Origin of the sequence: Bradyrhizobium sp. CSA112 (assembly GCF_029051645.1) — a bacterium.
GTDB lineage: Bacteria > Pseudomonadota > Alphaproteobacteria > Rhizobiales > Xanthobacteraceae > Bradyrhizobium.
Genome location: NZ_JAACFS010000046.1, coordinates 1 through 52,590 on the forward strand (window position 1 = coordinate 1; position 52,590 = coordinate 52,590).

Genomic DNA, 52,590 nt, shown 5'->3' on the forward strand with positions numbered 1-52,590 from the left:
TCGGTAGATCGGCAAAGAGTTCGTCGCCAGACATCGCTGCACCTCTCCGACAGTACAGCAGCAGGAATCACTCCGCGCGTGCAAATTCAATCCTAATCGTGCACAAAGATTCACACCCTCTGAGGAGGCCGCAACGCGGCCGTCTCGAAGGATGAAGGCCCGTCTGTGGCCTCATGGTTCGAGACGCGCGAAGGCGCGCTCCTCACCATGAGGGAATGGCCTTTCAAGCCTCGGCGATGAACTTGAACACATCACCATCGCGCTTGATATGGCCGGCGCTGAAATGCCCGCCGATCACCAGCGTCGGCGTGTCGGCAAAGCGCGAGAACAGTTCGCGGCGGGTTTTGGCCGATTGCCCGGGATCCGAATCGGCGGTCGAGGACCAGTCCAGATGCGCCATCTGGCAGGGATGGTGGGCAACGTCCCCCATGAGCAGGCCCTCTTGGCCGTCCGACTTGATATGGATACTCATATGGCCCGGGCTGTGGCCGGGCGTGGGGATCAGGGTGATTTCGTCCGCGAGCTGCGCGTCGCTGGCGACGAGATCGGCCTTGCCGGCGTCGGCGATCGGCTTCACGGAATCGCTGAACACAGCGAGCTTGTCCGACGCATCACTATGGTCGCGCCAGTGCTCGTATTCGGTTTTGCCGAACACATATCGCGCATTGGCGAAGGTCGGCACCCATTTGCCATCGACAAGTTTCGTGTTCCAGCCGACATGGTCGACATGCAGATGCGTGCACAGCACGGTATCGATGCGGTCAGGCGGAAAGCCTGCCGCCGTCAGCTTGTCGAGGAACGGATCCTGGCGGTTGTTCCAGGACGGCACGTTGCGGCCCTGCTTGTCGTTGCCTAAGCCCGTATCGACGATGATGCGGCGCGACGGTGTTTCCACCAGCAGCGAGTGGATCGACATTTTCAGGCGCCCTTCCTCGGTCGCGAAGGGCAGGATCAGCCAGGGCAGCTTCTGGATTTCCTCATTGGTCGCGAGCGGCAGGATGAAGCGGGTGCTGCCGACGGTCTCCATCTCGATGATCTCTGTGATTTTGACCCTGCCCACGGTCCAGTGCATCCCGGCACTTCCTTTTTGATGTCGTTGGCCGCGAGGATGCGAGTTTCTGCATGCAGACGCAATGGATCGTATGGCGCGATGGAACGTTATCGCCGCATCACACCGGGAGCGTGCGATGCCGGAACTCGGGATTTCGACGGAAAAAATCGGCTTTTTGATTGAGAAGGCCCGGCAATTCAACGTCAAGGAGGCTACGTCCGATCCTGATTCCGGATCGAACGCCGCCGACGACGACATGATCGATGTGCTGCAGGATAATGGGCAAGATCCGGTGTTCCGTGAGATCGCCGGCTTCATCAACGCGCTCTCCGAAGAGGAGAAGGTCGATCTTGTCGCCCTGATGCGGCTCGGCCGTGGCGACGCCTCCATTAATGAATGGGGGGATTTGCGTAGGGAAGCCGCCGGCCAGCGTGAGCGTCACACCGCGCGTTACCTCCTGGGCGAGCCGATGCTCGGCGATTTGCTGGCGCAAGGCCTCGACGAGTTCGGACTGACCTGGGATCGGGAGCGAACCGCGGCGGGTTCCTCCAGTGTCAGCCAGCGGGAAGAAGACGAGCGCAATCCACGATAACGGTGCCGAGCTTGTCACCCTTCTCCACCGCAAGGTGCGCCTGCGCCGTGTCCGAAAGCGCAAACTGCGCGGCGACGTTGTGGATACGCGGACCTGCCGCCAGCCATTTCGTGATGTCGGCCTGAGCGGCCGCCAATAGCGGCGGCGGCAGCGCAAACAGCACCAGCGCGCGCACCGCGATGCACTTCTCCATCAACTCGCGCATCGGCACCACAGGCGTGCGGTTGCCGTTGGTGGCGTAGACGGCAATGGTCGAATTCATGCCCATCAGCTTCAGCGTGGTATCGATATTGCCGCCGAAATCGACATCGACCACGCGGTCGACGCCGCGCTGGCCGGTGAAAGCCATGGCTTTGGCGACAACATCCTCGTTCCTGTAATTGATAACCAGGTCGGCGCCTGCGAGCCGTGCCTGATCGGCTTTCGCCGCCGAGCTGACGGTAGCGATGACTTGCGCGCCGCCCCATTTGGCGAGCTGCACGGCATAATGTCCGACGGCGCCTGCGCCGCCCGTGACCAGTACCGTCTTGCCGACGATCGGACCATCGCAGAAAAGGCAGGTCCATGCCGTCATGCCGGGAATGCCGAGGGTGGCGCCTTCGGCAAATGACAGATTATCCGGCAGCGGTGTCACCAGATGTTCGGCGAGCGCAATATATTCAGCCGCCGTGCCGAAGGCGCGGCCGTTGCGCTGGCCGTTGAACAACCAGACGCGCTGTCCAATCTGGAGCCGCGTGACGCCGTCGCCAACCTGGTCGACGATCCCTGCGCCGTCGCTGTTCGGAATGACGCGCGGATATTCCATCGGTCGATAGCCGCCGCCACGGCGGCCGACGTCGGCGGGATTGACGCCGGACGCTTCCAGCCGCACGCGCACTTCGCCGGGGCCGGCGATGGGCGTCGGCATCTCGCCATAGGCCAGCACCTCGGGTGCTGGCCCCGTTCGCTCGTACCAAACCGCTTTCACAGTGTGCCCGGGAAAGCGCCGCCGTCGAGCAGGATGTTCTGGCCGGTGATGAATCCGGCCTTGGCGCCGCACAGGAACGCGCAGGCATAGCCGAACTCGTCCGGGTCGCCGAAGCGTCCGGACGGATTTTGCTTGGCGCGCTCGGCAAACACCTGGTCCGGCGTGATGCCGCGCTTCTCGGCTTCCGCTTTGCTCACACCGCGCAGGCGATCGGTGTCGAACGGTCCCGGCAGCAGCGCATTTATAGTGACGTTGTTGATCACGGTCTTGCGCGACAGCCCGGCGACGAAGCCGGTCAGGCCGGCACGCGCGCCGTTGGAAAGGCCGAGGATATCGATCGGCGCCTTCACCGCGGCGGAGGTGATGTTGACGATGCGGCCGAATTTTCGCGCCATCATGCCGTCCACCGTCGCCTTGATCAGTTCGATCGGCGTCAGCATGTTGGCGTCGATCGCCTTGATCCAGTCATCGCGGGTCCAGTTGCGGAAATCGCCGGGCGGCGGACCGCCGGCATTGTTGACCAGAATATCCGGCTCGGGGCAGGCCTTCAGCACGGCCTCGCGGCCGGCAGGCGTGGTGATGTCGCCGACGATCTCGGTGACCGTTATGCCGGGATTGGTTTTGCGGATTTCGTCGGCGGTCTTTTTCAGCGCTTCCGCGCCGCGCGCGGTCAGCGTGACATGCACGCCTTCATTGGCCAGCGCCACGGCGCAGGCGCGCCCCAGGCCCTTGCTCGATGCGCAAACGATGGCGCGGCGGCCTTTGATCCCAAGATCCACTGTTTCTCTCCCGTTGTGTCAGGTGATGTTCTGAAAGTCGGACGTGGCCACTCTAGCCAAGTCGAGCGGCCCTGATAAGAGAGCGGCTAGCGCCGAAACGCATATCAGGGAGACCACGCCGACTGCGCGCCGATTATATGTGCCGGTCTTTCTTCAGGCGGCCGATCGCAGCCATGAGATCGGGCGGAAGGGACTTGACGCCCAATTGCCCGGCGGCCGATAGCACAGGCCGCAACCGCGAACCGGTCATGAATGCCGGCTGCAGGTTTGTCGGCACAAGCTGGTCGAAAATCAGGACAACCGTGATCGCGATCAGGCCGACGCGCACTGCGCCAAGGGCGGCGCCGCCAAGGTGGTCTCCGATGCCGGCTTGCGGTCCAATGATGTCGTCGAGAGCCAGGCAGGTCAGCTTTCCGAGCACCATACCGATGACCAGAAAAGCTCCGAAGAACAGCGGCGAATTCTGCGCAAACGGTAAGGCATGCTGGCCGTCGAGCTGCGGCGACACCAGTGGCACCAGCCCCATCGCAATCGGCATCGCGGCGATATAGGCCAGAATCGCAATTGCGCTGCGCAATAGCCCGGTCTTGAAACCGATCACCACGGCAATAATCAGTCCGAGATAGACGACGGCATCGAAACTGTTCATGGGGAAAACTCCACCCCGTTCCGATACCGATGCTTCGTCAATGAATCGGACCAGCGATCGCTAAAATCGTCTGTATCAACCAAAGCGTGTTCGCGAGGGCTTCGTCCCGTCTGAACCATGAGGTCAGCTCCGGGCTACTGCACTGCGTTCGACTCCGCGCACGTCCGGCTCTCTCCCCGTCATTGCGAGCGAAGCGAAGCAATCCATGGCGCGGCATAACGGATCGATGGATTGCTTCGTCGCTTGCGCTCCTCGCAATGACGAAGGAGACGACCTCGATCAACCCACCCGCATCTCCGCCTTGATCATGTCGGCGGCCTTTTCCCCGATCATGATCGTCGGCGCATTGGTGTTGCCACCGATCAGCGTCGGCATGATGGAGGCATCGACCACGCGCAATCCCTCGACGCCGTACACTTTGAGCTTCGGGTCAACCACGGCCATCGGATCGCTAACGCCCATCCTGGCGGTGCCGACCGGGTGATAGACGGTGTCGACACGGGCGCGCAACAGGCTGCGGATGTCGTCGTCGTTATGCACGCCTTCCGTGAACATCTCTTTCTTCTGCAACGCGCGCAGCGCCGGCGTATCCATCAGCCGCCGCGTGGTCTTGAAGCCAGCGACCATGGTTTCGAGATCGCCAGCCTCGCCGAAGAAGTTCGGATCGATTACCGGAGCCGCATGCGGATCGGCGCTGCCGAGCGTGACGCTGCCCCGGCTCTTCGGTCGCAGCAGGCAGACATGGCAGCTAAAGCCGGTGCCGCGATGGCGCTTGCGGCCGTGGTCGTCTGCCAGCGCCATGCCGAAATGGAGCTGGATATCGGGAATCTCGAGATCGGGCCGGGTTTTCAGGAAGCCGCCGCATTCGGCGAAATTCGACGTCATCGGCCCGGTGCGTTCGCGGCGGTACTGGCGGATCGCCCGCACCAGCCGCGGCAGGGCTTTGAGCGAAATGCCGTTGAAGTTGGGATTGTCGGACATGTAGCCGAACACGAAATCCGGGTGGTCCTGCAGATTTTGTCCGACGCCGGGCAGATGGTGCACGGTGGCGATGCCGTGCCTGCCAAGCTCGGCTCCGTCGCCGATGCCCGAGAGCATCAGAAGTTGCGGGGTCTGGAACGCGCCGGAAGACACGATCACCTCACGCCGGGCGCGAATCTGTTTGAGGTCCTTGCCCTGGCGGTATTCGACGCCGACCGCGCGCCTGCCTTCGAACATGATGCGGGTGGCGTGGGCATGCGTCTCGACGCGCAGATTGGTGCGATTTGCCATATGGGGATGGATATAGGCGCGCGCGGCGCTGCAGCGTTCACCGTTCTTCTGCGTCAACTGATAGATGCCGAGGCCCTCGTGCTCGTCGGCATTGAAATCTTCGCGCAGGCGAAACTGCGCTTCCTGCGCCGCCTGCAGGAAGATCTGCTGCACCGGATTGCCGGTGCGCGACTTGTTGACGGCCAGCGGCCCGCCCTTGCCGTGATACTCGCCGTCGAAATCGGCATTGTCTTCGGCCCGCTTGAAGTAGGGCAGCACGTCGGCGAACGACCAGCCGGCGTTGCCGAGCGAGGCCCATTGATCGTAGTCGGCACGGTGGCCGCGGATATAGACCATCGCATTGATCGCCGATGAGCCGCCGAGCCCCTTGCCGCGGGGCTGATAGCCGATGCGGCCGTTGAGGCCCTTTTGCGGCACGGTGTTGAAGGCCCAGTTGTTGACGTTGCCTGCGACCATCAGCACGAGTGCGAACGGCGTCGTGACCACCCAATTGTCGTTCCTGCCGCCGGCATCCAATAGCGCCACCGAAATGGCCGGATCCTCCGACAGCCGCCCCGCCACCGTGCAGCCGCCGGAGCCGCCGCCCACCACCACGACATCGAAGGTATCGGTCACGCTCATTCCCCCGGATTTTTTGTTCTGACGGCCTGCCTGGCCGCGCCTTGGCCGCAAAACTCCGCTTTTGCGGCGTTTATGGCAAGAGCGGTTCCAGGGGGCGGTTTTGGCGCTCCAAGCCCCCGTTTTTACTGTCATAAAATCTGCAAAAGCGGGTCCTTGCCCCTTTCCAAAGCAGGGCGACGTTGATACATACCCCTCGCACCCGATGGCTTTGCCCGGGTTGCCTTCTCAGGAAGCCTCCGGACGGGATCGATCGGCGCCGAACACGCGTTGGCCGGTTCACTTCCGGTCCGGTTTTCGAAGGCAGTGCAACGGTTTAACGCGGGGTGGAGCAGCCCGGTAGCTCGTCAGGCTCATAACCTGAAGGTCATAGGTTCAAATCCTATCCCCGCAACCAAACAAATTGCGAAACCCCAGCCCTCGCGGCTGGGGTTTCCGCGTGTGATAGCCAGCGGCATCGAGGACGGCATCCTGCGATGCGATTTCCGGCGATCGGGAAGCCACCGGAATTTATTCGTGGTGACGTTATATCGAGCAGGACACAGCCCCTTCACTACAGCACATCACAGCGTCAGTTTTCGCCGCGGTTCGGGCCCTCGGCGCAGCATTATCCTCTCAACCAGTGCGCAGGCTGCTTCCACGGCCTCATTACGATCCTCGGCGTTGTTGAGCGCTTCCGTCAGCCGCTCGACCTTTTCCGCAGCGAGCGGCTCCGTCGGCAACCGGTGTGTGCAAGGAGATTGCGTCGGACTCCGTTGACGCCGCCGAGCGGCGACACGACATATCCCGTACCGTCGATCCAGGCCACAGCTCAGGAGCAAGATATGAACGCGCCGCCCATCGATCCAGTCGCCGCGCACAGCGACGTTGTGCACTGGCTGACAAACGGCACCCGCGATGAGCGCTTCATTGATAATATTTTCGCTGAGCTGTGTGTCCGGCTCCAGCGAGCGGGCATTCCCGTCAAGCGGGCTTCACTTCATATCCTGATCCACCATCCGCAATGGCTTGGCGCCCGGATCGTGTGGGCCGACGGGATGCGCGAGGCGGAGATTTCGAGAGTAGACTACGATGTCAGGGAGCGATCCGAATACATCGATAGCCCCGCCAACGAAATCCATGACGGCGCCACCGAGGTGCGCGAGAATCTCGCACGCGATCCCTCGCTGGGCCGCAAGCACGCCGTCTATGACGAGATGCGGGCGAAAGGCCTGACCGACTATGTCGCGTGGCCGCTGTACCATACGCTCGGCAAGCAGCATATCGTGACCTTTGCAACCGACCAGCCCGGAGGTTTCGACGGCGCGCATATCGCCGGCCTGTTGAAGCTGTTGCCGGCTCTGGCGCTGGTCAGCGAAATCCGTGTCAAGAACCGGCTGGCGCGAACGCTGCTCGAAACCTACGTCGGGTCGCATGCCAGCGAGCTCATTCTGGCCGGCGCCACCAGGCGCGGAAGCGGGACGACGGTGCGCGCCGCCATCATGATCTGCGATCTGCGCGACTTCACCAGGATCTCAGACAACTGGCCGCGCGATGACGTCATTGATCTTCTGAACGGCTATTTCGACGCGATGTCGGAACCGATTGCGCGACATGGCGGGGAAATACTGAAATTCATCGGCGATGGTCTGCTCGCCATTTTTCCGCTCAGCCAGCCGTCGGCCTGCGCAAATCTGCTGCATGCCGTGGCCGAAGCCCGTCAGGCCATGGTTGCCCTGAACGAAAAGAACAGCGGAAATGGTCGTGCGCCGCTGAATTACGGCATCGGCGTCCACGTCGGAGATGTCATGTACGGCAATATCGGGTCGCGCAGCCGGCTCGACTTCACCGTTATCGGTCCTGCGGTCAACATGGCTTCGCGTCTGGAAGCCCTCACCAAACAATTGGGGAGAACGGTGCTGCTGTCCCGCGCTTTCGCCGACCTTGTCGCAAGCGATTTCGATCTCGAACGCGTCGGCGAATATCCTGTGCGCGGTTTCAACGACCCAATCGAACTGTTTGCGTATCACGGTTGAATGCCGATCTATCGCCAAGCGCTCTATCGCCAAGTGCTCTATCGCCGGGTGCCAAGCCGCCTTTAAGGGGCCCGAAATCTTCACCGATCACTTGACACTCGCCGTTGCTGTTCTCATTATGTTCTCTCTGCGAGAGAACCCTTTTCGAAACGTCATGGGCGAACGGTCGGATGGCAACGACGGCCACCATCCTGCATGCGGACCTTGATGCTTTCTATGCCTCGGTAGAGCAGCTGCTTGACCCTTCGTTGCGTGGCAGGCCCATTGCCGTCGGCGGTGGGGTTGTGCTTGCTGCTTCTTACGAAGCCAAGGCCTTTGGAGTTCGCGGCGGCATGGCGGGCCGGCAAGCGTGCGAACTCTGTCCGCAACTCATCTTTGTCGGCGGGCATTTTAGGGAATACCAACGGTTGGGCGACGCCGCCATCAAGGTGATCGGCGATTTCACGCCGCTCGTGGAACGGATTTCCATTGACGAGGCCTTTGCCGACCTTGCGGGCTGCACTCATCTCTTCGGTCCGCCTGGCGAAATTGCAAAGGCGATTCGCCAGCGCGTGCGAGCGGAGCTGGGCCTTCCGATCTCAGTCGGAGTGGCGCGCACCAAGCATCTGGCAAAAATTGCCTCGCAAGTGGCCAAGCCCGACGGGCTGCTGATCATCGATCCCGAGACAGAGCTGGAATTCCTTCACCGCTTGCCTGTCGAACTGATGTGGGGAGTGGGTCCGGTCACGAAGGCGCGGCTCGCCGAGATGGGCGTGCTGACTATCGGGCAGTTGGCAAAGACACCGGGATGGTCGCTTGAGCGGTTGCTTGGTCCCGCGGCAGGAGAGAAACTTGCAGCGCTGGCATGGAATCGCGATCGACGGGAAATCAAGGTTCGCCGCCGGGCTCGATCGGCAGGAGCGCAATCGGCAATTGGCAGGAAGCCTGCCGAAGAGCACATTTTTAGACCAACCCTGCTGCACCTCGCTGACCGAATCGGCAGCCGGCTCCGCGCCAAATCCAGGCCTGGCCGGACCGTGACGGTTCGCGTTCGCTTCGCCAATCTGAAATCGGTTACCCGCTCGATGACGCTCGACGCACCGATTTCCGCGACCGTGATCCTCGCCGAGATTGCCGAGGATCTAGTGCGCGCGGCCCTCGCAGAACACCCGGATGAGAAGACCATCTCGCTCCTGGCGATCTCTGTGTCGCATCTCGAAGAGCACTGGGATCTGGAGCTTGAACTTCCGCTTGGACTTCAAGATGAACGCCGCTGCCCCGGCACTAAAATTGGCATGGCACGATGGGCGGCCGACCGTGCCGTCGACAAGATCCGCGATCGCTTCGGATGGGATGCAATTGGATACGGCTCGGTGACGCTGGGCACCCCTCGCTCCGTTCCCGACGAGTTTCGCGAACTCGCCGAAAAGGACCTGTGACCCTCACCCCGCGTGCGTCCGAGATGGGCGCTTATAGTGCAACAGCGTCCGCCACCCCGAGAACACGGACAGGTTGGCGAAAGCGACGTCTCGTGGAGCGTGCTGGCCGTCGGCGCCCTCAACGCTCGTAGCTTGCAGGGTCCGGACTGTCCGATGGATGGGCAAGCGCCTTGCGCAAAACCGCCGACATCGGAGTCTTGAAATTCAGGCTGTTGGGCGGCACCGGCGATTCGAACCACTTTCTGTAGATCGCTTCAATCTCCGGGCTCGTGTATAGCTCCGCGGTCGCTCGATCGGCCACGGCCTTGAAGGGGGCATCGTCCTTGCGCAGCATGATCCCATAAGGTTCGGCCCTGGATAAGGTTTCCTCGCTGATCATGTAGACAGACGGGTCCTTTGATCTCGCGATCGCGACGGCGAGTTGCACGTCATCGAGGACATAGGCGGCCGCGCGGCCGGTCTCCAGCATGAGGAACGCCTCCGCCTGGTCCTTGGCGGCGAGCGCCGTGATGCCGAGATTTCGTGCGGTATTGACCTGGTTGAGCTGCACCATGTTGGTCGAGCCCGATATCGCGACAACAGCCTTGCCTTTCAACTGATCGATCGTTGTGATGTTGTCGGATTTCCTCGCGGCAAAGCGGGTCGCCGACAGGAAATGCGAATTTGTGAACGCCACCTGGCGTTGCCGCTCCGCATTGTTGGTGGTGGAAGAACAGACGAGATCGACCGTTCCGTTCATCATGAGTGGAATGCGATTGGACGATGTGACCGGAAGCGTCTCGACGGCAATGTTCGATACTTTGAGTTCGCGCTTGGCCGCGTCGACGATCTTCATGCAAATATCGAGGGCGTATCCAATCGCTTTTTGATCCCCGTCCAGATAGCTGAATGGCACCGAGGCTTCCTGAATGCCGAGGATGATCCTGTTCGTCTCCTTGATCTTCTGGAGCGTTCCCGTCAGTTCGCCTGCATTTGCAGGCACCGTCGTCAGGGCAGCGACGATCATCATTGCAAACAGGCGCATTGAGTTCACTCCATGGACATCGGCAGTTCTTGTGAGAGCCTGAGCAAATCGACCCGCAGCAACATGATCGCTCGATCTTAGCCGACATTATTCTCGTGAGGTATCAAAGGTTGCTTCTATCAAACAATTTTATCGGTGAGCCGCATATCCGGCCGCGATCAACGCAAGCATGAGGGAAGGGAAGTCTTGTAGTCCGCCCACACCGCCGGACATGACACTAATGCATCTCTCACGCTCGCCGGCGCGGCGTCGCTGACGGCGGATCATCTGCTCTTGATCTGATCACGTGGATGCACCGTTTTCAGGTTCGTTCGGGGGCCGACAGCTACGTGACCAGGAACTCCAATCGGTCGTGTCATGAATGCTGGGTTGCGTGAGGCCGATGCGGCCGGGCCGGTTCGCCATGCGAAGCAAGCCGGTGGGTAGGCGTTTTGAGAAATCCTAAAATTTTGTTCGAAACAACAGGGCGGGTTCGTGCGTTGCGTTTCGGCATGCCCTCACGGTGGCGTCTGGCTGTAGCTGCCTGCGACGTCCACATTGCAACCATCCGAATTGTTCCCCGGCCCCGCATTGTTGCGCTGTTATCGCATTCGAAATAGCATCGGTTGCGAACCAGGAGCGGGCAGGGCGCAAGAAATGATATACGAGGTCTTTCTTTGCAGCTTTCTACCGTCGATCATTCGGTAGCGAATACGGAACCTGCTAACTGGAAGCAACGTCTTCGCTGTCCTCGCTGTTCGTCGGCGCTGCGGAACGCGTGGTCACAGCCGTCCTGTTCGAACCGTGCCTGCGAATTTAGCAGGGCCGGGTTTCCCATGATCGGCGCGCAACCGGTGCTGATCGATTTTGCAGACAGTATTTTTGAACGCAGAATGTACGATGCCGAGAGCGGCTCGGTGCTGCAGCGGGACGTCAGCCGCCGTTCCATCGGGTCGCGGCTGCATCGCCTTACCTTCGGGGGTAACCCGGTGGCGGTCTCCAACACCACGAAATTCATCGATCTGCTGAAGCGGGAGTCGAAGCGGCCTGTCGTGCTCGTGGTCGGCGGCGGGACGATCGGTTCGGGCGCAGACGAACTTTACAGGGATGATACCATCGAACTCGTCGGCACCGACGTCTATGCCTCGCCGTACACCGTGCTGGTGGCCGACGCCCACAAACTGCCGTTCGAGGACGGCGTGTTCGATGGTGTTTGGGTGCAGGCGGTGCTGGAACATGTGCTGGAACCGGCAACCGTCGTTGCCGAGTTGCATCGGGTGCTCCGGCTGGAGGGCTTGGTCTATGCAGAGACGCCGTTCATGCAGCAGGTGCACGAGCGGGCCTACGATTTCTCGCGTTTCACGCAGAGCGGCCACCGCTGGCTGTTCAGGCGATTTTCCGAAATCAGCGCCGGGCCGGTCGGTGGCGCCGGCGTGGCGCTGACATGGTCGATCCGCTATTTCTCGCGTGCGCTTGGCGCGGGCAACAAGCTGTCACGCCTGATCGTGCTGCCATTCTTCTGGATCAGGTATCTCGACGCGTTCGGCCGTGGCCGGGCCGCGGCAGACGCGGCCAGCGGCTTCTTCTTTCTCGGTCGCAGGGCCGAACAGGCGATGGATCCGCACGCCATGCCGGAATACTACAATCGGCAAAAGTGAGACCTCGAAAACGCGCGCGGGCGCTATGAAAGACCCTTGATCTTCTTGCAAGGCGTCGACGAGGTCGACGACATCCGTGCGACGTCGGTTACGGAGCGGATGGAAAGCTTTTCCTTGCGGGTGATGAAGCGCAGCACGCCGTGCGGATGAGCGTCGCAGAACTGCGCAAGCGTGGCGGCCGTTGCCGAAACGCTGTCCTGCTTGGGGATCACGGCGATGCCGCCATCTCTCAGGATGTATGCATCCTTCACGTTGGACATGGCCGATGTCGCGATGCAGGTCTTGAACAGGTCGTTGTAGGCCTGCGGCGTCAGGGACAGCTCCCCGCCAGGAGTTCCCAGGAGATACTCGCGGCTCTTGCGACAGTTCTCGCTATCCGCACGTGCTGCGCCAGTCGCGAGCGCAAGCAGCATCGCGGTCGCGACCACCAGCTTCATGCCACTGTTCCGAAGGCGTGACCCGCGGATGCCCGCCTGCCGGCATAGGCCAGGCCATAGGTCGTCGCCGCGCATCGCTCCCACGAAAGGGCGCGCGCATGGGCGGATGCGCCCGCCGCGAGAATGGCGCGCAGGCCCCGATCCGCGGCGAGCTCGGCGATCGCCTGCGATATGCTCTCCGCTGACGGCGGCACGAGAATTCCGGTTTCGTCGGCGAGCACGGCGTCAGGCACCCCGCCGACGTCGGTCGCAACACTCGGCAGGCCGGCGGCTCCGGCCTCGAGATAGACCAAGCCAAATCCCTCCACCCGGCCGGTCGTGTCGGGCAGTCCCGTCAAGCAAAAGAAATCCGAAGCCGCGTAGAGATCGTGAATCTCCTCGTTCGTCTGCGGGCCGAGGAAACGAATGTCGCAGGCCGCCTGGCCGGCAGCCCGTTTGAGATCGCCGACATAATCGGCTTCGCCGTCCGGGCCGATCACGAGCCACGTGATGCGATCGCGCAGGTCGTCGGGAAGTCGCGACAGTGCATCGAGCGTCAGATGATGGCCCTTGCGGCGCGTGATCCGCGCGACCGTGATCATCACCAGCCGGTCTTCCGGCAGACGATGGGCCAGGCGAACCTCACGGCGTTTCCTTTGCGCGCCGAACCAGAATTCCGATACGCCCAGATTGATCGCGCTGATCCTGCGCGGGTCGACGGCAAACCGCTCGCGGAACAGAGACTCGGTAAATCGGCTGTTGGCGACAACCTCCGTTCGCGGCCCGAACACTCCGGCGCTGCGTATCGCCATGCGTTTCAGCGGCGTCTGCGTTTCGTTGATCTCGGTGCCATGCACCGTCATCAATACCCGCGCGGGTGTCCGCCATCTCGAAAGCGCGAGCGGAATGAAGAACGGCCAATCGGCGGCATGGACCACATCGTATCGATCGCCGCGGACGCCGCGGCGCGCCAGCATAATCTTGCGCGGCATGTCGCGCATGGAATGCAGACCGCCGCGAAATCGAACGACCTCGAAGGGCAGCGACCGATCGTCATCGTCGGTCTGCCGCGCGTAATCGGGCGCCACCACCGTGACCTTGGCGCCGAGGCGGCTGGCGGCCGCAGCGATTTCTCGGGCGTAAGTCCCAATTCCTCCCATCGCGGGAGCGAACTCGCTGGTCAATAGCAGGATGTTCAAGCCGGCGCCCTCAATAGGTCGGCGCCGCGGCGGCAAGTCCGCGCGCATCCTGAATTTCCTGATGATAGCGGAACACCCGCGCGAGCTGGGTGCTCGGGGTGAACGACCTGATACAGTCGGCGACCTGTACCGGATTCATCGCGCCCGCCTCGATGGCAGTCCGGACGTCGACGAACCGCTGGACGAGCGCATCCGCCATGTCATCGGGACTGCCGTCCCGCGCCACGAGATAACCGCTGACGCCAGGGCGGATCACGGGCTCGAGTTGCGGCAGGTGCATGGCAACGACGGGGCGGCCGACCGCCAGGGTCTCGAGCACGCAACGCGGCATGCCCTCGAACTCGGAGGTCAGGATGCCGGCATGCGCGCTTGCCAGCGTCTCCGCCATGCCAGCGGCATCCTTGAAGCCGTGGCGCACGGTGATGTCCTCGATGGCAGCGAATTCTTCGAACCGGTGCGGATCGCTGGTGCCGATATAGTGAAACCGTACATCGCCGTTCAATCGCCGCCGCAGGCGATCGATCGTGCGAAACATCAGCGGCGGGTCCTTGAACTCATCGAGCCTGCCGGCGAACACGATCTGGAACGGCGAAGAGTTCAACGGCCAGAGTTGCGGCTTGAAGATATCCGTATTGACCCATGTCCAGAGCGTGTCGATCTTGTCCTTGCGGCGCGGATAGGTCTGCTGCAACCGCTCGGTGATGAACGGATTGACGCAAAGGAATTTTTCGCTCATGGCGACGGCAAACCGCTCGCCGGTGTTGTGGACGAAGGCGTATTTGCGGAGCAGCGAGTCCATCTGCAATTTCGGTGCGCCCTCGCCGTGAAGCATCTGCACGAATGGAAGCCGCAGAATTGCCGGCAGCCACGAAAATTCAACCCGCCGCAGATCGACCGAGCATCGCCTGGCGCGGATCAGCCTTGCGATCGGGCCGAAGTGGCGGAGCAGCGCCATGAAGAACTGTCCGGTTAGCGACGTGCGGATCGTGCGGGCCGCCTCGCGCGCCTGCTGGTCCGAATAGTGCAAGATCGGCAGGAAGTCGAAACCGCGGCCGCGGAATGTCAGCCTGTGAAGCTTTCCCAACTCCAGATCGCCCGTCGAGTCGACGCCGATAAAGAGAATATCGGTGTCGGTCGGATGAAACGTGATGAAGTCGCGGATGTATGTCTCGAGCCCGCCGACCTTCTCGCCGCGCGGGTCGAACGGATGGATCAGGCAGATCTGGTAGCGCGGCTTGATACGGTTGGCGTTTCGCGCGCGCAGCGCCAGGGTCAATGTTGAAGTCATGCCGCTTTCCTCATGCGTGCCTGGACAATTTGCGGAATGGTTCGCGCAACAAGACGCGGCACCACGCTCATGCATCTGACATAGCGGGGACCGAGCCGGCGCGGCTCGCGCAGCATGCGCCATGCCCACTCCAGCCCGGTTCTGCGCGCGATAGACGGTGCGCGGCTCTGTGTGCCGGCGATGAAATCGAGTGCCGCCCCGATGCATAGCACGCCGGTTCCATTCAACTCGTCGAGACATCGCGCCGCGAATAGTTCCTGCCGTGGCGCGCCCAGTGCGACGAAGCAGAGTCTGGCGCCCGATGCACGAATACGCTCGATCGCAGCGTCGGCTTCGCTGGAATAAGGATCAAACCCCGGTCCCGGCGCAAGGCAACCCGCGATCTGCAATCCCTTCAATCGTTCCGACAGACGCCGCGCCGTCATTGTCAGCGTGAGATCGTTCGCGCCCAACAGAAAGACCGAGAGCCCTTTCTTTCGCGCTTCCGCGCAGACCGGTTCGACGAGATCGGCGCCGGTCGTCCGCTCGATTCGTGTGCCCATGAGACGGCTCAGCACGACGATCGGGAACCCGTCGGCTGTGACAAATCGAGCACGGCGATAGGCGGCGCGAAAGTTGGCATGTTGCTGCAACTGGACAACGTGATCGAGATTGAGCGTGCAGACGCTGAAGTTGTCGCCATGTTGCGCGGCCGACACGATCGACGAGACCGCTTCGGGAAGCGAGGGAACATTTATCGTTATCCCGTCAACAGTGAGACTAGGCTGCAACGGTGCTGGCGGTTCCGACAATGTCGATCTCCTGCTGATGATGTGATCGAGAACGCATTCACGGGGGTCATCGACATGCCCGCGCTTTTTGCGACTGGAACTGTGTGCCGAAATCTTCTTGACCGGCATCGTCACGAAAACGAACTAATGCGACGCAACGATGGCGATGTCGCGCTGCGAACAACAAGACGTTGCGACGAATCCTTCACATCATGGAGATCAGCTATGCAGGAGTGGTCGAGGCGAAATGCGCTCGCTCTCATCGCAGGCGCAAGTGTTGCGTCGTACGAGAACAGAGTATTCGCCGCGCAGCCCGCACAGAGTCTCGGCGCCATCGCGGCGCGCAACGGAATCGTGTTCGGTGCGGCGGCGGGTCCGGTGATCGACAAGGATCATGCCTATCGCGAGCTCTATCAGACACAGACGCGTATCGTTACGACTGATATTGCGATGAAGATGGGAACCATCGCGCCGCAACCGGGGCCGAAGCGATTCGAGAGCGCGGACCGTCTGCTGCAATTCTGTGCAAGCCACAACATTCCGATGCGGGGCCATTGCCTGATCTGGAACGAATGGGTTCCGCAATGGATCAAGAATATGAGCAGCGCCGAACGCGTGAGGTTCTTCGATGCCTATATCGAGGAAGTGGCTGCCCGTTATGTCGGCAAGCTGCACTCATGGGATGTCGTCAATGAACCGTTCTGGCCCGGGCACAAGGCGCCCGGCGGTTACAGGCTCGGTCCGTGGTACGACACGTTCGGAACGGGATACGTACGCCGCGCCTTCGAGCGCGTGGCGACGGTCGACCGGAAGACCAAATTGGTTCTCAACGAAGCGCAGAGCGAGCGCGACGATGACGTCGGCCTCGCGGTTCGTCGCGGCTTGCTGCAATTGGTCGACGAATTGAAGCATGCCGGCGTGCCGTTGCATGCGGTCGGACTGCAAAGTCACCTGCAGCCGCGGTATCCGCACGACCCCGGACGCTTTGTCGAATTCCTTCACGCGCTCGCCGAACGCGGCGTCGATATCTATCTGACCGAATTCGACGTGCGCGACGACACGTTTCCGGATGACATCGCGACCCGCGATGCCATGATCGCCGAGACGGCCGAGAAGTTCCTGAACAACGCGCTGCGTGTTCCGGCGGTCAAGATGGTGATAGCCTGGGAACTGGCCGATAACTACTCGTTCTATACCGATGCGGCGAAGAAGAAGGATCCTCTCGCGCAACGGCTGCCTCGGCCGCTACCGTTCGATTCGTCGATGCAAAAGAAGCCGCTCTGGTTCGCGATGGCGCGCGCGTTCGAGAATGCCAGGAAGTCGTAGGCGCCGATCGTGCCTGATACGCTCATGCCCCCGAATGCTGCGGGCGTGGGCGGAGCATTCGCACCAGCGTCGGTGCGTAGAGCAGGGCAAGCGCCGCGAAGTAGACGGCGGCGCCCGCCGCGACATGTGCGGCCAACACGGCAATGGTGCGAGCTTCCGGAAAGATCCGCAGCAACGCCGCCATCGCAATCGTGGCCAATGCGATGCGCACGAGATGGCCGACCGGGAGGCGCAGGCCAAACTTGGTGAACCCGATCGAGAAACTGACGATGGCGGCGGCCAGCGCCGCGAGCACGGTTGCGCCGGCGACGCCGGTGAGGCCCCATCGCGGCAGGAACAGAGCGCTCAACACCACGGTCGTCAACGCGTCAATCGCTGCGATGGCCATCATCCAGCGCGTCCGGTTCTGCAGGAGAAATACCTGATCGCCGAAATGGGCGCGCAGGTTGCGGATCGCGCCGGCAAGCGTAGAGAGGGGCAGGATGGCGAGCGTCACCTCCTGGAACGGCACTGCGATCAATAAATGCACGATCTCCATTCTCAGCATGAATATGCCGGCGAGGCTCGGCGCCAGGATCGCGACAAGCAGCGCGCTGTTGGCGGCAAGCTGGCGCATGCCGGCCTGGCTGCCTTCCTGTTCCATGCTCTTTACCGCAAGCGGGAACGCGGCGGCCGTCACCAGCATGGCGGCTACCGCCGCGGCGCGTTGGCCGAGGCCGTAACCCACCGCAAACAGTCCGGCTGCGGCCACGCCCGACATTTGGTTGACGATGAAGCGCGACGCGTTGAGGCCGACCCAGCCGAGCGCGCCGCCGACAATCAGCGGAACGCCGTAGCGCAGCGCGTGCACGACGATTTCCCGGTCGACCGGCCAAAGGCTGTATCCACCGCGGATACGCGGCAGAATGATCAGCACGGCGATCAACTGCGCCGTCGCATAGCCGGCAAGTGGCCATTCTGCCGATTTGCCGAATAGTCCGATCAACGCCAGGCCGGCGACAAATCCGACTGATGGCCCGAATACCTGCTGGATCGTGTAGACCCGGATCTGCTGCTGCGCGCGGGCGCGATCGCCGATGTAGAGGTTGAGAGAGCGGGTAATCACATAGGCGACGGTGGCAACGAGAAGGCCCGTTCTGGCGCCGGGCGCGATGACCAGAAGCAGAATTCCGATGACGGCCGCGCTTTGCAACGCAACGGATGTCAGCAGGACCACGTTTTCGGTGCGATAGAAGCGAGGCGCGTCGTTGGCGTCTTGATACCGTCCGAGGAAGCGCAGCGCATATTGCGACCACCAGGCGAGAAAACCGATCTGCAGCAATTCGTGCGTGGCGGTGATCAGCGTGATGACGCCGAGCGTGTGCTCGTCGACGACATGCGTCCATACGATCATCGCCAGAAGCTGGAACAGCGGTCCGACGAATTGCGCGGGCAGATAGAGCAGGGTGTGTTTCAGGAGCATCGCTCAGGCCCCCAACCAGCGGCAGAGCCGGGGGGAGGCGAGCTGCCGGACGGCGAGCAGCGCGGCCGTAGAGAGGAGGACAGTCAAGCCGCAGCTAACGGCAAAGCTGGCGACGCCGCCGAGCTGGCGCAGCGGCGTGTGATCGCGCAGCGCCATGACGATGAAGATGTGCCAGAGATAGATGAAGTAGCTGCCCGAGCCGATCCATCCAAGCAGCGGCGATCCCGGTTGGATTGCGAACAGCGAAGCGCAGAACAGGGCTGCATAGAGGAAGAACGCGGTCGAATCGTAGGTGGCGGCGTCGCCAAGGTTGAGAATGCGCACGACGGCATAGGGCATGTAGGCCCCAAGCATGGCGCCAAGCAGCGAGCGGCGCATGCGCTGGTCGGTCAGGTCAGCGAATAGCGCGGTCAGCGCGCCGAGCGCGACAAACGAGAACCAGAATGGAATGTCGCGCATACGGACTTCGTCGAGCAACGCGTCCGAGGCGCCGAGCCTGGAGATGGCCGGGTCGAGATAACTGCCGGCAAGCAAACCGCAGCCGATCGAAAGTATCAGCAGAGCCGCGATCCGTTTTCTTGAATCCGTCCGTCCGGTCTCGCCGACCGCAAGAACGAGCCATAGGCCGAACGTGCAACAAATATAGACGAAGACATAATAGTAGACGAACACGTATCCCAGCCCGAACCGGGCGAGCGTCGTGGTGATGCGGTGGTCCATCGCCGGATTGTGTAGCGCCATGTAGGCATAGGCGGCGGCGAACGCGATCGCGTAGGGGATCAAGGCCGCCTTTAACCGTTTCGCAAGCGGCACGCGGCCGGAAAGCGCCGTCAGATATCCCGATACGAACAGGAAGACCGGCACGCAGGGCCGCAGCGCCGCGTCAAGTGATGTTGCCCAGATAGCGTCGAGCGGCTGCGGCAGCGAATGGATTCCGATTACCATCAGGATGGCGATGCCGCGCATGGCGTCGACGATGCCGTCGCGGCTTCTGGCCTTCGCATGCGCGACGCTCAGCGATCGCGGGTTTGCCGCTATGCGCTCCACGACCGTCATCACGTGCCCTCCTGCCGCGAGATCGCGGGAGATGCTCCGGGCCTGATCGCGCGGCGGTCGTAAGCCTCGGTCAGATATCGCCGCAGCGGCGTTTCGAACGTGCGCAGTGAGACGACGCTTGCGAATGCAAGAACGACGATCGCCGCCGGCGCAAGGATCAGCCGCTCATGCGCCGACAGGGAAAGCAGCCGCGATCCGAAGGTGATGACGAGGGTCGCAACCGGAATATGCAGCATGTAGCAGGAATAGGTCAGCGGCGACCAGCGATCGAAGCGGAGCCGCGACAGCAGCGTCTCGCGTCCCGCACAGTCCGCCTGAACGGCGAGCACCGCGATGGCGTAGATCGCCACCAGGGCGGTCATCGCCGGCAGCATGGAGCCGAGCGCGATAAACGCCGCCAGCGATGCGGCCAGCGCACCGGGAATTGCGGGCCAATGCGCGATCCGGTCGCGAAACAGGTAGCAGGCCACGCCGAGGTTGAAGGCCGGCAGCGCCCTGAAGGCACCGCCTTGGTTGATCCAGTCGGCCCAGGGCGTCGTTCCTGCTGCCGTTGCCCAAAGGGAGTTGGCGAGCGCGGTAACAACCACCAGCGCGATGACCGCCTCCTTACGTCGTTGCGCGATCAGCGCGACGAGCGGGAAAAGCAGATAGCAGAACATCTCCGCCGACAGCGACCAGCTCGGGAAGTTGAACGTCAGGCGCTCGCCGATGAAGGCGTGAAGCAGCAGGAACTGCGCGGGCAGGTCGGAAAGCGGGTAACGGGCCGGGTTGTCCGTTCGGGCGGCGCCGAAATGAAGCGCGCCGGCAAGCGCCACATAGAAGGCAAGCGTGGCGAGATGCAGCGGATAAATGCGCGCAAGGCGACGCCAGAGAAATCGGCCGATCGATGCGGTATCGTTGACGCGGCCGAAATACTGACGGGCGATGACGAAGCCGGAGACGACAAAGAACAGATCGACGAACAGATTGAAATGCCAGGTGTGCGCGACCAAGAAGCGGCCGACAGGCACGTCCCTGAAGTAATCGGAATAGTGCAGGACCACCACCGCGCCGGCCGCAATGATCCGCAACCCATCCTGATGCCTTGTGGCGTTGGTGTCATGCAAGGCGGCGGTACTCCGGACTCGAATTTCCTGGAAGGGCTGATGTCAGGCGGCAAGACGGGCGATCAGGCTGATGACCGCTTCGCGGTCGCTGCTTGCCAGATCGTTCCAGCGTTCCAGATTCTGCTCCGCCTGCATCACGTATCGGGAGCGCCAGTCCTCGTTCGATAGCGCCGCCGCGATCCGCGCGGCCGCAGACGCGGGATTGGCGGTATCGATGTGGATGCCGGATTCGCCGAGCACCTCGCGGAAAATGGCGGCATCGGGCGCGACAATCGGAAGGCCGGCATACTGCGCTTCCAGAAGGGGCAACCCCAGGCCTTCGTCATGAGAGGTGCAGATGAACATATCGGCGGCGTCAAGCAGCCGACGGACCTCGTCTGCCGGCTGATATCCGTGCAAGGTGACTCCGGGGCAGGTCTCGAGGGCTTGCCAGTCGTTACCCCATCCCGGCCTTCCGACGATATCCAGCGTCGCTTCCGGAAATCCCTGCATGCGCAGCGCGTCGAGGATTTTCGCCGCCGCGCGGAAATTCTTGCGCGGCTCTACGGTGCCCAGCGCGATCAGCCGAAGGGGGCGGGGCTGTGCGCTCCGTTCAGTGCGCGCGTCAGGGTCCAGGCCAAATACGTTGCGGACGGAGGGCCGATAGAGCGTCACTTCCGCGTCGGGGCGGCAATGCGCGGCAAGTTTCCGCTTCGTATCGCCGGAATTGGCCAGAAAGCGCGGATAGTGACGCAGCGCGAACTTGAACGGCCCCGCCATATAGAGCCGGGCCCGCATGTTGAGCTCGGCGCGCCGCGTGATCAGAAAATCATCGTGGATATAGGGGATCACCCGCGAAGCGAACGGCCGCAGCAGCGGACTCGGCGGAAAGCCGGGACACAGCAGGATAGAGGACGAAGCGGCGAGCCGCATCGGCAAACCCAGGGTCTGCGTCGTCAGCATCTGGCGAAGCCCCTGCGCCTTCACCGGCACGACATCGAGCGGCGCAAGCGCCGCCGCGGAGAACAGCTCAAGCGTGATGCGTTCGAGGCCGGTGACGTGACGTCCGAGATGGGTGTTGTCGACATAGATGGTCATGCGAAAGAGAATCCCAAAGTTATGCCGGAACTGACCGGTAGCTGACAGGGTTGCGGACGTGCTGGGGCGCGGCAACGCGCCGCTGCTCGCGCGGCAGCAAGACCGAAATGAGGATTACGAACTGCGCGAGCTGAATGTTCTTCGACGAGAAGCTCACCGAACTGGCGGCGATGACGACGATCAGCAGCACAATTGCCCATACTGCGCCGCTCGAACGGCGCAGCAATTCGACGAAGAAGCAGACCAGCCCGATCGTCAGAACAATGGTGTGGACGAGGCCGAACTGAACGATGGAGGCGATCCAGAAATTCTCGATGCCGTAGTTGAGGCCGAGCTGCGCCTGCAACGCATTCACCCGAACCGGGTTGGGGCCGAGGATCAGCTCATGCCAATCGAAATGCGAGAGCAGGTTGAAGGTGGCGAAGCGCGCCAGCGCGCTGCCTTTGTCCGAGGAGAAGCGCAGCAGCATCTTGTCGAAAATGCCGAGGTCGAGCGCGGCGAATATGATGGCGCCTGCAGCAAACAGCACGCAGATTGCGAGAATTGCCGCGGGAAGCGGCATTCGCCTGCCCCGCATCAGGCGGAACGCCTCAAAGCCTCCGACCAGCCCGATCATCGCCAGCACCGTGACCAGCGAGGTTCGGCCGCCAAAGGCCATCAGCGATCCCAGGCAGAAAGCGATCAGCGGCAGCCGCACCAGCAGCGGCGGACAGATCGCCGGACGAAGCACCAGCGCCAGCACGTAGGCGCCAACGACGCCGGATGCCGTGAGCGGGTGGCCCAGCAGCGCCGCAGAGCGCCATTCTCCCGCCACCAGGACGTCACCGAGTGTCAACGGGATCAGCCGGTGGCCGGAGAAATATTCATAATATCCGAGCACGACGTTCAGGAGGATCGTCAGGTGAATGGCCCAGACCAGCGCGCGCTTTTGCGCGCCCGGCAACTGCCACATCACCATCGCGATCAGGATCGGCAGCAGAAACGTGTCGATGATCACCGTGAACGGGCGTTCGAGCACAAACACCTGGATCAGCAGAAACAGCCAGCAGAGCAGATACGCCAGCAGCAGCTTCGATTCGGAGAACATCCGGTTGATCTCGCCGATCGGACCGCGGCTGCGTATCAGCAGGAAGGAGAATGCGAGCAGCGTGAAATAGGTCGCCGGGTGCAGCTTTTCGTAGAAGTTTCCGCCCGCCGTCAAATAGTGGATTTTGAAGTTGGTCAGGACGGAGGACGAGATCGTGAACGTTGCCATCACAGCCAGCAGCATCAGGCAGGCCGCGATCTGCTCGATGAACGCGTCGGCATTGGTGATGCGCCCGCGCGCATGGGAAGCCGGCCGCGGCGCCGCCAATGCAAGGGGGCGACGATGCGCCTGGGCAACGCCGGTCGATCCGTTCAACGGTCCGCGCGCTCTCACCGCGCTGCTCCGGCATGGAGGCTCGCGGCGCCGTACGGCTTGAGGTAGGCCGAGCTGCGGTAATAGTCATAGAACTGCAGGCGGCTGAGATCGACGCGAGTCAACACCGATCCCATGACCCGGTCGCGGACCGGGGCCAGCAGGTCCATGGCATGGGACAGCACCTCGCCCGGAGTCTGGTCCCACGCCAGCGCCAGAATGATGCGATCGGCCAGTTCGGCGAGGGCGCGGCCATCGACCAGGGGCACCAGCGGCGGCGAGTCGATCACGATCAACTCGTAGCGGTGACGGAAGTGATCGAGAACGTCGACGATCCGATCGGAGAACATCAGCTCCGTGATGAATTCGACCTCCTTGATGGGGGTAGACGGCAGAATCGATAGTCCGGTGCTGCGATCCACCAGAATGGCGTGCTCCGGCGCGGTCTGGCCGATCGCCACTTCCAACAGTCCGGCATCGGCGCGCGGACAGAGTGCGCGGGTCACTTGCGGGTTGCGGAGGTCGCCATCGATGAGGAGCGTTCGGATGCCGAGCATGGCCAGCGACTGCGCGAGGTTGATGGCAAGCGTGGTTTTGCCCTCGCTGTCGAGCGCGGAGGTGACCTGTACGACCTTCACCGGCTGCGATCGCATCGTGCGTTGCAGCGCGAGGCGAACGGCACGGATCGCTTCCGCAAAAAACGTGCCGGGCTCGTCGATCGCGTAGCGCGTCAAGGGCGGCTGCAGCGCCGGCGGCAACAGTTTCGTGGTCTTCGGGTCATAGCGGTCGAGTTCGCGGCGACCGCGCCGGGCAAGGCCGGCCAGCTCCCGCGCGCCGATCAACGGAACCGCGGCAAGCGCGGGCACGCCCGAAATGGCTTCGGCCTGTTCGAGTGTCTTCACGCGGCCGTCGAGATAGTCGGCGAGAAACGCCAGCACGCTTCCTGCGCCGAGGCCGAGCATCACGGCAAGGCCGAGGATCAGCATCGTCTTGGGCGATGACGGCCTGATCGGAATGCTGGCCTTGGTCACGATCCGGGAGTCCGGCATCTCCAGGCTCTCTTGCGCCGTCGTCTCCTTGGAGCGCGCCAGATAGGATTCATATTGCGTGCGGTTGGCCTCGGCCTCGCGCTGCAGTTCGCGTAGGCGCACCTGCGCCTGGCTTGAGGAAGTGGATACGCCTTGAAGCTGGTCGAGACTTTGCTGCAGCGACGCTTCGCGTGAACGCGAGACGTCGTAGTCGTGCTTCGTGCTCTCCAGTATTCGCCGGATTTCTTCGTTGATCAGCTTCTGGGTGTCGCGCCGTTGGGCCCGGACGTTGGCGACGAGAGGATGACGCGCGCCATATTTGCTCGACAGGTCAGCTTCGTTCTTGGCGATGTCGGCGAACTGGGTACGCAGCTTCGTGATCATTTCGGAGGAAATGGCCGCATTGATGCCGCCGGGATCGCCGCCCGATTTGGCAATGTCCTGGACCTGCTCGTATTTGGCCCGTGCCTCCGCCGTTTGCACGCGCGCGGCGATCAGCTTGTTGTTGAGGTCGGTGATCTGCTGGTCGTTGAGCGTGACGCCTTGCGAGACCATCAAATTGTTGGCGGAACGATAGTCCTCGACCGCCTTTTCGGAGGCGACGACCCGCGATTTCAAGTCGTCGATCTGGCCGTTGAGCCAATTCGCGGCAATGCGCGTAGCCTCGTATTTGGCGCGAACCTGCTCGTCGAAATACGCGTCGGCTATCGCGTTGGCGATGGTGGCGGCTTTCTGCGGCGATTCCGAATTGACGGCGATGTCGACGAGGAAGGTCGTGCCCTGTCGTGTGACCTTCATCCGTCTCTGAAGGATTTCCACCGATCGCGACTTGGCGGCGTCCTCGGGACTGGCGCCGTCGCTCGGCCCATTGCTGCGGAACAGCCCCTTGATCGGATCGAGGAGGCCGGGTTTTGGTCTGAACTCCGCATCGTCCGTCAGCTTCAGCTTGCCGACGACGCGCACCAGTATCGCAACCGACTGGATCAGCAGCGTCTGGCTTTCGATGGTCGCATCGTCCGTGCCGAAGTTCGACAGCACGGATTGGTTGGTCTCGACGACATTGGCGCGGCGCGGATCGACCAGCACGGTCGACGTCGCCGTATATAGCGTGGTGGTGAACAACAAATAGATCACCGCCAGGCCAAGCAGCGCGACAGCCGGCAGCAGCGCCATCTTGTAGCGGCGGCGCAGGATGCGGCCCATCTCGCGCAAATCGACGGTCGGATACTGCCAGCCTTCGGCTGGACGGCTTTGAGGCTCGTCGGGGATCACATAGGGCAGGTCAGAATTGCGCTGTAACATTCATGCCTACCAGGTGTTTGTCGAAGCTGAAGACGGGGACGTCACTGTCGCGCTTGGTGTAGCGGTAGTAGGCGGACACGGCCGCGAAGCGATTGACGAGATATTTGACGCGGGTGTCCGATGTGAGCACGTTGTCCTTGCGGAGCTGACCGAAGAACTTGTCGTTCTCGTAACCGCCTGCGAGCGACACGATGATGTTGCGTCGCAGTTCGTAATCGAGGCCGAGTTGGACTGCATTGGCGAGCACGCCGGTGGCGCTGGTGTCGGTGGTCTGCGTCACGAGCTGCTCGGCATTGAAATGCACGTCGAGCAGACGGGTGGGCCGCCACGTCAGCCGCGCGCGGTAGGAAGGACCCTCGATGTTGCCGATCGACGGATCGTCGAAGCGCTGCTGGACATAGCCGGCGCCGAACTCGCCGGTCACCAGATTGCTCAAGCCGACGGTGACGCCGGTCAGCGCGCGATAGCCTTGCGAGTCCAGCGTGTGGCCCGGCGTCCCCCGGATGTCACGCTGATTGCCTTCCACGCCGCCGAACCAGCCGAGCGTGGAAGAAATCGCATAGTCGATCCGGCTGTGCAGCGCGTAGATCTGTCCGTCGCGGGCGTCCTGGTTGATGATGGTGCCGTCCTGCGCGCGCGTCGATCCGTAGTCGTAGGAATCGGTACGGAAGCCGACCGAGGTCGTCAGCCGGTTGAATTCCTTGCGCAGCGTGACGTCGCCGGACATCAGATTGTATGGTGTCGGCGATATGGCGTTAGCGGGGGAAGTGAGCGTGCCGACGCCTTCGTTCAGATGTGCGATCTGAAAGCTGCCCAGCAGCATCGTGTCTTTCGTAATGTCCAGCCAGCCATTGCCCTTCAGGCTGGCATTGGTCTGGTTCAGGCTCGAAAACTGGCTATAGGTCGTCGACTGCGCATCCAGCTTCAGATCGACGCCATGCCGCCCCCATAGCGAATGCGCGCGCAGCGTCGGCTCGATCACCGCCGCGATATCGGAACGGGGCGCGGTGTTCGACGCAAAGACGTTGCTGTCGTAAAAGGTACCGGCGGTCAGCGACGGGTTGAACATCCAGGAGCCGGAGCGAATACCGATGGGTTCATAGCCAGGGTGTTGTCGCTTCTTCACCGGCATGTCCTCGGGCGGTATCTCTTCGCGGGTTTCTGGGTCGGTCCTGTCTGGCAGCGATGACGGCTCAAAGATCTTCTGTGCGTTCCAGGGTGAGGCGAATTCTCCGCTGGTCCACGGGATCGCCTGCGCATGCGCCGACGATCCGAGACCCAGCAGGATTGCAGCGGCCGGCGCCGGCAAGAGGTTGAAGTGGCGCCGGCCGGATACGCGTATGGAACGCGATCGTTCTCCGCTTCTTTCGGACGCATTCGTCCATGCAAGTGCAAACTCGAATCCCATCACCCATCCCTTGCGGGAGCGCGAAGGCGGCGAACACTTAACGGGCGAAGCCCATCGCTCAGAAAATGATCGTCGACTGCGCATAAGAAAGGCAGGCCTCATACTCGGGTACGCGGGCGCAAGGTGTTGAATTGTGAGATTGAAGTGATGCGCTCGCTTGCAACGCGCCTTGCCGGAAAAAGTTTTCCTCGCATCGCAAAATATTTCGCATTGCAAAACGCCGATTGTGACGACAGCGCAACACAAACGCCGTCATCCACCGCGCGAGCGCATCACCTCATCTGCAGTTCCACGATGCTAGAAGTAGCGCTCCGGAACCCGAATGTTGTCGCCCGGAAAAACCGGAACGGGCGCGTCGAGAGGGTAGGTCTCTTCCGTGCCGGCGCCTGCCCGGCGCAGAAAGACCTTGTTCTCGTTTGCCCGATAGGTGAATCCGCCGGCGCTCGCCACCGCATCCAGCACGGTGAGCCCATGACGATACGGGTACTCGCCGCTCTTCTTGACCTCGCCGAGGATGTAATACGGGCGATACTGCGCGATCTCGACGTTCACGCGGGGATCGCGCACGATTCCCTTTGCGAGCGCGGATGCGATCGACTTTTCGAGTTGTCGCGTCGTCGCGCCTGCAGCCTTGATGTGGCCCGCGAGCGGAATCGAAACCTGACCGTTATTGTTGATTTCATACTCTCCGGTGATGTCAGGCTCGCCGTAGACCTTCAGCCTGATTCGGTCGTTCGGGCCAAGAATGTAACCCTCCGCAGATGATGCGGAGGGAGGCGTTTGTGCAGAGGTTTGAACTGAAAGACCGGCACTGATGCCGGCGATCGCAAGGACGAAAAGAAGAAAGTGAAGCGTCAGGCCGGCGCTGGACGACCGTTGCTGCATGGCTGCATCTCCGTGAGTGCACGTACAGCCGCCGATGATAAAGAAGCAAACAAGGCGAAAGAATGTATGCGGGAGTTCCATCTGCCCAAGATGCGCGCACGCAATCACAAGTCATTTCACGCGTGTCACAAGAACAGGATCGCCGATCCTTCGATCGCGATGCAGGTCAAGGTTCCCGTCCGCCATGCACAAGTGTCGATGTTGATTCGGTTATGACGGATATCCGGATGGGGCACCGGCGTGTGACCGTGCACGATGAATCTTTCGTGATCACGTGTGGACTCGAGGAACTCGTTCCGAATCCAAATCAGATCGTTAACATCCTGTTGCGCGATCGGGATTCCCGGGCGAATGCCGGCATGCACGAACGAGAAATCACCGCAACTGAACTGATTGCACAAGCACTGCATGAACAATTCGTGTGCACGCGGAAACGCATCAAGGAAGCGCCGATGCAGGTCGAGAGCCGTCTCGGTCTCGTCGCGCAGCTCGATGCCGTAGGATGCAAGCGTCTGCATGCCGCCCAATGGCTGCCAATATTTCAGGATGGCCGGGTCCTGAAGGAACCCTTCCATCACAGCTTCGTGGTTGCCGCGCAGACACACCGCGCGATTGGCGACGAGCCGGACCGCGAGCAGGTCGATCACCGTCCTGGAGTGCGGGCCGCGATCGATGTAGTCGCCGAGATAGACTTCGACCGTGCGCGCGATCGGTCTGCGTTGGATGTCGTCATCGATACGCGCCGTGATCTCGCTCAACAGGTCGGCCCGACCGTGGATGTCACCGACCGCATAGATGCGCGTATCGGCCGGCGCTGATGCGTTAACGGAGCGCGAAGGTGCCGCGGATCGGTGCATGATTTAAGATGTCGATCATGGAACCGCGCGGCGGTCAATCCATGATGCGCCGAGGGGCAGCCTCTAGAAGCCGACGGGCAGCCTCTAGAAAAAGATTAGACGGATCAGAACTGCGATCGTGATCCACGCAATCGCGTTGCCGACCAGAATACGGTTCCTCAGCCTGCGGTCGGGCGACGATCTCGACAATTTGTCGTGATGCACCAGCGCGCGGCTATGCAGACGTTCGGCCATCATGGGCGCCTCCCCGGAATTGTTCCGTGAAGTGGACGGCTCGCGAATCGCTGCCGCCTCTATTTTCTTCCGCAGCCTTGCGATGACAGCACCAGCTCGTGCGCGTTAACCATTGTGTCTGCCGTCAGGCTGCGGCGTATCGCTGCGTTCGATAAACAATCCTCGTTCAAAACAACGACGTGACGGTCATTTGTTGCCCGTGCAGCGCGCTGCATTTGTTCGATCGAAATGTCGAGAACCGGACAATGGATTTTGTTCCGCGATTTTCGCTAATGCATAGCAGCGTCGATTCACACGCAGCTCATTAACCGGGCAAATCGAAACTAAGCGCCTCCGAACAAAACGAAATATCGCGTCGCACAAATTGCGCGACGGACTCAGTTCCGGCGTCGTGAGCGACATTTTCGCTTTCGCGCCAAATTTCGCTCAAGATTCTGGAAAGTCTTAGCGACTGCGAAAGGGCTGACATTCGCTGCTGCGGAATCGTCATGCTCTGTCCGAGCAACTTGAGCATTCCTCGGTCACCATCCGATTCCAGCAGAGAGGAGAGTCATGGCCTCGATTGTGACAGCCAACTTCGATCGGAACAACGTCACGCCGATTCGAAGAGAGCGAACGCAGATATCGGTCCGTCCTGTCGAGTTTGCCGGCGGCGGTACGTATGGTGCGTATCGAGGCCGCCGGCGTTCGCGCCGTGTCGCGCGGACTGAGCCGTCGTCGTCGATTGCAAAGCGGATCTTCGATATCGCTGCGGCAAGCGGCGCAATGTTGTTCTTCGCCCCTCTCCTGATCGCGATTGCAGTGGCGATAAAGGCGACGTCGCCGGGCCCGGTGCTGTTCTATCAATACCGGTACGGTTATCGAAACCGCCGCTTCAAGATCTACAAGTTTCGCACCATGCGCAACGACGCGGGCGACGTGCGGGGCATAAGGCAGACAGTCGAGGGCGACGCGCGCGTGACGCGCGTGGGGCGAATTTTGCGAAAGACCAGCCTCGACGAAATTCCGCAACTGATCAACGTGATCAAGGGCGACATGTCGCTGGTCGGGCCTCGGCCGCATGTGCCGGGAATGCTGGCGGCGGACCTGCCCTACGAAGACCTCGTACCATTTTATTTTCAGCGCCATACGGCGCGGCCGGGAATCACCGGGCTCGCGCAGGTCAGCGGCTGCAGGGGAAGCACTGCCCAGTCCGGGCCTGCGATTTCGCGGATCGATTACGATCTCCACTACATCGAGAGATGGTCGATGCGCCTGGATATCATGATCATCATCCGCACGATCCGCAAGGAATTCCTGTCGGGAAGCGGCTTCTGATCATCCGCAACGTCAAAATATCGCAAGAAGGATCCAAGGACCATGCAATGGCGATGATCGAACCGCGCGGCCGTATTGTGCCCGTTCTCCTGTCAGGCGGCGCAGGCTCGCGGCTGTGGCCGCTGTCGCGCGAGACCTATCCCAAGCAATTGCTCTCGCTGCTCGGCGAAAACACCTTGCTGCAGCAAACGGCACTGCGGGTCGACGATCGCTCGCTGTTTGACGAACCGATGGTGATCGCCAACGCCGAGCATCGCTTTGCGATCGGCGAGCAGTTGCGCGCGGTCGGCGTCGATCGTCCGACCATCGTGCTCGAACCGTTCGGAAGGAATACCGCTCCCGCTGTCGCGGTTGCCGCATTGCTCGCCAGCGAGAGCGATCCCGATGCCGTGATACTGGCGATGCCGGTCGACCACTGGGTGCGCGATCACGCCGCGTTTCGCGCCGCGATATCGACGGGCGTCACGGCAGCGCGGTACGGTCGCTTCGTCCTGTTCGGCGTTCGGCCTTTATCGGCGGCGACCGGGTTCGGCTATATCCGGATGGGCGACGAGCTGGAAGCCGCTTCCCCCATTCGCAATGTTGCAAGCTTTGTCGAGAAGCCGGACCTAGTGACGGTCGAGCGCCTGCTGGCGTGCGACGAGCATGTCTGGAACAGCGGGATATTTCTATTGCCGGCGCGCCAGTTCATCGACGAATTGGCGCATCGGGCGCCGGATGTTCTCGCCGCCTGCCGCAAGGCGCTCACCGGCGCAACGCGCGATCTCGATTTCCTTCGCCTCGACGAGCGGGCTTTCGAAGCCTGCCCGTCCATCTCGATGGACTACGCGATCATGGAAAAGACCGACAATGCGGTGGTCGTTCCCGCCACGTTCGACTGGAGCGATGTCGGAAGCTGGTCGGCGTTGTGGTCGATGGCGGAAAAGGATCAGTCGGGCAATGTGGTGATTGGCGATGCGGTGATGGAAGATACCTCGGGCTGCTACGTCAGAGGCGACGGGCAACTGGTCGCGGCGCTCGGGGTCGAGGATCTCGTCATCGCCACTTCGCCTGATGTGGTGCTGGTGACCAGTCGGAAGCGCGACCAGGATGTTGGAAAACTGGTCGAGCGTCTGAAGGCAAACGGCCATCGGTCGGCGACCCAGACCCACAGCGTCCATCGCCCCTGGGGATACTATCAGTCGATCCACGCCGGCGAACGGTTTCAGGTCAAGCGAATTACCGTCAATCCCGGCGCCAAGCTGTCGCTGCAAAAACATTATCATCGCGCCGAACATTGGGTCGTGGTGAACGGCACCGCGATCGTCACGCGCGACGACGAGGAAATCCTGCTGCGCGAGAACGAGTCGATCTTCGTGCCCTTGGGATGCATGCATCGTCTTGAGAATCCCGGAAAGGTTCCTCTCAATCTGATCGAGGTCCAGTCCGGCTCCTATCTCGGGGAGGACGACATCGTCCGTGTTCAGGATATTTATGACCGCGTCTGAGGTGCGGCTGGGGGAGGCAGAAACCGCATCGAGGACGACGCACGTCGGGATTTTCGTGCGACACGAAGGGAGGCGGCAATGAACGCAAAACAACAGGTCAAAGAGCTGGTGAAAGATGCGTTTCCTTCGGTATGGCTGCAATGGCATTTCATGCGGCGACCCAAGTCGGCGGAGCGGGAATTGTCCTATCTCGAAAAGGTCATTCCCGATGACGCGGTGACGGTCGATGTCGGCGCAAACTGCGGCCTTTACACGCGGCGGCTGGCGCGCCTTTCCCGGCAGGTCCATGCCTTCGAGCCTTCACAGCAGATGGCCAGGCTGTTGCGCCGAACCTCGGCGCGGAATGTGAGCGTCCACGAGATCGCGCTGTCGGATCACGACGGTGATGCTGAGTTATACATCCCGCAGAGCGACGATGGCCTGGTTTATGGCCTTGCCTCGCTGGAGGCACGAACCGATTCGTCGGCCAGGTTAGTCTCTGCCCATGTGCCGATCGCGCGGCTCGACGCGGTCATCAATCAGGACGTGGCGTTCGTGAAGATCGACGTCGAAGGCCACGAGTTGAACGTCCTGAACGGCGCCGTCGAACTTCTGGAGCGTTGCCAGCCGGTATTCCTGGTGGAGGCGGAAGACCGTCATCGCGCCGAGGCGACACGCCTGGTGTTCGAGTTCTTCCGTAACAAGTCCTATCGGGGGTTCTTCCTGAAAGACAATGAAGTGATTGCCGTGGAACAGTTCGATTCGCGGAGGCTCCAGGATGCGGACGCCTTGCGACCGGACGGCGGCCGCAAGGACGGGCAGTTCTACGTCAACAACTTCTTTTTCTTCCCCCGTCATCTCGATGGTGAATCGATACTGAGCAGCTAGCGCGTCGTTTCATCTCCATCTCCGTCGGGGCGGCTCACGGCCGCGCGCGGCTTTTCAGACAGGAACCGTAATGCATATAGCGATGATTGGCGCCGGCTATGTCGGGCTGGTGTCAGGGGCGTGTTTTTCAGACTTTGGGCATCAGGTAGTCTGTATCGACAGCAATGCAGAGAAGGTTGCGAGCCTCAACAACGGAGAGATGCCTATTCACGAGCCCGGACTTGCCGAACTGGTGGCGCGAAATGTAGGCCAAGGCCGCCTGTCATTTGCGAGCGATCTGAAATCGGCCGTAAGCGAAGCGGAAGTCGTGTTCATCGCGGTAGGCACCCCGTCGCGCCGCGGCGATGGTCATGCCGATCTTTCCTATGTCTATGCGGCGGCGCGCGAGATCGGGACCGTGCTTCCGGAGCGGGCGGTGGTAGTCACCAAGTCGACGGTTCCGGTCGGGACCGGCGACGAGGTCGAGCGCATCATCCGCGAAGAGAATCCGGCAGCCACGGTCGCGGTCGTCTCGAACCCCGAGTTCCTGCGTGAGGGAGCGGCGATCCGCGACTTCAAGCATCCCGACCGGATCGTGATTGGAACGGATGACCCGCGCGCCCGCAGCGTGATGGCCGAAGTGTACCGGCCGCTTCACCTCAACGCATCGCCGATCCTCTATACGGACCGCCGGACCGCCGAGCTGACGAAATATGCCGCCAACTCCTTCCTTGCCACCAAGATCGCCTTCATCAACGAGATCGCGGACCTTGCAGAAAAGGTCGGCGCCAATGTTCAGGAAGTCGCGCGCGGGATCGGGCTCGACAACCGGATCGGTCAGAAGTTCCTGCATGCAGGGCCGGGTTTCGGCGGATCCTGCTTTCCGAAGGATGCGATGGCGCTGATCAAGACCGGCCAGGACAATGAATCGCCGGTGCGGATCGTGGAAACGGTGGTTGCCGTCAACGACCAGCGCAAGCGGGCAATGGCGCGCAAGGTCGCGAACGCGTTCGGCGGCAATCTCCGGGGAAAATCGATTGCGGTCCTCGGCGTCACCTTCAAGCCCGATACCGACGATATGCGCGACGCGCCGTCGATTCCCCTGATCACCGCGCTGCAGGACATGGGCGCTGAGGTTCGCGTCTTCGATCCCGTCGGCATGGAGCAGGCGAAGAACGTGTTTGAGAACGTCACCTTCTGCGAGAACGCCTACCGCTGCGCGAAAGGGTGCCACGCGCTCGTGATCGTCACGGAATGGGAGCAGTTCCGGGCGCTGGATCTCAAGGAGTTGTCCACCATCATGGCCTGCCCCGTCATCGTCGATCTGCGCAACATCTACTCTCCGGAGGAGGTGAGGCGGAACGGCTTTCTGTACTGCGGCGTTGGTCGGCCGAAATCGGTGGCGTATTGAGACGCATGAGCGCCATGACATCGGCTGGTTAAGGATGCACGGATGATAATGCCGGATCAGGCAATTCTGGTAACGGGGGCTGCGGGGTTCATCGGATTCCACGTAGCGCAGCGGCTACTGCAGTCCGGCCATCGCGTCGTCGGGCTCGATAATCTCAATGCATATTATGATCCGCGGCTGAAGGCGGCCCGGCTCGATATCCTCCGCAACGACCCGCGTTTTCATTTCGAAAGACTTGATGTGGCCGACCGCGTTGCGATACCGGCGCTGTTCGCGCGGCACCGGTTTCCCGTCGTCATCCATCTGGCAGCGCAAGCGGGCGTGCGATACTCGCTTCAGGACCCGCACGCTTATGTCGACGCCAACCTGGTCGGCTTCACCAATGTTCTGGAGGGATGCCGGCACAATGGCTGCCGTCATCTGCTGTTCGCGTCCTCCTCGTCCGTTTACGGGGCCAACCGGAAGCTGCCGTTCTCGGTGCATGACAACGTGGATCATCCGATCAGCCTCTATGCCGCGAGCAAGAAGGCCAACGAGTTGATGGCCCATTCGTACAGCCATCTCTATGGAATCCCCTGCACGGGCTTGCGGTTCTTCACGGTGTACGGCCCGTGGTACCGGCCCGACATGGCGCTGTTCGTGTTTGCGGACGCGATTATCAGCGGCAATCCGGTCAAGCTGTTCAACGGGGGCCGGATGCTTCGCGACTTCACCTATATCGACGACGTGACGGAAGCCTTGGTGCGCCTGATCGATCGTGCGCCGCAAGTTGGCCCACCCGGTCCTGGTCTGGATGGAATTCAGGATCCGGGATCGAGCATCGCCCCCTGGCGGATCTATAATGTCGGCAACAACAAGCCGCAGGAATTGATGCTCGTGCTCGATATTCTCGAGCAGGAGCTCGGGCGCAAGGCAAACAAGGAAATGCTTCCGATGCAGCCGGGAGACGTGCCGACGACCTATGCCGATGTCGATGATCTCGTGCGCGACGTAGGTTTCCGGCCGGCGACTCCGATCGAGGACGGCATCCGCAGGTTCGCTGGCTGGTATCGCAGCTATTGCGAGATTTAGTCGGTTGGCGGGTTGGCGCGAAAGTCCCGTGGCGTGGCGCCAAATCTGTCCTTGAACGTGCGAGAGGCATGGGCGGCATCGGCGAAGCCGCATTGATGCGCGAGTCTTGCGATCGGAACGCCCGCAAGCGAAGCCTGCCGAAGCAGGCCTTTGAACAATTCGACACGCAGATGAAGGACGCGGCGCTCGAACGTGGTCTCGCGGTCGGCAAAGATACGATGAAACGTTCGTTCCGAAACGCCGAACTCGGCGGCGAGCATCGGCACCGATCGAACGTTACTGATATTTGTCCTCAGATGGCCGTCGATCAGGCGAAACAGATCCGGCCGGCTAAGTTGATGGTCGGCGCCAGCGGCGACGCGCAGCAGGGCCGACAGATAGGCTGCGATGTCAGGACCGGCACGCTTATCAGATGCATTTGGCACTGAGATGGCCGCGTGCACGAAGCCCGCGATCGAGCGCGCCATCGTGCCCGACAGCGGCACAGGTCTGGCGCATAAGCGCTCCGCTTCGGGGACGGTGCGCAACAAGGATGCGGCAGGCACGGTTGCGATCAACACTTCGGCGCGTTGTTCGGGGCCGAACAGCCGATCCTCGAACGGACGCCGCGCATCGTAGAGCACGCCATATCCCGGATTGATCGTGCCCTCGTTGCCGGCTTGGACCATGGTGCTTCGCCCGCGGCGCTGGAAATCGAACATGAATTCGTCCGAGCCGGCCCGGCTTACGAGCCTGGCGTCGCGGGTGTAGCATTGCGGGCTGCTGTCGAAGCGGACAAGCCTGGCGTCGCCGATCTCGACGAACTCGAAGTGACCGCTGACGATGGTGGAACCGAGCGGCTTGGTCTCGATATTGGCGAATGACCGGCAGATCGCTTCGGTCCAAAAGGCCTGACGCTCCGTCGGGCGGATCGGGTCGGTGGAAACGCTGATCGGCATCGTACGAACAAGATCCGATTTGAGGATCCCCAGCGTCGCCCAGGACCGGTAGCTCTGGCAAGGGCCGAACCCGCCGGAGGTGGCAGGTTCATTCAAGACGCGGCGTCTCGACCCGCCGTAACCTGCGGCCAAATCCCGGGGAATTTGGTCCGATATGGTACGCACAAAGCCATCTGCCGGCATAGATGCCGGTCATCCGCTCGATCCGCTTAGCGAGGCCGAAGTCGCGCTGGCGTCCGAAATCTTGAAGAAGGAAAAGAGGCTCGGCCCGCACGCGCGATTTTCGCATGTGCAACTCGAAGAGCCGGCCAAGTCCGACGTCCTCGGCTGGAAGCCCACTGCAGGGTTGCCGCGGCGGGCTGCCGTCACCCTGTTCGACAGCAAGACCGGCGCGACGCATGTCGCGACGGTAGATCTCGGTTCGAGGCGCGTGACGGAGTGGCGCGAGTATTCGACCAAGGCCCATCCCTACGGCCAGCCGCCGATCACGATCGAGGAGGTGTTCAAGGTCGGCGACATCGTCAAGGCCGACGCAGACTGGCGGCGTGCGATGAAGCGGCGCGGGCTCGATGACAAGGACATCGAGCTGGTTCAGGTCGACCCGTTTTCAGCCGGCTACTTCGACCGGGAGGTGGAGAAGGGCCGCAGGCTGGTCAGTGCCGTGTCCTACTGGCGCAGGGATCTCAAGGACAATGGCTATGCGCACCCGATCGAAGGTGTGGTCGCGCTGGTCGACCTGATCGAGGACAGGATCGTGCATCTGGTCGACGAGCCCGACATCATTCCGATCCCAAGGAAATCGCGCAACTACGACCGGGCATCGATTCCGCAAACCCGCAAGGACGTGAAGCCGCTGGATGTCGTGCAGAAGGACGGGCCGAGCTTCACGGTCGAGGGATGGATGGTCGATTGGCAGAACTGGTCGTTCCGCGTCGGCTGGACCGCACGCGAAGGCCTGGTGCTGCACCAGATCTCGTTTCGCGACGGTGCACGCGAACGGCCGATCATCTACCGGGCCAGTGTCACCGACATGATCGTTCCGTACGCCGATCCGACCGCCAACCATTTCTGGAAATGCGCGTTCGATGCCGGCGAGTACGGGCTCGGCAAGCTTGCCAACGCGCTCGAACTCGGCTGCGACTGCCTCGGCCATATCCATTATTTCGATGTGCCGGTCGCCGACGATTACGGCCAGCCCACGATCATGAAGAATGCGATCTGCCTGCACGAGGAGGATTACGGCATCCTCTGGAAGCACTACGAATTCCGCAACGAGACGTTCGAGGTGCGGCGGTCACGGCGCCTCGTCATCTCCTTCTTCACCACTGTCGGCAACTACGATTACGGATTCTTCTGGTACTTCTACCAGGACGGCACCATTCAGCTCGAAGTCAAGCTCACCGGCATCATTCAGACGGCGGCGATCGCGCCCGGCAAGCCCTATCCGTGGGGCGGCATGGTTGCTGACAATCTCGGTGGTCCGACCCACCAGCATTTCTTCAATGCCCGCCTGCATATGATGCTGGACGGTGAGGGCAATACAGTGACGGAGCACGAATTCCGGCCGCGGCCGTGGGGCACCGACAACCCCTATGGCAACGTATTCGACACCACGTCGCGGGTTCTCTCGCGCGAGCGCGACGCGGCCCGCGAGGCCGATGGGCGGACCGGACGCTACTGGAAGATCATTAATCCCAACAAGAAGAACAGCGTCGGCGGCCCGACGGCCTACAAGCTCCTGGCGAACAGCGCGCCCGTGATGCTTGCGCAGGAGGGCTGCTACATGACCTCGCGCGGCGGCTTTGCGACCAAGCACATCTGGGTGACGCGCTACGCCCCCGACGAGCGCTATGCCAGCGGCGAGTTTCCGAACCAGCATGCCGGCGGCGATGGCCTGCCGAAATATATTGCGAAAAACCGCGCAATCGAAAACCAGGATATCGTGGTCTGGCACAGTTTCGGGGCGACGCATGTCTGCCGTCCCGAGGATTTTCCGGTGATGCCGGTCGAATATGTCGGCTTCACGCTGAAGCCGAACGGCTTCTTTGCGGGGAATCCGGCGATGGATCTGCCGCCTGACCGGAACAGCGCCAGCCGGGACAACCGGGACAAGGGTTCATGCTGCGGCTGACGTCCGCAGGTTCGCTCTTTTTCCTCAAGCAAGGAGACTTGAATTGGAGATTCGTACCGGCCGACCGGTGACGCTGGCGTCGAACGGCATGGTGACGTCGCCACATTCGCTGGCTTCCGCGGCCGGCATCGACGTGCTCCGTGCCGGCGGCTCCGCCATCGATGCCGCGATTGCGACGAGCGCGGTGCTCGCTGTCGTCTATCCGCACATGACCGGTATCGGCGGCGACGCGTTCTGGCTCATTCACGACGGCGCCAGCGGCGAGATCCGGTACCTCAGTGGCGGTGGCAAGGCGGCAGCCACTGCTACGCTTTCGTCGATCGAGCAGCGAGGGTTGAAGGAAATCCCGCTGCGGGGAATCGTGCCGGCGACGCTCACGGTGCCGGGCGCCGTGGCGAGCTGGATCGAGGCGCACAATGTCCATGGGCGATTGTCTCTGCCGCGCGTGCTCGAGAGCGCCATCGGCTATGCGCGCGATGGCTTTCCGGTCACCGGCCGCCTTGCAAGCTTCATCGAGATGATGCGCGATGATCTGGTTGGGGATCGCGAGGCCGCCGAGCTGCTCTTTCCGCAAGGGGCGGCAGCTCGGCCAGGGGCAAAGCTCACCAATGTAAACCTGGCCCGCACGCTTCAATCGATCGCGGATGGTGGATGGTCCGGCTTTTATCAAGGGGATGTCGCGGTTGAAATGGCGCGCTTTTCGGAAGAGAAGGGCGGCCTGTTTCGGCTGACCGATTTCAGCCGGCAAAAGGCCGTCTGGGGCGAGCCCCTTGTCGGCCGCTACCGCGACGTCATGGTTTTCAACACGCCGCCGCCGACGCAGGGTTTTACCGTGCTCGAAATGCTCAACCTCCTCGAGGCCCACGAGTCGCACGACAAGGATTTTCTCGGGCCCGACCATGTCCATCTCCTGGTACAGGCCAAACAGATCGCCTACCACGACCGCGATCAGGTGCTCGCCGATCCCTCGTTTGCCGATGTGCCGGTCGAGCGATTGATATCAAAGGAATACGCGCACCTGCGCGGCCGGCTGATCGACGGCACGTCCGCTTTGAAATGGGACATGGTGCCGTCATTCGGCAGCCTGTCCGGCGATACGGTCTATGTCGCCGCCGTCGATCGCGACGGCAACGCGGCGTCGCTGATTCAAAGCCTGTACGGGGCCTTCGGATCCTGCGTCGTTGCGGGAAACACGGGCGTCATCCTGCAAAATCGCGGCGCGTACTTCTCACTGGATCGTAGTCACCCCAATCGCCTCGAGCCCGGCAAGATCCCGCTGCATACGCTGATTGCCTCGATGGCCAAACGCGACGGCAAGCTCTGGAGCGTGCTCGGCTGCATGGGCGCGGATGGCCAACCGCAGATCCAGCTCCAGCTCTATTCGGCCATGATCGATTTCGACCTCGATATCCAGGAAGCGATCGAGATGCCGCGGTTCCTGTCCGGCCGCTTTGCACTCGGCGAGCCACGCGACACGCTGCATATCGAGAGCCGCTTCCCCGAAGCTACGATCGATGCGCTCGCGCGGCGCGGCCACGCGATCAATCGATGGGACGCCTGGAACGAAATGGCCGGTCACGCGCACGGCATCACGATCGATCGGCGGAACGGCATGTTGAGCGGTGGTTCCGACCCGCGCAGCGATGGAGCTGCGATCGGCTACTAGCACGAGGCTGTCATTGGCCGGCCTGTTTGTTTTGCGCTACCACTCCTCTCGACAGGAGTGACGCCGATGCCGTTATGGACTTGCGAACAATGTGGGGCCCAGTTTCCTGAAAACGCCGAGCCGCCGTCAGCATGCTTGGTCTGTGAGGACGAGCGGCAGTTTGTGAACTGGAAGGGCCAGGCGTGGCTCACTCGCGAGGAATTAACGAAACGCTACAAGCTCGTCTGGCGTGACGATCTCGGCATTCCTGGCATCAGCATGCAGCCGGGCTTTGCGATCGGGCAACGCGCACTGTTGGTGCGGGAGGCGGACGGCTGCGTGATGTGGGATTGTGTGCCGATGGTTACCCGCGAAGCCATCGACTATGTCCACGCCCTCGGCGGCCTGAAGGCGATTGCCGTTTCGCATCCGCATTACTATGGCGCGGTCGCCGACTGGAGCGAAGCGTTCGGCGGCGTGCCGGTCTACCTGCATGGCGACGATCGCGCCTTCGTCACCCGGCCGCACCCCACCATCGTGCCGTGGACCGGCGACAGCCACAGGCTCTCCGATGACATTCTTCTGCTGCGGACCGCCGGGCATTTCGCCGGCGGCACCATCCTGCATTGGCGCGCGGGTGCGGAGGGCAGGGGCGCATTGCTCACTGGCGACGTCGCGATGGTGGCGATGGATCGCCGTTCGCTCAGCTTCATGTACAGTTTTCCGAACTATATTCCGCTCAACGTCCCGGCGGTGCGCCGGATCTGGGCTGCGGTCGAGCCGCTGGCGTTCGACCGCATCTATGGCGCGTGGTGGGGCCGCAACATCGAAGGCAACGCCAGGGCGGCGTTCGAAATGTCGGTCCGGCGGTATATCGCAGCGATCTCCGGCTGAAAGCGCTCCCGCAGCATGACCGCGGCTGGCCCGCTCCCGGCTAGCGGTTACCCAGGCCGACCGCGGCTGCGCCTCGCGGCATCGGCGCTGGCTTTTGCGACTGCTGCAGCGGGATGGGCGCGCTCCTGGGCTCGTTGAGCCAGCCGGTGAGGCGCGACATCAACCCTGTCTGTTCGACCGTGCGCGCTTCCTGCACAAAGGGGTCGGTGTAGCATCGGGCGCCGCCAGCCTTCGCGATCCGCGCCACGGCGTCGGTCATCGCCGGCGCGCCCGCGGTATAGACCACGTCGTCCGGCGTCAGCTTCGGCAAATGATCGGTCGGCCTTCCGCTGCGAACGGCGTGCGAGATCTGCTGCGGCTCCGACACCATCGGGATCAGGGTGACGTTGGGAAACAGCGCCAGCCGGCACAGCGCGGCGTGCATGTAGAGCGACCGGATGCTCCGGGCCTGCACGATGAAGAGCATTTCGCGCTGCGGTTGCTCCATGATCGCAGCAACCGCGACCGACCACATCGGAGCGAAGCCGGTGCCGCTGGCGACGAGAACGATGCGGCCGGCATGGCCTTTCCTGAAGAAGGCGCGGCCGTACGGTCCCGTCAGCTTGACGCGGTGCCCGGGGCGGATTTCGCGGCCGAGCGCCGAGGATACCAGCCCGTCCGTCACCTTCCGGATGTGAAAGTGCAGCAGGCGATCGTGGGGAGGGCCTTCCAGCGGATAGGTCGGGCTGTAGGATCGTGCCGGGAATCCCTGAAACTGCAGCTTGCAATACTGGCCGGGAAGGTAATCGAGCGGCTTCGGCAGCTCCACATCGACGCCAACCACGTCGGGCGCGAGCTGAACGGTCTGCGCCACTTCCGCCGACAACGCCACCGGCTCGGGGGCGGCCTCGATCGCAATCTCGAGATCGGAGACGATTCTGGCCTGGCAGGCATGGATCATGTCGTCGCCCCGGCTGTGGCCGCCGAACACCTGGCCGTCGACGAGGCGCACGCGGCAGGCGCCGCAAATTCCGGAGCGGCAATCGTGGGGAAGATCGACGCCGTTCATCAACGCCCAATCGAGCAGAAGCTCGCCGCGATTCGCCAGAAACGGCTCGTCGTTGATGGTGATTTTGCAAATCTTTGACATTTATTCCACCTCGATACGAATGGGTCGGACGTGCCGTGTATGTCTGATCTGGCTGTGGTCGAAAGCGGCGACCCGCATGAAAACGCCGGTCTTGATCGGCACGTCAAACTGGCTGACGGTGTCGAGCCGACGTTTCACCTCGAGCGCCCAATGGCCGGAAGCCCAGCGGGCTGCACTTCGAACGTCGGCGCGGTCGCCTGAAAATTCCCCGCCCAGGATGACGCCCGGGATCACGGTGCCGGTCGGGATGCGCGCATCGGCGTCAGTCGAATAGGGCACTGAATCCTGATCGGTCATGAACCAGCGCGCGCCGTCGCTTTCGCCGTGATTGGGATCGAGATCGATATCCCCCAATGCGGCGGTGGTGGCAGCGACGACTTTGGGCAGGCGCAGCGGCGCGACCAGGCGGCTGCGGCGCGGACCACCTGACGTGTCGGCCTCGACGGTGAAATTGTCCCGGTAGCTTGCCGTTCCCGGGTCGGGTGCGAAGCCGCCTTTGTACGGAACGACATTAGCCGCCTGCATCGGTGTCGGATTCAGCGGCGGCCCGAAATGCGCGTCGTCCATCCATCCGGTCGCGCCGCTGGTGGCCTTCCACTGCCAGACATCGGCATAGCCGGTTGCCGTGTAATGCAGTCCGCGGCCGCTCATGGTGGCCGGCGCGCCGGCGACCGGCTGCGGCCCCGGATGGAAGGTTCGCCCGCCGGCCAGCGTGACATCCGACGTGGTCAGCAGCACCGAAAACTTGTCTTCGTTGTATTGATGCTCGTCGCCGAGCTGAAAGCCGGAATGAAGCAGATGCCATCCGTCGCCTTCCTTGACGAGCGGCAGGTGCTTCAGCGAGCGCGTCGAATCCTGCCAGGTGAAGAGGAAATACGCATAGGTGCCGTCATGCACCGCGCGAATCTCGATTCTGGCTTCTCCTTTGCCGTCGAAGTTTCCGCCTTCTCCGGTGAGCAGCGAGAATGGCTTGACGCCGCGCCAGGCCCGATCGGACGTGTCGCCGTCGAGGCTTGGTGCGTCGGCGGGATTGATGCGGCGAATCTGCACACTGTCCACCGCCAGCCGATCAGTAGCCACGATGAGCGAGGCGCCGGTGATCGCGGCGGCGGCCGCGACCACGAACGCATTGGCTTGCAGGGTCGGGTTTCGCGATAGCGCGGGGCCGGCCGGAGGGCGGGGCGCCGGATCTGCTTCAGGCGCTCGATCGCGGCGCATGTCTGCACGCGGCTGCAGCGGATGGGGTGATACCTCGGACGGCGCGTCGAGATTTTCGGATTCCGGCGCGCGCGCCGACCGCTCGGCCAGCAGGCCCAGCAGTTCGACGGCATCGAGCCGCGGCGGCGGCGCAGGCAGCGGAGCGGGACGAAAGATGCGCAGCAGTTGCGAAGCGCCGCCGCTCTTGTACTGGGTCAACACGTGAAGGGCGACAAAGGCGAGGATCACCCAGGTCCCCACCCAATGCAGCATCGCCACGTCGTAGCCGGAGTAGAAGCCGAAATAGAGTGCGCCACCGCTGACCAACAGCCCAAGCATCGTGACAAAGAAAATCCAGTACATCAGGGCGATCACGGCGCTTAACCTTGCCTGCCCGCGGCCGAACAGCCCGCGCAGGCGAACCTTGTCGAGCTGGACGCGGCGCCCGAGTCCGGAACGGACCATATAGACGATGTAGCCGATCGCCACGGCGACCAGGACGATGGCGGCCTGCATATGGGCGAGCCATACGCTGTCGCGTGGCAGCACGGCATCGAACCAGTTGATCCAGGTCCGGTCGGGCGTTTCGGTCGCAATGCGTAAGCCGGTGACGAGCGCAACGGCGAAGGCTGCCACGAACGTCCAGTGCAGAATGATGGTCCCATAGTCCGTCTTACGCTGCCTCACGCATACGCCCCGCTACTTCACTTCCCGGTCAGCAACCGTTGGCGTCGTTTCCCCAACCGCCGATGTCGCTGCCGTACGAATGATGATCCCCAAGCCGTTGTTGAGGTCATCGTCTAGATCGTTGCGGGCGCAGGCCGATGAAAAGGTCTTCTGTACGCCCCGCCGCGTGAGCCGGATCGGCGAACGCGTTTCTTGATGTGATGCATTGGCCTCCAGCGCCGCGAGAGCATCCGCGACGGCTGGAGGCCGCGCCGCGCGCCGCTATCCCCACATGTGATGTAAATGATGTGCGAATTCGGGCATGTCCGAATGGCTGTGATCGACGACGATCGTGGAGGCTTCCGTCGCTACGATCGGGACCGGCACATCGCCGATCGCGATAGTGGCAACTTGCGGCGCGGCCTGGGTTTCACTGGCGCCCGCGATGTTGATGGCCTGCTGTCCAGGCAAGTTCGGCTGGCCTTGTGCAGTCATGCTTGCCAGATTGATATCGCCCGTAACGATATCGGTGATATCGCCACTGCTGTCCTGTGCCGCACCAACAGAGACGTCCCCCTTGTTGATATGGCTGAGTTCGAGCTGGATCTGCTGCACGATCTCGTCGGCATCGTCGACGGTCAACCCAACGAACAGCTCGGGGTTTGCAGCTATCAACGCTTCCATCTCTGCTATCGCATCATCGAGGTTCTCGTCGATCTGCGCCGTGTTCTCGGCGTCGCAGGCCTCCGCCAAATTGGTGGTCTCCGCCGAATTGGCATCTGGCGCGGTGGCCGCCGTCCCGTCAGCGCGGGCATCCTCGGGCGCCGCGATTGGTTCGGTTACCCCGTTCTGCGCCGCCGGATTCGCCAGCACGGGATCGGTGTTGACGGTGTTGAGGATACTGAGATGGCTGGCGCGGAGCGCTTGTTCTGCGCCGGGCATGCCACCACCACTCACCGAGGTGTTGGCTGCCGAGATGGCGCTCGTGATGTCGGACAAGATCGCCTGAACATGGCCGAGCGCGGCGCCGGAAAACTGGCCTGTATTGAGTTCGGCCAGCAGATTGTTCTGCACCGTGGAGAGATCGTTGGTGCGGTGTGCAGTGCTGCCAGCTCCCTGGCCGCCTTGGTCGATGGCGTTTTGCGGCGAAGCATCCGTCGGCGGTCGAGCCACGCCGCTGAAGGTTGAGCCGAGGTCAGAGAAACTCGAACCGATCGGTCGTGTCGTCGTTGGGTTGTCCGGCAGCGTTTCCTCTGATGGCATCGTGGACGGCGAAGCCGGAGCGACCGACTGATCGGCGACTTCATCGATCGGGAGATCGAGATCAACCTCAGGCTGATATCCGTGAGCAAAGCGAGCCATTATTGTTCGTCCCCGCTATCCCTGCAATTCATGACGTGTGGGCGCAGGCTCCCGCCGGGGAGCAGGATGTGCGCACCGCGAAGGATCATCTAGTTTCATGGCGTCTTTCGGCCGACACAGCGACCAATGCGCGCTGAAGCAAGGTGATAGACGGACGAATCCGTGACGCTCACCGCGCCGAAAAACGACGAAAATGGCACGCGCGGGGAGGTTGTTGCCAGCTTCCGTCGCACGAATCCGAAGCGTCTGCTCTCACGTGCCGGGATGTTGTTCGATCGTGCACTCCGGAGCGGCAACAAAGCTGCCTTTGCCATCGTTCTACCCTCGCGTGAACTCGAACAATCGGCATTCGTCGCATTCTCGCCGAAAAATGGTCTGCATCGCGCGTCAAGGAGGCTTGCAGGGAGACCCGACGCTTCAAGCGGGTCAAAGGGCAGTTCAATGGGTATCGCTCAGGGTCAGGCACAGGGCCGAGCGCGGGCAGCGCCGACGCCGCGCGCGATTTCGGGCCTGTTTTCGACGCTGGCCGCCGACGATCCCGTTGCGAACGCGATGCGTGCAAGCGGACGCCGCATGATCGGCGTCGCCGTGTTCAGCGGTGTCATCAACATCCTGATGCTGTCGGGCTCGCTCTATATGCTGCAGGTGTACGACCGGGTCATCCCGAGCCGTAACCTTGCGACCCTGTTCGGTCTGTCCCTGATGGTGCTGTTTGCCTATCTGGTGCAGGGATATTTCGACGCCATGCGGTCGCGGATGCTCTGCCGGATCGCAACGCTGTTCGACGCGGGGCTGCAGGCATCGATCCACTCGGCGCTCGCCACCTTGCCGCTGCGCGGGGTCAAGCCGGTCCTGATGCAGCAGCCGCTGCGCGATCTCGACCAGGTGCGCACCTTCATGTCGGGCATGGGGCCGACGGCGTTCCTGGACATGCCTTGGATCCCGGTCTTTCTGATCGGGCTGTTTCTGTTTCACCCGTTGATCGGCTTCACGGCGCTGCTCGGTACCGCGGCGATCATTGCCATGACGCTGCTGACCGAGCGGATCTCGCGCGGCTCCGCCAAGGCGGCGATGGACATGAACGCGCAGCGGCAGGTGCTGGCGGATGCGACGCAGCGCAACGCGGAAATCGTTCGGGCGCTCGGCATGACGGACCGATTGACGGCGCGCTGGTCGCAAGCCAACGAGCGGTACCTGCAGGAAAACATCCGCGCGAGCGACGTCTATGCCAATCTCGGCTCGGCCGCGAAGGTGCTGCGCTACATTCTGCAATCGGGAATGCTGGGCATCGGCGCCTATCTCGTCATCGCCGACAAGGCGTCGGGCGGCATCATGATTGCGTCCTCGATCCTGATGGGACGCGCGCTCGCGCCCGTCGAAATCGCGCTGGGGACCTGGAAGCAACTGGCTTCCGCCCGCCAGGGCCTCGCCCGCCTGCGTGACATCTGCAAGGCGACGGCGCCGCCTCCAGCACCGCCGGTCAAGCTGCCGCGTCCCTGCCGCGAACTGTCCGTGCAGAATCTTGCGGTGGCCGCGCCGGGCTTCGACATGCCGATCGTGTCTGGTGTCACGTTTTCGCTCAAGGCCGGCGCGGGGCTGGCGCTGCTCGGGGCGAGCGCGTCGGGCAAGACATCGCTCTCCAAGGCGCTGGTCGGAATCTGGCCGGTGCATCGCGGCGCCGTGCGGCTAGACGGCGCGTCGCTCGATCAATGGCGCAACGAGGATCTCGGCCGGCACATCGGTTATCTTCCGCAGGATGTCGGCTTGTTCGACGGTACCGTGGCCGAGAACATCTGCCGTTTCGACGAGCACGCGGCCTCCGACGCCATCCTCAAGGCCGCGCAGATCGCCGGCGTCCATGACATCATCCTGCGCCTGCCGGAAGGCTACGCGACGCGGATAGGGGCGGGCGGCATATCGTTGTCGGCCGGCCAGAAGCAGCGCGTTGGCTTGGCGCGCGCCGTGTTCGGCGACCCGTTCCTGCTGGTGCTCGATGAGCCCAACGCCAATCTGGATGCCGACGGCGAGAACGCCTTGACGCGCGCCATCTCCATCATGCGTCAGAATAAATCCATCGTCGTCGTCATCTCGCACCGCCCGAGCGCGCTCTCCGCGCTTGATATGACGATGGTGCTCTACGAAGGCAAGGCGATCGCGTTCGGCCCGAGCGAGGAGGTGTTCGCCCGCGTTCGCAACGCCAACGGCAAGGGGGCGCCGTCGCAGCCGTCGCCGCAGGCCAAGGCAGAGCAGCGCGCATCACTTGCCGAGAGTGTTTCGTCATGAAGAACTTTGATCACGTCCATGCTGACGAAAGAGTGGTGCGGAGCCGGTTCGAAGGAACGGATGCCGAGGCCGCTGCGCCGCAAGGCCAGGCGCTGATTCTCGAACTGCAGCGATTGCGGCAGGCATTCGAACAGGACAATCATCAGCGGCCGCCGCTGCGGCGTCCACCGCGCGACGAACCACGTCCGGGCGCGCGGCGTCCGGCCCGGCCGAAGCGGCGGAAAAAGGGCAAGATGAGTCGCGTGCTCGATGCGTGGCTCGGCCCTTTTGGATCGCAGTCCGACAGCCTCGATGCCGAGCCGCCGCCGGCGCGCAGTGGACGCGCGGCGCGTGAGCCGCAGTTTATGTCGCCGCCACCGACGGCCAGCCCCTGCGGGCCGGCGGTCCATTCGTGGCCGAACGAACGGCAGGCGCGCGGCCCGATCATCGCGCCCGACGATCCGTCGCTGATGAACATGCCGAGGCCGCGGCCGGAGGTTTTGCAGATCGACGACAGGCGTGAACCGCCTCGCATCGAGGCGCCCCAATTGGCGCCGCCGAGCCCGGCGGGCGCTGTGGCGCGCGAGCGTTCGGTGACGCGGGTGGTCCGCAACGGCGTGACCGCAGGCGTTGCATTCCTTGCCAATCGCGATGCATCGGCGGATGTGGCGGCTGCGCCCGGCGAGAGCATCGTGCCGCGGGCGGCACGCGCCTATGAGAACGAATTGCGCACGGGCTTGCGGGTGCTGCTCATCGTCGGCGGGCTGGCGGGCGGCTGGATGGCGTTCGTGCCGCTGTCGGGCGCGGTCGTGGTGCCGGGCAATCTGGTGGTGCAGTCCAACGTCAAGACCATCCAGCATCCAACCGGCGGTGTCGTCGCGAAGATCGCCGTCAGCAACGGCATGCGGGTCAACGCCGGCGATCTCTTGCTGCGGCTGGATTCGACGCAGGCGCAGGCCAGCCTTCAGGTGGTGAGCAAGCAGCTCGATGAAGTGCGGGCGAAGATCTCGCGGCTGGTCGCCGAGCGCGACGGTCTGCCCAAGCCGGCAGTTCCGCCCGAACTGTCGACCCGGCTGGACGACGGCAACGTCAAGACGGTGCTGGCCTCCGAAGCCTCGCTGTTCAGGGCGCGGGTGACCGCACGCGAGAGCCAGAGGGAGCTGTTGCAGAGCAAGGTGTCGCAGCTTGGCGAAGAGATCATCGGCCTCGAAGCACAGGTCGCGTCCAAGGCCAAGCAACTGGAACTGATCACCGGCGAGCTCACGGGAGTGCAGGAGCTCTTCGACAAGCGTTTGGTGCCGATCGCGCGGCTCACGGCCTTGCAGCGCGAGAGTGCCAGAATCGAAGGCGAACGCGGCCAGTTGATCTCCACGATCGCCGAGACCAAGACCAAGGTCGACGAGGCGAAGCTTCAGATGGTCAGACTAGACCAGGATGTACGGACGGAAGTCGTCAAGGAGCTCGGCGAGGCGCAGGGCAAGGAGGCCGAGCTCAGTGAGCGCGCCGTCGCCGCGCGCGACGTGCTCGAGCGCATCGAGATGCGCGCGCCGACGTCGGGTGTGATCCATCAACTCAACGCGCACACCATCGGCGGCGTCATTCGCCCCGGCGACACCATCATGGAGGTGGTGCCGGATTCGGACGATCTGCAGATCGAGGCGCGGTTGCAGCCGAACGATATCGATCAGGTGCGGAAGGGCCAGCAGGCTTTCGTGCGTTTCTCGGCCTTCAACCAGCGGGTTACGCCGCAGTTGATGGGGCAGGTGTCGTATGTTTCGCCCGACACCACCCGCGACCAGCAGACCGGCACATCCTATTTCACGGTCCGGATCATGCTGCCGGAAGAGGAGCGCCGACTGCTCGCCGGGCTGCAACTCGTCTCGGGCATGCCCGCGGAAGTGTTCATGCAGACCGGCAGCCGGACCATGCTGAGCTACCTGTTCAAGCCGATCCTGGATCAGTTCCAGCGCGCGTTTGTCGAGCGGTGAGGGGGCGATATAGGTCTTTTGCGCGTCATCGCAAATCTTGCCACCCCCGATGACATCGCTATATCAGGGCTTTCCTTTGACCCTGTTCCCTGCGAGCCACGTATGACCACCACCACTGCTCCCGAATCCCAGCCGTTTCAGGCCGAGGTCGCCGAACTTCTGAATTTGATGGTGCACTCGGTCTATTCGGAGACCGAGATCTTCCTGCGCGAGCTGATTTCGAATGCCTCTGACGCCTGTGACAAGCTGCGCTATGAGGCGATCTCGGCGCCCGAGCTGATTGTCGATGGCGCGCCGCCCAAGATCCGTATCGCGCCGGACAAGAAGGCCAATACGCTTAGCGTCGTCGACAGCGGCATCGGCATGGACCGGCAGGAGCTGATCGACAATCTCGGCACCATCGCGCGCTCCGGCACAAAGTCGTTTCTTTCGCGCCTCACCGAGGCCAAAGACGGCGCCAATCTGATCGGCCAGTTCGGCGTCGGCTTCTATGCAGCGTTCATGGTTGCCGAGCGCATCGTCGTTACCAGCCGCCGTGCCGGTTCCGATCAGGTCTTCGTCTGGTCGTCCTCCGGCGGCAGCGGATTTGAAATCGCTCAAGCCAGCGACGATGACGCCACGCGCGTCACCCGCGGCACCGAGATCGTCCTGCACCTCAAGAAGGAGGCATCAAAATATCTCGAGACCTACGAGATCGAACGTGTCGTCCGAGCCTGGTCCGACAACATCCAGTTTCCGATCGAACTGGTGCCGGAGGAGGGCGAGCCGCGCCAGATCAATTCGGCCAGCGCGCTATGGCAGCGGCCGAAGTCGGAGCTCTCGGCGGAGGACTACAAGCAGGCCTACCAGCAGATCGCCGGCGCCTTCGACGAGCCCGCGATGACACTGCATTATCGCGCCGAGGGCCGGCAGTCCTACGCGGTGCTGCTGTTTGCGCCGTCGACGAAGCCGTTCGACCTGTTCGATCAGGCCCGCAAGGGCAAGGTCAAGCTCTATGTCCGCCGCGTCTTCATCGCCGACGACGCCGATCTCTTGCCGGCCTACCTGCGCTTCATCCGCGGCGTGATCGACAGCGAAGACCTGCCGCTCAACATCTCGCGCGAGATGCTGCAGAACAATCCGCAACTCGCGCAGATCCGAAAGGCCGTTACCGGCCGCGTGATATCGGAGCTGGAAAGCCTCGGCGAAAAGGAGCCCGAAGCGTTCACAAAGATCTGGGACGCGTTCGGCCCTGTGATCAAGGAAGGCATCTGGGAGGACTTTGAGCGCCGCGAGAAATTGTTAGGCTTGTCGCGCTTCACCACGACGAAGGGCGAGAAGCGCTCGCTGAAGCAGTATGTCGACGACCTCAAGCCGAACCAGACCGACATCTATTATCTCACCGGCGACAGCATCGAGCGGTTGAAGTCGAACCCGAAGCTCGAATCCGCAACCGCGCGCGGCATCGAGGTGCTGCTGCTCACCGATCCGGTCGATGCGTTCTGGACCTCGGCGCCGCTCGATTTCGGTGGCAAGCCGCTGAAGTCGCTAAGCCAGGGCGATATCGATTTCGCCCTGATCCCGCTCCTGGATGACAAGGCCGACGAGAAGAAGGACGACTCCGGTACGGACGAGGCCACGACGATCGCGCTGATCAAGGACGCGCTCGGTGAACGCGTCTCCGACGTGCGCGCCTCGCAGCGCCTGACGTCGAGCGCGTCATGTCTGGTTGCCGGCGGCGACGCGCATGATCGCATGCTCGAACGCCTGCTGGCGATGCAAAACAAGGCGCCGGCCACCAAGCCGATCCTGGAGATCAACATGCGCCACCCCCTGGTCGCGGCGATTGCCGGCGACAAGGGGGCGGCCAATGATCTATCAAAGGATCTATCAAAGGATCTGTCGTTCCTGCTGCTGGAGCAGGCGCAGATTCTCGACGGCGAGTTGCCGGAAGATCCGGCGGCGTTTGCCGGCCGGCTGAACCAGTTGGTGCTGCGCGGGATCGCGAAGGGGTAGGACGTTCAGCCGCACGGCTGAACCGGATTCCCAAACCGGCCGTATCTGCTAGGAAGGTGAGAACCCCCGGGGTAGCCCAGATCGCCATGACGACGCCCGACGGCACCGACATTTTCTATGGGTCGATCCCGGTCTTTCGCGGCTTTGGCAGCCTGATGGACCCCGCGGTGTATTCGCCGTTGCCGGACGACTGGACCGTCGGCGTTGCCGACATCGTGGAATCGACTAAGGCGATCGCGAACCAGCGCTACAAGGCGGTCAATATGGCCGGCGCCGCCGTCATCGCGGCAGTCACCAACGCGCTCGGCGGGCGCGAGTTTCCTTTCGTGTTCGGCGGCGATGGCGCGAGCTTCGCGGTGGCGCCCAGTGATCTCGCGCGCGCCCGCGACGCGCTGGCGGCAACGGCCGCATGGGTCAGGCAAGATCTCGATCTGATGATGCGCGCGGCGCTGGTGCCGGTAAAGGACATTCGCGCGCAGGGACTCGATATCAAAGTCGCCCGTTTCGGCCCGTCGGCCAACCTCTCCTACGCGATGTTTTCCGGCGGGGGGTTGGGGTGGGCGGATGCCGCGATGAAGCGCGGCGAGTTCGCGGTGCCGGCGGCAACGCCGGGCACGCAGCCCGATCTGTCCGGGCTGTCGTGCCGGTTCGAGGAAATTCCGTCCGCGCGCGGGCTCATCTTGTCCGTGCTGGTGGTGCCGGCCAAGGGCGCCGATCCGCTCGCCTTCCGCAAGGTGATCGAGGACATCATCAGATTGGTCGAACAAAGTCCGGATGCCGGGCGGCCGGTGCCGCCGGGCGGGCCGCCGCTGCGCTGGCCGCCGGCCGGCGTGGAGTATGAGGCGCGCGCCGCCCGCGGCGGCCCGCTATTGAAGCGGCGCACCGTCGTGCTCGCGGTAACGCTGTGGGCCTATGTCGTGATGCGCTTCGGCATCAAGGTCGGCAATTTCGTGCCGAAGAATTACGTGCAGCAGGTGGTGGAGAATTCCGACTTCCGCAAATATGACGACGGCTTGCGGATGATCCTCGATTGTGCGGCGGAGCTGGAGCGCGGACTGGCTGAGCTTCTGGCCAAGGCGGCATCGGAGAAGATCGTGCGCTACGGCCTGCACCGGCAGGACGCGGCGATGATGACCTGCTTCACGCCGTCGGTGATGCGCAGCGATCACGTCCACTTCATCGACGGCGCGCGCGGCGGTTATGCGTCGGCGGCGACCGCGCTAAAGGCGATGGCGGCGTAGGGCGGGAATTTGCGGCTCGGTTTTGAGGGCTCTGTCTGCCGGCGGAATATGCGGCGGCACCCCCACCCCAGCCCTCCCCCGCAAGCGGGAGAGGGAGTTCTGGCCGTGCTTGGAAAGAGTGTTGGCCGCAGAGAAAGTGCCTTCCCTCTCCCGCACTTGCGGGGGAGGGTTAGGG

42 protein-coding genes and 1 tRNA gene are annotated in these 52,590 nt (G+C 62.6%); 19 read left to right on the forward strand and 24 right to left on the reverse strand.

Going from position 1 to position 52,590, the window contains the following annotated elements; genetic code table 11:
* Positions 1 to 223 precede the first annotated feature (223 nt).
* Positions 224 to 1,072: an MBL fold metallo-hydrolase gene (locus GWE18_RS37865; RefSeq protein ID WP_275190675.1), complete on the reverse strand. Its 849-nt coding sequence runs from the start codon at positions 1,070 to 1,072 to the stop codon at positions 224 to 226.
* A 115-nt stretch (positions 1,073 to 1,187) separates the two neighbouring features.
* Here GWE18_RS37865 and GWE18_RS37870 point away from each other — a divergent pair, with 115 nt between their 5' ends.
* Positions 1,188 to 1,643 carry a DUF3775 domain-containing protein gene (locus tag GWE18_RS37870; RefSeq protein WP_275190676.1) on the forward strand — a complete coding sequence of 152 codons (456 nt, stop codon included), beginning with the start codon at positions 1,188 to 1,190 and terminating at the stop codon, positions 1,641 to 1,643.
* On the opposite strand, the gene GWE18_RS37875 is transcribed toward GWE18_RS37870, so the two are convergent.
* From GWE18_RS37875 to GWE18_RS37890, 4 genes are all read right to left on the reverse strand, one after another.
* Positions 1,606 to 2,610, reverse strand: a complete 1,005-nt coding sequence (locus GWE18_RS37875) for an NADPH:quinone reductase (protein ID WP_275190677.1) — start codon at positions 2,608 to 2,610, stop codon at positions 1,606 to 1,608. The genes GWE18_RS37870 and GWE18_RS37875 overlap by 38 nt on opposite strands.
* On the reverse strand, positions 2,607 to 3,389 hold the full coding sequence (locus GWE18_RS37880; protein WP_275190678.1) for an SDR family oxidoreductase: 783 nt from the start codon (positions 3,387 to 3,389) through the stop codon (positions 2,607 to 2,609). Before GWE18_RS37880 ends, GWE18_RS37875 begins: the two co-directional genes overlap by 4 nt.
* A gap of 133 nt (positions 3,390 to 3,522) precedes the next feature.
* On the reverse strand, positions 3,523 to 4,038 hold the full coding sequence (locus tag GWE18_RS37885; protein WP_275190679.1) for a CvpA family protein: 516 nt from the start codon (positions 4,036 to 4,038) through the stop codon (positions 3,523 to 3,525).
* A gap of 279 nt (positions 4,039 to 4,317) precedes the next feature.
* Positions 4,318 to 5,925, reverse strand: coding sequence for a GMC family oxidoreductase N-terminal domain-containing protein (locus GWE18_RS37890; RefSeq protein WP_275190680.1), 1,608 nt, complete (start codon positions 5,923 to 5,925; stop codon positions 4,318 to 4,320).
* Between the two features lie 323 nt (positions 5,926 to 6,248).
* Between GWE18_RS37890 and GWE18_RS37895 the strand changes: the two genes are divergently transcribed.
* The 3 genes from GWE18_RS37895 (at position 6,249) to dinB (ending at position 9,361) form a co-directional block, all read left to right on the forward strand.
* Positions 6,249 to 6,325, forward strand: a tRNA-Met gene (locus GWE18_RS37895).
* Positions 6,326 to 6,752: 427 nt separating this feature from the next.
* Complete coding sequence (locus tag GWE18_RS37900; protein ID WP_275190681.1) at positions 6,753 to 7,943, forward strand: adenylate/guanylate cyclase domain-containing protein; 1,191 nt, start codon at positions 6,753 to 6,755, stop codon at positions 7,941 to 7,943.
* A 170-nt stretch (positions 7,944 to 8,113) separates the two neighbouring features.
* On the forward strand, positions 8,114 to 9,361 hold the full coding sequence (gene dinB / locus GWE18_RS37905) for a DNA polymerase IV (RefSeq protein WP_275190682.1): 1,248 nt from the start codon (positions 8,114 to 8,116) through the stop codon (positions 9,359 to 9,361).
* 118 nt (positions 9,362 to 9,479) lie between these two features.
* Here the strand turns inward: dinB and GWE18_RS37910 are convergent, their stop codons facing one another.
* Positions 9,480 to 10,385, reverse strand: coding sequence for an amino acid ABC transporter substrate-binding protein (locus GWE18_RS37910; protein ID WP_275190683.1), 906 nt, complete (start codon positions 10,383 to 10,385; stop codon positions 9,480 to 9,482).
* Between the two features lie 815 nt (positions 10,386 to 11,200).
* Between GWE18_RS37910 and GWE18_RS37915 the strand changes: the two genes are divergently transcribed.
* On the forward strand, positions 11,201 to 12,022 hold the full coding sequence (locus GWE18_RS37915) for a class I SAM-dependent methyltransferase (RefSeq protein WP_275190684.1): 822 nt from the start codon (positions 11,201 to 11,203) through the stop codon (positions 12,020 to 12,022).
* Between the two features lie 23 nt (positions 12,023 to 12,045).
* Here the strand turns inward: GWE18_RS37915 and GWE18_RS37920 are convergent, their stop codons facing one another.
* From GWE18_RS37920 to GWE18_RS37935, 4 genes are read right to left on the reverse strand one after another with little or no spacing between them, the layout of a single operon-like run.
* Positions 12,046 to 12,459, reverse strand: a complete 414-nt coding sequence (locus GWE18_RS37920) for a hypothetical protein (RefSeq protein WP_275190685.1) — start codon at positions 12,457 to 12,459, stop codon at positions 12,046 to 12,048.
* Complete coding sequence (locus GWE18_RS37925) at positions 12,456 to 13,685, reverse strand: glycosyltransferase family 4 protein (RefSeq protein WP_275190686.1); 1,230 nt, start codon at positions 13,683 to 13,685, stop codon at positions 12,456 to 12,458. Before GWE18_RS37925 ends, GWE18_RS37920 begins: the two co-directional genes overlap by 4 nt.
* On the reverse strand, positions 13,648 to 14,925 hold the full coding sequence (locus tag GWE18_RS37930; RefSeq protein WP_275190687.1) for a glycosyltransferase: 1,278 nt from the start codon (positions 14,923 to 14,925) through the stop codon (positions 13,648 to 13,650). The genes GWE18_RS37925 and GWE18_RS37930 overlap by 38 nt, the downstream gene beginning before the upstream one ends.
* A complete protein-coding gene (locus GWE18_RS37935) occupies positions 14,922 to 15,716 on the reverse strand; it encodes a WecB/TagA/CpsF family glycosyltransferase (RefSeq protein WP_275190688.1) in 795 nt (264 codons plus the stop codon). Before GWE18_RS37935 ends, GWE18_RS37930 begins: the two co-directional genes overlap by 4 nt.
* A gap of 204 nt (positions 15,717 to 15,920) precedes the next feature.
* Between GWE18_RS37935 and GWE18_RS37940 the strand changes: the two genes are divergently transcribed.
* Positions 15,921 to 17,021 carry an endo-1,4-beta-xylanase gene (locus GWE18_RS37940; RefSeq protein ID WP_275190689.1) on the forward strand — a complete coding sequence of 367 codons (1,101 nt, stop codon included), beginning with the start codon at positions 15,921 to 15,923 and terminating at the stop codon, positions 17,019 to 17,021.
* Positions 17,022 to 17,043: 22 nt separating this feature from the next.
* On the opposite strand, the gene GWE18_RS37945 is transcribed toward GWE18_RS37940, so the two are convergent.
* The 8 genes from GWE18_RS37945 to GWE18_RS37980 form a co-directional block, all read right to left on the reverse strand.
* The gene (locus tag GWE18_RS37945) at positions 17,044 to 18,483 is read right to left on the reverse strand and encodes a lipopolysaccharide biosynthesis protein (protein WP_275190690.1); all 1,440 of its coding nucleotides are present in this window, start codon (positions 18,481 to 18,483) and stop codon (positions 17,044 to 17,046) included.
* Positions 18,484 to 18,486: 3 nt separating this feature from the next.
* Complete coding sequence (locus tag GWE18_RS37950) at positions 18,487 to 19,539, reverse strand: acyltransferase (RefSeq protein ID WP_275190691.1); 1,053 nt, start codon at positions 19,537 to 19,539, stop codon at positions 18,487 to 18,489.
* Entirely contained in the window at positions 19,539 to 20,645 is a 1,107-nt protein-coding gene (locus GWE18_RS37955; protein ID WP_275190692.1) for an acyltransferase, read from the reverse strand. The genes GWE18_RS37950 and GWE18_RS37955 overlap by 1 nt, the downstream gene beginning before the upstream one ends.
* A gap of 42 nt (positions 20,646 to 20,687) precedes the next feature.
* Positions 20,688 to 21,722 (reverse strand): glycosyltransferase family 4 protein, encoded by a 1,035-nt coding sequence (locus GWE18_RS37960; RefSeq protein WP_275190693.1) that lies wholly within the window; start codon positions 21,720 to 21,722, stop codon positions 20,688 to 20,690.
* A 19-nt stretch (positions 21,723 to 21,741) separates the two neighbouring features.
* On the reverse strand, positions 21,742 to 23,142 hold the full coding sequence (locus GWE18_RS37965) for a VpsF family polysaccharide biosynthesis protein (protein ID WP_275190694.1): 1,401 nt from the start codon (positions 23,140 to 23,142) through the stop codon (positions 21,742 to 21,744).
* Positions 23,139 to 25,451, reverse strand: coding sequence for an AAA family ATPase (locus tag GWE18_RS37970; RefSeq protein ID WP_275190695.1), 2,313 nt, complete (start codon positions 25,449 to 25,451; stop codon positions 23,139 to 23,141). Before GWE18_RS37970 ends, GWE18_RS37965 begins: the two co-directional genes overlap by 4 nt.
* Positions 25,432 to 26,859, reverse strand: coding sequence for an outer membrane beta-barrel protein (locus tag GWE18_RS37975; RefSeq protein WP_275190696.1), 1,428 nt, complete (start codon positions 26,857 to 26,859; stop codon positions 25,432 to 25,434). The genes GWE18_RS37970 and GWE18_RS37975 overlap by 20 nt, the downstream gene beginning before the upstream one ends.
* 297 nt (positions 26,860 to 27,156) lie before the next feature.
* The gene (locus GWE18_RS37980) at positions 27,157 to 27,744 is read right to left on the reverse strand and encodes a polysaccharide biosynthesis/export family protein (protein WP_057854326.1); all 588 of its coding nucleotides are present in this window, start codon (positions 27,742 to 27,744) and stop codon (positions 27,157 to 27,159) included.
* A 12-nt stretch (positions 27,745 to 27,756) separates the two neighbouring features.
* Between GWE18_RS37980 and GWE18_RS37985 the strand changes: the two genes are divergently transcribed.
* Positions 27,757 to 27,960: a hypothetical protein gene (locus tag GWE18_RS37985; RefSeq protein WP_275190715.1), complete on the forward strand. Its 204-nt coding sequence runs from the start codon at positions 27,757 to 27,759 to the stop codon at positions 27,958 to 27,960.
* Here GWE18_RS37985 and GWE18_RS37990 read toward each other — a convergent pair.
* Positions 27,870 to 28,601, reverse strand: coding sequence for a metallophosphoesterase family protein (locus GWE18_RS37990; protein WP_275190697.1), 732 nt, complete (start codon positions 28,599 to 28,601; stop codon positions 27,870 to 27,872). The genes GWE18_RS37985 and GWE18_RS37990 overlap by 91 nt on opposite strands.
* An 84-nt stretch (positions 28,602 to 28,685) precedes the next feature.
* Complete coding sequence (locus tag GWE18_RS37995) at positions 28,686 to 28,838, reverse strand: hypothetical protein (RefSeq protein WP_275190698.1); 153 nt, start codon at positions 28,836 to 28,838, stop codon at positions 28,686 to 28,688.
* Between the two features lie 549 nt (positions 28,839 to 29,387).
* Here GWE18_RS37995 and GWE18_RS38000 point away from each other — a divergent pair.
* From GWE18_RS38000 to GWE18_RS38020, 5 genes are all read left to right on the forward strand, one after another.
* Complete coding sequence (locus tag GWE18_RS38000; protein WP_275190699.1) at positions 29,388 to 30,152, forward strand: sugar transferase; 765 nt, start codon at positions 29,388 to 29,390, stop codon at positions 30,150 to 30,152.
* Between the two features lie 53 nt (positions 30,153 to 30,205).
* Positions 30,206 to 31,639 (forward strand): mannose-1-phosphate guanylyltransferase/mannose-6-phosphate isomerase, encoded by a 1,434-nt coding sequence (locus tag GWE18_RS38005; RefSeq protein ID WP_275190712.1) that lies wholly within the window; start codon positions 30,206 to 30,208, stop codon positions 31,637 to 31,639.
* Between the two features lie 78 nt (positions 31,640 to 31,717).
* Positions 31,718 to 32,506 carry an FkbM family methyltransferase gene (locus GWE18_RS38010; RefSeq protein ID WP_275190700.1) on the forward strand — a complete coding sequence of 263 codons (789 nt, stop codon included), beginning with the start codon at positions 31,718 to 31,720 and terminating at the stop codon, positions 32,504 to 32,506.
* Between the two features lie 70 nt (positions 32,507 to 32,576).
* On the forward strand, positions 32,577 to 33,896 hold the full coding sequence (locus tag GWE18_RS38015) for a UDP-glucose/GDP-mannose dehydrogenase family protein (RefSeq protein ID WP_275190701.1): 1,320 nt from the start codon (positions 32,577 to 32,579) through the stop codon (positions 33,894 to 33,896).
* Positions 33,897 to 33,944: 48 nt separating this feature from the next.
* Entirely contained in the window at positions 33,945 to 34,967 is a 1,023-nt protein-coding gene (locus tag GWE18_RS38020; protein WP_275190713.1) for an NAD-dependent epimerase, read from the forward strand.
* On the opposite strand, the gene GWE18_RS38025 is transcribed toward GWE18_RS38020, so the two are convergent.
* Positions 34,964 to 36,001: a helix-turn-helix domain-containing protein gene (locus tag GWE18_RS38025; protein ID WP_275190702.1), complete on the reverse strand. Its 1,038-nt coding sequence runs from the start codon at positions 35,999 to 36,001 to the stop codon at positions 34,964 to 34,966. The two genes, GWE18_RS38020 and GWE18_RS38025, sit on opposite strands and share 4 nt — an antisense overlap.
* A 58-nt stretch (positions 36,002 to 36,059) precedes the next feature.
* On the opposite strand from GWE18_RS38025, the gene GWE18_RS38030 reads away from it, so the two are divergent.
* From GWE18_RS38030 to GWE18_RS38040, 3 genes are all read left to right on the forward strand, one after another.
* On the forward strand, positions 36,060 to 38,036 hold the full coding sequence (locus GWE18_RS38030; protein ID WP_275190703.1) for a primary-amine oxidase: 1,977 nt from the start codon (positions 36,060 to 36,062) through the stop codon (positions 38,034 to 38,036).
* 43 nt (positions 38,037 to 38,079) lie between these two features.
* Positions 38,080 to 39,702: a gamma-glutamyltransferase gene (ggt, locus tag GWE18_RS38035; protein ID WP_275190704.1), complete on the forward strand. Its 1,623-nt coding sequence runs from the start codon at positions 38,080 to 38,082 to the stop codon at positions 39,700 to 39,702.
* Between the two features lie 66 nt (positions 39,703 to 39,768).
* Positions 39,769 to 40,575 carry an MBL fold metallo-hydrolase gene (locus tag GWE18_RS38040; RefSeq protein WP_275190705.1) on the forward strand — a complete coding sequence of 269 codons (807 nt, stop codon included), beginning with the start codon at positions 39,769 to 39,771 and terminating at the stop codon, positions 40,573 to 40,575.
* Positions 40,576 to 40,615: 40 nt separating this feature from the next.
* Here GWE18_RS38040 and GWE18_RS38045 read toward each other — a convergent pair whose 3' ends face one another.
* From GWE18_RS38045 to GWE18_RS38055, 3 genes are all read right to left on the reverse strand, one after another.
* Complete coding sequence (locus GWE18_RS38045) at positions 40,616 to 41,704, reverse strand: 2Fe-2S iron-sulfur cluster-binding protein (RefSeq protein WP_275190706.1); 1,089 nt, start codon at positions 41,702 to 41,704, stop codon at positions 40,616 to 40,618.
* A complete protein-coding gene (locus tag GWE18_RS38050; protein ID WP_275190707.1) occupies positions 41,705 to 43,588 on the reverse strand; it encodes an ethylbenzene dehydrogenase-related protein in 1,884 nt (627 codons plus the stop codon).
* A 261-nt stretch (positions 43,589 to 43,849) separates the two neighbouring features.
* Complete coding sequence (locus tag GWE18_RS38055) at positions 43,850 to 44,641, reverse strand: hypothetical protein (RefSeq protein ID WP_275190708.1); 792 nt, start codon at positions 44,639 to 44,641, stop codon at positions 43,850 to 43,852.
* Positions 44,642 to 45,502: 861 nt separating this feature from the next.
* On the opposite strand from GWE18_RS38055, the gene GWE18_RS38060 reads away from it, so the two are divergent.
* From GWE18_RS38060 to GWE18_RS38075, 4 genes are all read left to right on the forward strand, one after another.
* A complete protein-coding gene (locus tag GWE18_RS38060) occupies positions 45,503 to 47,212 on the forward strand; it encodes a type I secretion system permease/ATPase (protein WP_275190714.1) in 1,710 nt (569 codons plus the stop codon).
* Complete coding sequence (locus tag GWE18_RS38065; protein ID WP_275190709.1) at positions 47,209 to 49,179, forward strand: HlyD family type I secretion periplasmic adaptor subunit; 1,971 nt, start codon at positions 47,209 to 47,211, stop codon at positions 49,177 to 49,179. The genes GWE18_RS38060 and GWE18_RS38065 overlap by 4 nt, the downstream gene beginning before the upstream one ends.
* Positions 49,180 to 49,281: 102 nt before the next feature.
* Positions 49,282 to 51,174 carry a molecular chaperone HtpG gene (htpG, locus tag GWE18_RS38070; protein ID WP_275190710.1) on the forward strand — a complete coding sequence of 631 codons (1,893 nt, stop codon included), beginning with the start codon at positions 49,282 to 49,284 and terminating at the stop codon, positions 51,172 to 51,174.
* A gap of 86 nt (positions 51,175 to 51,260) precedes the next feature.
* Positions 51,261 to 52,415 carry a DUF3095 domain-containing protein gene (locus tag GWE18_RS38075; protein WP_275190711.1) on the forward strand — a complete coding sequence of 385 codons (1,155 nt, stop codon included), beginning with the start codon at positions 51,261 to 51,263 and terminating at the stop codon, positions 52,413 to 52,415.
* Positions 52,416 to 52,590 lie beyond the last annotated feature (175 nt).

Coding starts and splice junctions, on each gene's coding strand:
- GWE18_RS37865 (WP_275190675.1), bottom strand. CDS start 1,072: ATGCACTGGACCGTGGGCAGGGTCAAAATCACAGAGATCATCGAGATG.
- GWE18_RS37870 (WP_275190676.1), top strand. CDS start 1,188: ATGCCGGAACTCGGGATTTCGACGGAAAAAATCGGCTTTTTGATTGAG.
- GWE18_RS37885 (WP_275190679.1), bottom strand. CDS start 4,038: ATGAACAGTTTCGATGCCGTCGTCTATCTCGGACTGATTATTGCCGTG.
- GWE18_RS37900 (WP_275190681.1), top strand. CDS start 6,753: ATGAACGCGCCGCCCATCGATCCAGTCGCCGCGCACAGCGACGTTGTG.
- dinB (WP_275190682.1), top strand. CDS start 8,114: ATGGCAACGACGGCCACCATCCTGCATGCGGACCTTGATGCTTTCTAT.
- GWE18_RS37910 (WP_275190683.1), bottom strand. CDS start 10,385: ATGCGCCTGTTTGCAATGATGATCGTCGCTGCCCTGACGACGGTGCCT.
- GWE18_RS37915 (WP_275190684.1), top strand. CDS start 11,201: ATGATCGGCGCGCAACCGGTGCTGATCGATTTTGCAGACAGTATTTTT.
- GWE18_RS37920 (WP_275190685.1), bottom strand. CDS start 12,459: ATGAAGCTGGTGGTCGCGACCGCGATGCTGCTTGCGCTCGCGACTGGC.
- GWE18_RS37925 (WP_275190686.1), bottom strand. CDS start 13,685: ATGCGCGCGGACTTGCCGCCGCGGCGCCGACCTATTGAGGGCGCCGGC.
- GWE18_RS37930 (WP_275190687.1), bottom strand. CDS start 14,925: ATGACTTCAACATTGACCCTGGCGCTGCGCGCGCGAAACGCCAACCGT.
- GWE18_RS37940 (WP_275190689.1), top strand. CDS start 15,921: ATGCAGGAGTGGTCGAGGCGAAATGCGCTCGCTCTCATCGCAGGCGCA.
- GWE18_RS37945 (WP_275190690.1), bottom strand. CDS start 18,483: ATGCTCCTGAAACACACCCTGCTCTATCTGCCCGCGCAATTCGTCGGA.
- GWE18_RS37950 (WP_275190691.1), bottom strand. CDS start 19,539: ATGACGGTCGTGGAGCGCATAGCGGCAAACCCGCGATCGCTGAGCGTC.
- GWE18_RS37960 (WP_275190693.1), bottom strand. CDS start 21,722: ATGACCATCTATGTCGACAACACCCATCTCGGACGTCACGTCACCGGC.
- GWE18_RS37970 (WP_275190695.1), bottom strand. CDS start 25,451: ATGTTACAGCGCAATTCTGACCTGCCCTATGTGATCCCCGACGAGCCT.
- GWE18_RS37975 (WP_275190696.1), bottom strand. CDS start 26,859: ATGGGATTCGAGTTTGCACTTGCATGGACGAATGCGTCCGAAAGAAGC.
- GWE18_RS37980 (WP_057854326.1), bottom strand. CDS start 27,744: ATGCAGCAACGGTCGTCCAGCGCCGGCCTGACGCTTCACTTTCTTCTT.
- GWE18_RS37990 (WP_275190697.1), bottom strand. CDS start 28,601: ATGCACCGATCCGCGGCACCTTCGCGCTCCGTTAACGCATCAGCGCCG.
- GWE18_RS37995 (WP_275190698.1), bottom strand. CDS start 28,838: ATGATGGCCGAACGTCTGCATAGCCGCGCGCTGGTGCATCACGACAAA.
- GWE18_RS38000 (WP_275190699.1), top strand. CDS start 29,388: ATGGCCTCGATTGTGACAGCCAACTTCGATCGGAACAACGTCACGCCG.
- GWE18_RS38005 (WP_275190712.1), top strand. CDS start 30,206: ATGATCGAACCGCGCGGCCGTATTGTGCCCGTTCTCCTGTCAGGCGGC.
- GWE18_RS38010 (WP_275190700.1), top strand. CDS start 31,718: ATGAACGCAAAACAACAGGTCAAAGAGCTGGTGAAAGATGCGTTTCCT.
- GWE18_RS38015 (WP_275190701.1), top strand. CDS start 32,577: ATGCATATAGCGATGATTGGCGCCGGCTATGTCGGGCTGGTGTCAGGG.
- GWE18_RS38020 (WP_275190713.1), top strand. CDS start 33,945: ATGCCGGATCAGGCAATTCTGGTAACGGGGGCTGCGGGGTTCATCGGA.
- GWE18_RS38030 (WP_275190703.1), top strand. CDS start 36,060: ATGGTACGCACAAAGCCATCTGCCGGCATAGATGCCGGTCATCCGCTC.
- GWE18_RS38040 (WP_275190705.1), top strand. CDS start 39,769: ATGCCGTTATGGACTTGCGAACAATGTGGGGCCCAGTTTCCTGAAAAC.
- GWE18_RS38045 (WP_275190706.1), bottom strand. CDS start 41,704: ATGTCAAAGATTTGCAAAATCACCATCAACGACGAGCCGTTTCTGGCG.
- GWE18_RS38060 (WP_275190714.1), top strand. CDS start 45,503: ATGATCGGCGTCGCCGTGTTCAGCGGTGTCATCAACATCCTGATGCTG.
- GWE18_RS38065 (WP_275190709.1), top strand. CDS start 47,209: ATGAAGAACTTTGATCACGTCCATGCTGACGAAAGAGTGGTGCGGAGC.
- htpG (WP_275190710.1), top strand. CDS start 49,282: ATGACCACCACCACTGCTCCCGAATCCCAGCCGTTTCAGGCCGAGGTC.
- GWE18_RS38075 (WP_275190711.1), top strand. CDS start 51,261: ATGACGACGCCCGACGGCACCGACATTTTCTATGGGTCGATCCCGGTC.